Below are 57,671 nucleotides of genomic sequence, written 5' to 3'. Positions count from 1 at the left end.
GTCGAGGATCCGAGCAGCGACGCCGCCGTGGCCACGCGACAGGGCGTGGCCGTGGAAGGTGACGCACGGCGCAGCGCAACGCGCGCGTCTGCCGGCGGCGCGTCGCCGCCGACCATCGTGGTCGCCTACCCGGAAACCAACAGTCTGATCGTGCGCGGCACACTGTCCGGCATCCAGAAGGTGAAGCAGCTGGTTGCCGAGCTGGATCTGCCGCGCAAGCAGGTAGAGCTTTCGCTGTGGATCATCGACGTCCAGAAGAAACAGCTGGACGCGCTGGGCGTGAAGTGGAGCGGCCAGGTGGGTCTGGGCGGTCGTCTGGGCCTGGGCTTCAACGGCGCCACGTCCACCCTCGATGGCGAGCGCTTCCTTGCCTCGGTGACTGCCTTGTCCGAGCGCGGGCACGCCAGCGTGGTGTCACGCCCCGTGCTGCTGACCCAGGAGAACGTGCTCGCCCATTTCGACAGCAACAGCACCTTCTACGCGCGCCTGCAGTCCGAGCGCGCCGCCTCGCTGGAAGCCGTGACCTACGGCACGTTGATCAGCGTGCTGCCACGCGTGTCCGCGGAAGGCGAAGTGGAAATGCAGCTGAAGATCGAAGACGGCACCTCCAGTGGCAAGGAAGTTGAAGGACTGCCGGTGATCAATCGCACCACGATCGATACGGTGGCCCGGGTTCCGCACCACCTCAGCCTGCTGGTGGGCGGCTACACACGCCACGAGCAGGCGCGGGATCGTACGGCGATACCCGGTCTGGGCCGTATTCCGTTCCTGGGTAATGCGTTCCGACACCGCAGTGATCGCCATCAGGAGTTGGTCAGAGTGTTTCTGATCCAGCCCCGGGTGCGGACACCGGATGATCTGCTGCCTGGCGCCGGGTTCAACGCCCTTGATGATCTTGCACTGCCCCTGCCGGCGCATCTCGAGCGTGTCCGCGGCAGCGTGCGGGAGGCTCTGCATGGCACAGATTGACGTGGGCGCCGTGCGCGCCCCTGCCTTGCCGCCGCGTGCTCGGCAGTTGCCTGTGGCAGCGCCGATGATTGAGGAGGAGCCTGCTTCGTCGACGACGGCCGCCCGCCGCAGCGACCTGCGGCAGGCGAGTGCGCTGCATCAGGCGCTGGCGATGAACGATGATCTGGCCGGTCTGGTGTCCAGCATGCGACGGAACCGCACCCGTGATGCCGAAGAGGCACCGGCGCACGCGCAGGCATGGCTGGACCATGTGCTGGATCCGGAAGGCCCCGAGAAGCTGGCCGCGCTGCGCCTGCAGGTGCGCCAGCTCGCTTCGGTGGACGTGGCCGCACTGCGCGCCCTGCTGATGAAGCTGTTCGCCGATCCGAGCGATGCGGTGGCGGCCCTGCGCACGCTGCGCTCCAGCCAGGAGCTGGAAGACCTCGCGCAGGTACTGGCCGAGCTGGAGCAGGAACTGTTGGGAGGACGGGACGCACAGGGGCGTGCGGTCCGTGCCGGCCTGAACGTCGCGCTGAAGGCGCGTCTGCATGCGAAACCCTTGGCGGCCACGCCTGTGCAGCTTCGGCAGACCTACCGGGAGTTCCTGGCATACGGCGAGCCGCTGGACAGCTACGAGGAATGGATCGCGCTGTACGGGTTTGAACGCCGCAGCCGCGTGGTGGACTTCATCGAACATGCCATGGCGGCGGACATGTATGCGCTGGATCCGTCCTGCTCGCGGGTGGAGTTCGGCCAGCTGCTGCAACGCGTGCGGCAGATCACCACCCTGCGTTCGGCTGATCACCTGCTGCTGGCCTGTTGTTGGGACGCCGCCATGATGCCGCGGATAGGGGTGAGCCAGCCCGACCTGCTGATCGCCCTGTTCGGCATGATCCGCAACGGCGGCGGGCTGCAGCCGATGTTCGATGCCGTCTTCGTGCAGGTGGCCGGGGTGCTGGATAGCGAAGAAAAGGTGCGCCTCGCGCAGGGGCTGCGGCGCTTTCTGAAATCCGTGCCGCATGGCCTCTGGTATGCCCCTGACCAGCAGGTGCGAGCACTGGATGAGGTGGAGGATCTGCTGTCGGCCGCGCTGAAGCGGGAACAGCAGCGTAACGGCAGCCGCCACTGGGTGGCCGTCTGATGGCCGCGCTGCAACATCCGGCCAACGGCCTGCGCCAGGTGGCACGGACCCTGCTGCGACCCGAGCTGGCGCTGGTCGTGCTGATGGCGGTGATCATCGGCATGTTGATCGTTCCGTTGCCCACGTTCCTCGTGGACCTTCTGATCGGCGTCAACCTGCTGATCGCGATCGTGATCTTCCTCAGCTCGTTCTACGTCGAGCGCATCCTCAATTTCTCCACGTTCCCGTCGGTACTGCTGTTCACGACGCTGATGCGGCTTGCCTTGTCGGTCAGCACCAGCCGCTTGATCCTGGTGGACGCCGATGCCGGTCATATCGTGTCGGCCTTCGGTGAGTTCGTGGTGGCCGACAATCTGGTGGTCGGTTTCGTCATCTTCGCCATCGTCACCATCGTGCAGTTCATCGTCATCACCAAAGGCTCCGAGCGCATTGGTGAAGTGGTGGCACGGTTCTCGCTCGACGGCATGCCCGGCAAGCAGATGGGCATCGACGCCGATCTGCGCGCCGAGTCCATCGATGCGGCTGGCGCAAAGCTGCGCCGCCGCGAAGTCGAAAAGGAAAGCCAGCTCTACGGTTCCTATGATGGCGCGATGAAGTTCGTGAAGGGCGACGCCATCGCCGGCATCGTCATCGTCTTCGTGAACCTGTTCGGTGGCATTGCCGTCGGCATGCTGCAGCACGGGATGGGCTTCCAGGAAGCGCTGAAGGTGTTCACCCTGCTGACCATCGGTGATGGCCTGGTCGCACAGATCCCAGCCCTGCTGATCTGCATCAGTGCCGGCTTCGTGGTGACCCGCGTCGGCGGCGACGAGGGCAACCTCGGTGCCAGCATCATCAAGGAACTCTTCAGCAGCCAGAAGGTGCTGGTCATCGCCGGCACCTTGCTGCTGCTGCTCGGCTTGCTGCCCGGGTTCCCGCTGATCATCTTCCTGACCCTGGCGGCAGGCCTGTTCGCGCTGGCAGCGTGGCGCACACGGGAGGAAGCGGCCGCAGGCACCGGCGAGGTCGATGCCGCCGGGCGCGCGATCGGCCAGGACGGCCGGCCGGCCGCGCCGGGCGCACAGAAGCAGCTGGGTCACGACGGCAAGCAGGTCAACGAGACCGTGCCGCTGCTGCTGTTGTTGCCTCCCGCCCATTACGCCACGTGGAGCAAGGCAGGCGTGGAGGCCACGCTGCGTGATCGCCTGCATCTGCGTGCCGGCATGCAGCTGCCTTACATGTTGATGCGTGAGCACGACGGCGGCGCGCACCGTGTCGTCGTCATGATCAACGAGATCACGGCAGCGAGCGCCGACATCGTGCTCGACCATGTCCGCGTGCTCGCCGACAGCGACGAACTGACGATGCTGGACAACGGCATCGCACTGCCTGCGCTTGGAGGTGGCCCGCCACAGTGCTGGATGCCCGCCAGCATGCAGGGACACCTGCAGAGCATGGGCATGGGCACGCGTACCGATCAGGAAGAGCTGCAGCTGCTGGTGCATGACGCCCTCATGCGCAACATCGGCGAGCTGTTTGGCATCCAGGAGACCAAGCATCTGCTGGACGAAACCGAGAAACGCTTCCCCGAGCTGTTGAAGGAAGTGCACCGCCACATCCCAGTCCAGCGCGTGTCGGAGGTGCTGCAACGCCTTCAGCGCGAAGGGGTGTCGATCCGCAACATGAAGATCATCCTGGAGACCCTCGCGCAGTGGGGCCAGCGCGAGAAGGATGTGATCCTGCTGGTCGAGCATGTGCGCGGCGGACTGGCGCGCTACATCTCATCGCAGCACGCGCGCGACGACCGCATCGCGGCCGTACTGCTGGCACCGGACACCGAACAGCTGGTGCGTGCAGGCATCCGCCAGAGCCAGGGCGCCGCATTCCTCAATCTGGACCCCGCACAGTCCGAACAGCTGCTGGATCGCATCGTGATCGTCTTCGAGCCCCTGCTGGCCAACCGCCCCGAGGCGGTGCTGCTGGTGGCACCCGACGTGCGCCGTTTCGTGAAGCGTTTCGTCGAGAACCGGCTACCGGGTCTCTCGGTCCTGTCGTTCTCGGAAGTATCCGATGCCGTCTCCCTTGATGTCGTGAGATCACTATGACCCTCAAAGAAACCCTCTGCCAGGCACTTGACCAGCTTGGCGCCAACTCCGGCGACTATCAGTTCGACGATCACTCCACCATCGTCATGTCTTTCGATGACGTCGGCGATATCTACCTCGACCCCCGTGACGGCGAGCAGGTCTGGTTATGGGGCATGATCGAGGAGGTCAGTGAACAGGCACGCAGCGTACTGGCCGAGCCGCTGTTGGCCGAGGTGATCCGCCCGGTAGGGCATTGGGACGCCGGTGCGATGGTGCTCCGCGCAGATGGGCGGGTAGGTGGCATGCTGCACCCCGAGTACGTGATCGAGCCGTCGCGGTTGGCCGAGGCGTTGCAGGACTTCCACGAATGCCTGGCGCGGATGCAGGCCATCCGATGACGCTGCTCCGGTCTCCCTGGCGCCCCGCCGCACATCCTGCGGCGATCATCGGGTCCATGCTGCGCGCGCCGTTGCCGCAGGTGGCGATCGGTGAGCTCTGCCGACTGCAGAGCAGTGCGCAGGATGATTCCTGCGCCGGCCTGGGCACCGTCGTGGCCGTCGAGCATGGGATGGCCTCCATCGGCCTGCTGCGCGACAGCGCGGGATTGTCCGCGCTGTGCCTGGTGATGCCGACGGGGCGTGGCCCGATGCTGACCTTGTCCGATCACGTGCTGGGCAGCGTCCTCGACGGCGAGGGCAACGAGGTCGAACGCTTCTCGGCGCCGGTGCTGTCGCATGCGATGACACGCCGGATCAACCGAGCTGCGGTCGACTACCGCCAACGCCGGTCGATCGACACTCCCCTGTGCACCGGCGTTCGGGCGATCGACGGCCTGCTGACCTGTGGCGAGGGGCAGCGCGTCGGCATCTTCGCTGGCGCAGGGGCAGGCAAGACCACGCTGGCCGAGATGCTGCTGGACAATGCCGACGTCGATATCAGTGTCATCGCACTGGTCGGCGAACGCGGCCGCGAAGTGGCGACGCTGGTGGAGCGGCTGCGTCGTTCCCCGCAGGCCGCACGTACCGTGGTCGTGCAGGCGACATCAGACACCGCGCCGGCGCTTCGCAGCCAGGCACCGCTGATTGCCACCACCATCGCCGAGCACTTCCGCGAACAGGGCGCCCGCGTGCTGCTGGTGATGGACTCGGTGACCCGCTACGCACGCGCATTGCGGGAACTTGCGTTGGGTGCAGGCGAGCCGCCTGCACGCCGTGGCTTCCCGGCCTCGGTCTTCGAGGCGTTGCCGCGCCTGCTGGAACGCAGCGGGCGCACCGAGCAGGGAAGCATCACGGCGTTCTATACGGTGCTGCTGGAAGACGAGCAGGACGCCGACCCGATTGGTGAAGAAGTCAAATCGCTGCTGGACGGACACCTGTATCTCAGCAGTCAGCTGGCCGGACGGGGTCACCTGCCTGCACTGGACGTGCTGCGCAGTGGCAGCCGCCTGTTCGGCACGTTGGCCGACCCTGCGCACCAGCAGGCGGCCGGCCGCGTGCGTGGCCTGCTGGGGACGCTGGACGACCTGCAGCTGATGCGCGACCTGGGCGAGTACACGCCGGGTGTCAGCGCTGTGTATGACAGGGCGGTCGCCAGCGAAGCCGCACTGCATGCTTTCCTGCGTCAGGGGCAGCATGAACGAAGCGCATTGCCGCACACGCTGGGAGCCCTGCATGAACTCGCCCGTTGACGCGCGTGGCTTGCGGTTGAGCAAGCTCAAGCAGGCCCAGCGCCAGCTCGCGTTGTTGTCGGCGCAGGCGCAGCAGCGAGCGGCGGCACAACGTCGCGAAGAAGCCGCCGCGCTCCGCGCATCCGCCGAGCAGACCCTGCACCTGGCTACCCTGCAACCGGAAGACGGCCTGACCCGCAGCCTGCTGTTTGATCGCCTGCGGGTGCTCGCGGTAGCGAGGGCCCATGCACTGGAAACGGGCCACGCCGCCGGCGACATGGAGGCCGACGCCACGCGCTGCGACGCCGCAGAGCGCGTGCAGCGTGAACGGGCTGCGCTGCAGCACCGGAAGCAGAAAAAGCTGGAGCACTGGCATGCGCAGCAGCGCCGAGCGACCAACCGGCTCCGCGAGAGCCGTCTTCACACTCAGACACTGGATGAAATCGCATGTCGACGCCGCTCCCCGCGCTGAATTCTCCGTGCGCTCCTGATCACCTTGACCGCTCCGCACCGGATATCTCCGTCGTGCCGCTGCTGCGTCGTATCCGGGAGCAAGCCGTCGTCTCCGGGCCTGACGATGAGGACCGCACGGGTCGTGACGACGACGGCATGGAACCGGCAGCCGAAGATAAGCCCGCCGATTCCATCACAGTGGACGGCAATCTCTTCCTGGCCACCGCGCAGGCAAGACGACTGCCGGATGGCTTGAGTCCACGATCCGCCCCCTGCGCTGTCGGAACGGTGGTGTCCACCACGCTCGAAGGGATGCTTTCTTCCATACCCCCTCAGCAGGGGGAAAAACAGCGCGGCGAACTTCCCCTGCGCATGCCCAAGGGCACAGCAGCCGGCCCGGTGCGGGACGACACCATGCGGGGCAGGCGTGCTGACACAGCCCAGCCGGTGGGTGTCGTCACGTCCGGCCTCCCTGATACGCCGTCTCCATCTCCATCCCCGTTGCCCTCTCCGGTTGCCGACGCGCCGACGCGACCGTCCGACGGATCGGCACGCCCGCAGCGTTTGCCAGATGCCCCGCCTGTCATCGGGGAACCCTCCGCACAACGCATCGTCGCAGCACCCGTCCCCGCACCTGCAGCACTGTCACCGGACGTGGCTGAGACGGTTGCGCCCCCAACGGTGGACCACCGCCTGCGCGAGCCGGCCGATGCACGCAGCCCGGCATTGCCGCTCACGTCGTTGGTGGACACGTTGTCCACTGCGCGGGAATCCACCGTGTCAGCGCACGCAGCCCCCCGCACGCGGACCCCCGGCACCGCGTTCAGATCGATAGCTGAGCTGAAGGAGCTGCCCACCCTGCACCGTCCGGTCAGCGTCACCGTACCTTTCAGCAGCTGGGGGCCAGGTCACCAGGTCACCGCAACGTGGATGCCGACGGCAGTGCCGGGCACCGCACCGGCGGCCATCACGCTGCGCAGCAGCAGTGACGCCGCCCAGCGCGCAGTAGACGGCGCGCTGACTGCCCGCGATGGCGGCGTGCCAGGCACGGTAGAGATCCATCGCGCGGATGACGCCCACGATGATCGGGAAAAGCGTGGCAACGTGCCTCGCCTGCCGGAGGATGAGGAATGAGCCAGCGGTTTCCTTCGCTGGCCGTGGTCGATCCACAGGCGCTGCACGTCCAGACCCTGCTGCAGTCACTGCATCTCAGTGGCGTGCGTAGCGTCGCCAGCCAGCCGCCGGCGACGCCCTGCCTGCGATTCCAGCTGAACTCCGGTGCGCTGCGCATGACGTGCCGTGTCGAAGCAAACGCGTGGGCGGCCGTGCACCTTCCTGGCCTTGGTGGTTTCGACTGGTCTGCCATGGCGCCGCAGGTTCTGGCAGGACTGACCGCGGTGGCCCGCCCGTTGGAGTTCGTCGATGCCGTTCTCGACTACGCCACCGCGCGTCCGCTGCCTCCGGACAACCAGGGCCTGGCATCGGGACCGTTGCCCCGCGTGTTGGCTGCCGAAGGGGATGTCTGGATTGAATCGCTGACCGGTCCACTTCCCGCCGCGCGTCAGCCGTTACCCCTCCCGGTCGGTCTGAAGGTGCCCATCCGCCTGCAGCTCGGCGAACTCAGCATCACCCCGCGCCGACTGCGTCGATTGCGGTCCGGCGACATCGTGCTGATTCCCGCGCCGGTCCTTCGCGCATGGCGCGGCACCTGCCCGCTGTTCGACTTCACCCTTGATACGGATGCTTTCACCGTGACCATCGTCCACTCTCCCTTCGACCCTGACCTCGACGTGCCCGACCCGGGCCTGCACGCTGACGATCCGCTGCTGGATATGAAGGGTCTGAATGACCTGCCGCTGGAGCTGCATGTCCAGCTATGCCGCCTCACCCTGCCCCTGGGTGAGCTGGCCGGCCTTCGCGAGGGGAGCGTGGTGCCCTTGCCTCAGCAGGCAAGCCAGCAGGTCGCGCTGGTGCACAACGGGCACCGCATCGCCACCGGTGCGCTGGTGCAGGTGGGTGATCAGCTGGGCGTACAGCTTGCGCAGGTTCCGAGACTGACATGAGCGTCATGCACATCAACAACGATGTGTCGTTGATCGCGATACTGGCCGCCGCCGCGGTACTGCCCTTCGTGGTCGCGGTGGGAACCTGCTACATCAAGTTCAGCGTGGTGTTCACGCTGATCCGCAATGCGCTGGGCCTGCAGCAGGTGCCCTCCAACATGGTGATCAACGCGTTGTCGTTGATCCTGGCGTTCTATGTCATGCATCCGATCGTCAGTTCAGTGCAGTCCGCCTATCAGGAGCTCGAACAGCCCTTGAATACGGTGCAGGAGACCGCCGATTTCCTCGACAGCAGCCTGGGGGAGTATCGCGCCTACCTGGCACGTCACGCCGATCCTGAACTGCTGCGCTTCTTCGAGCGCGCCCAGGTCACCGACGGCGCAGACGTACCTGCTGCGGACACGGCAGCCGAGGACCGCTCGCTGTTCGCGCTGCTGCCTGCCTACGCACTGAGTGAGCTGAAGGACGCCTTCCTGATTGGCTTCTACCTGTATCTGCCTTTCATCGTGGTGGACCTGATCGTCTCCAGCATCCTGCTCGCTCTGGGCATGATGATGATGAGCCCGGTGACCATCTCCGCGCCGATCAAACTCATCCTGTTCGTGGTGCTGGATGGCTGGAGCCTGCTGTCGCAGGGACTGGTGCTGCAATATCTGGACGTGCCGGCATGACGCGCGCACTGTCCGTGAGCGCCCGCGGCAACGGAGCGCTGCAATGAACGAACTGATCAACATCGGCAACAAAACGCTGATGCTGGTGCTGTTGCTGTCAGCCGGCCCGGTCATCGTGGCGACGCTGGTGGGCCTGCTCATCGGTTTGTTCCAGACGGTGACCCAGTTGCAGGAGCAGACGCTGCCGTTCGGCGCGAAGATGCTGGCGGTGGTGCTGACCGTGCTGGTCATGATGGGCTGGATGTCGCGCACGCTGATCGACTTCGGCAGCCTGGTGTTCGGCCGCGCGCTGGGGGTGTAGCGCTGATGGGCCTGACCCCGCTGGACACTGCGTTCATGCAGGCAATAGGCGACCACGCCGTGCCAGCCACGCTCGGTCTGGCACGGCTGCTGGCCTGCTTCGCCTGGCTGCCCTATCTATCCAGCGGGGCCATGCCCTCGCGCATGCTGCGAGTCGTCCTGGCCTTGGCGGTACTGATCGGCCTGTGGCCGGTGACAGAGACCATACAGCGACCGCTGGACATGCCCTCCCTCGGACTGGCGGCGATGCGCGAGGCCCTGATCGGTACGGTGCTGGGCGTGATGCTGGCGCTGCCGTATCACGTCTTCCATGCCATCGGCTCGGTGATCGACACCCAGCGCGGTGCCGGCGTCGGCGCGATGCTCGACCCGCTTACCGGCGTGGAAGCGACGGAGATGGCGAACCTGCTGCAGATGATGAGTGCGGTCGTCTTCCTGGTGGCCGGTGGGCTGGTGCCCCTGCTTGAAGCGGTCCAGGGCAGCTATGTGCTGGTGCCCATGGGCGGCGGCTTCCTGCCCGACCTGCCGAGCATCCATGGTTTCATGGATATCGTGCTGTCCGCCGCGATCCGCATGGCGGCCCCGGTACTGCTGCTGTTGTTGCTGGTGGAGATACTGCTGGGCGTCATCTCGCGGTTCGCACAGCAGCTCAATGCATTCTCGGTTTCGCTGACAGTGAAGTCGGTCATCGCGTTCGCCGCGATGCTGTTGTACCTGATGCTGACGATGACCGAGCAGGTGCCGGCCCTGTGGCGGCAGTATCCGGTACTGCGTGCTCTCGTTCCGGGCGATGTGCCGTGAGCTCCGGTGCAAGCGAGAAAACCGAGAAGCCGACGCTTCAGCGACTCAAGAAGGAATCGAAAAAGGGAAAGTCCTTCAACAGCCGTGACCTGGTGGCCGCCAGTGTGTTGTGGGCAGGGCTGCCGGCGATCGGACTGCTGAGCTCGTTGCTGCCATTGGCAACGCTGTACGTGGACATCGTGCGCGGTGGTTTCGCGATCACACCAACGGCGGCCGTCCTGGCGGCATTGCGGGCATTCCTGTTGGCGCTGGCGCCCACGCTGCTGGCCGCCGCGGTGGCGGTGGTGCTGTGCTCGCTGTGGATGAGCAAGGGGAGGATCGCCTCCGAGGCCATTCGTTTCGACCTCAACAAGCTCAATCCAGTCAACGGCTTCAAGAATCTGTTTTCGTTCCGCGTACTGAAGGATCTGCTGCGCAGCGTCCTCTACCTGGTGTGCTGCGGGTTGTTCGCCTGGCTGGCCTTGGCGCTGTGGGGTCCCGATGTCCTCAGCCAGATCCATGCCAGCGACACCCAGCTGGCCGCGCTGTGGCGACATGTCGCGATGATGTTCGGGCTGGGCCTGCTGCTCGCCCTGGCACCCGTGTATCTGCTTGCCGGCTGGCTGGACCATTTCCTGTTCATCCGGGAAATGAAGATGGAGAAGCACGAGGTCAAGCGGGAGAACAAGGAAAACGACATCAAACCCGAGCTCAAACAGCGGCGGCAGGAAGTCAACGACGAACTGTCCGCACAGGTGCAGGCCGATACCCGCGGCTCCACGGTCGTGCTGGCCAACCCGACCCACATCGCCATCGGCATCTTCCTGATGGATGACGACATGCCGATGCCCTTTGTGGCCGTGCGCGAGCGAGGCGCCCGCGCGCGCAAGGTGATCGCGCTGGCCGAAGCCAACGGTGTACCGGTCGTGCGCGATGTGAGGCTGGCGCGCGCCATCTACTTCAGCACGCGACGCTACCGCTTCGTGCGTGACCGCAGCATCGAGCCGGTGATGCAGATCGTGCGCTGGCTGCGCGACGTGGAGCGTGCCGGGCAACCCGACGCGGACGACGACCCGCCGCCGCCGCCTCTGTCCCACTGAGTATCCACCGCCCACCAACTGGAGCACTACATGACCATTGACCACGATCCCACCCGCGCCCCGACAGCGGCAGCCGACGAAAGCGAGATGACCCGGATGATCATGGAGGGCCTGCGCGAGGGAGCGACCGTTGCGGACCTGAAGGGGGTAACCCGTGACACCCTCGAAGGCGTGTATGCCATTGCCCACCGCTTCTACCAGAACGGACAGCTGGACGAGGCGGAAGCGTTCTTCCGGTTCCTGTGCCTGTATGACTTCTACAACGCCGACTACGCGCTGGGCATGGGTGCCGTGTTGCATCTCAAGCGCGAATACGAGAAAGCCATCGGCATGTACGCGGTCGCGCAGGCCCTGGATCTGACCGACGATCGCCCGATGTTCCATGTGGGCCAGTGCCACTTGGCGCTCGGTCGGCTGCGCAAGGCCCGCGAGTGCTTCGAAGCCGTCGCCGGACGGGCGGCGGGGAGCGAGTTGGGCACCCGTGCCGAGGCCTATCTGCAGGCGGTCAAGGGCGACCGTAAACCTGGTTCAGAAGATTCCACCGGCTCCAGTGGCGAGGGGTGAACTCCACGCCTTGTCATCCGTACGCCACCGCCTGAAGAGCCGGCATTCAAGGATGGAAACTGAAAGCCGTGTCGGTCTGCCATCGGGATACTGGGCCATCTGAACCAACCGTCGCCCTGACAGCCCCGCGATGCAGCGGACCGGCTTACCGGTCCTGCGCCAGCCGAGCGCCACAGCAAGAGGATTTCCCATGAGCATGCCCCTTTCACCCGCGCCAGCGCCGCTCCCCCTGGTGTTCCGCCGTAGCGGCCACGAGTCCGCCATCCAGGCAGCGAAGGGCTTTGGCGCCGGAGTTTCCCCCGCGCAGGTTGATCGGGTAAGTGCCGAACTGTTCGCTACCTTCGCAGCCAGTGCGCCCCGTGCCGAAGGGGCGACCCAGGCGCAAAAGGACGCCGCTACCCTGCGCGCGCCAGACCTCGCCCGACTTTACCGTGCGGCGGGGGACGAGGGCAGGCGTATGTCCCCTGAGAGCCTGCTCACTCTGTTGCTGGGCAATCTGCAGGAACTTCTTTCCGACCAGCGATCCAGCCGGATGGAGCAGAGGCTGCAGGCTTACCGCGCTCAGCTGCAGGGGCGTGCACAGCACGCTGGAGACCTGTCAGCGGCGATGCAAGCAGCCCTGGATGCTGCGACGGCGGCGCAGGAGGCCGCGGGCGCAGCGGCAACCGAAGCAGGCGCCCAGGAAGGCGCGCTGGAGGCGGCGCGTGAACACGTCCAGCGGTTGCAGGGCGAGCTGGATGAACTGGACCCTGCCGATCCGGCACATGCAGAGAAGCAGGCCGAGCTCGCTTCAGCGCGCCAGGTACTGCAAGAGGCGCAGGGTCGCTTCGACGCCGCGTCGAGCGCACTGGACGAAGCGGTCGCGTTGCTTGATGTCCGGCTTGGGTACCTGGATGAGCAGGAAGAAAGGCTGCGCGGCTTCAATAAAGGCCAGCCAACGGCTACGGGTGATGCAGAGCGGAAACTGAACTCCAGCGACACGCTCACGATGCTGATGGCAGTCATCAGTCAGCTGATGGGCAAGCACGCCGACAGCACCCTGAAAAGCATGAGCGAGTTCACGATCCAGACCATCAAGGCGCGGCAGGCGAAAGAACAGGAACGCATTCGCCAGCACGAAGAAGAACTGCAGCGCGCGCGCGATGCAGAGAAGAAAACCGGGTGCGTCGGCAAGATATTCGGTTGGATCGGCGCGGCGGTCGGTGCCATCGCGAGCATCGGGGCCATCGTCGTGGGCGCGTTGCACGGCAACATCGCGCTGATCGCCGGCGGCGTGATGGGCATGATGCTCACCATTGACAGCATTGTCGGCATGACCACGGGTGTGAGCGCTGTCGGTATGGCAGTCGAGCAGGTGAGCAAGGGCATCTCTGCAGCGCTGGTCGCATTCGGGGTCCCTGAGGCACTGGCCAAGCAGATCGGATCCATCGCCGCTACGGTAGTGGTCATGGTGGCGATCATTGCGGCGATGGTGGTTACCGGCAATGTGGCGGCCGCAGGCAGGACGGCCGCCAGCACGGTGGCGTCAACGGCGCGGATGATCGAACAGGCGACCAAAGTCATGCAGTTTCTGGCCCAGCTGGCGGGTGCTGTCGGCCAGACCGTGCACAGCGTCGGCCAGGTGGTTGTGGCCGGCATCATGATCGAGGTCAAGAAGCTGTTGAAGTTGATCCAGGAAAGCCTGTTCGGCGATCAGGTGCTGCAGGACATGATGCGGATGATTGCGGAAGCAGGCAGCCGTACGCATCGTCTGGCGTTTGAACTGGTGGCGCAGATGAGCGAGGTCCAGAAGGACCGCGCAGAGACAGCAGCCCACGTCATCGGCCATGTGCGCCACCGCGCCTGAGCGCGGTCACTTCATTCAATTCCCCAAGGAACACTTTCAATGGCACAGATAACTTCCATCCTGCAGCCCGCGCTGCAGCGCTTCGCCCTCGCACCGAATACCGCTACGAAACCGTCAGCGCAGGACGAGGCGCAGGCCGAACGTGCCGCCGATATGGCGACCCGGCAGATCGAAGGGTCGCGGCAGGATCCTCCGCGCCGTTCCGCGCCGGAGCTTGCCGAGCCGGTCGCGTCCGTGGCCGGTTTCGCTGGGCTGGGCGCGTTGCTGCCGCTGATCGCTGGCCAGCATCCGGCGATGGTGCCGGGTGCGACCGCCGAGGCGTTTGCCGTGCTGCACCGGACTGCAGCAGTCTCGGCGGCCGACACTGCCGCAGATGGTATGCACCCCGTGCAGGTGGTCGATCAGTCCCGGCGGTTGATCGGATTGGCGACATCCGATGGGCAGCTTGCTCTGCCTACCCGTGAGGACCTGCATGCGCTGCGCCGCGATTTGCCGGAGGCAAGTGCGCTGCTGGACGAACTGGATCAACTGCCGGATGAGAAGCTGACGTCGGGTCTGGGCAGCAGCACCCGCACCGATTACATCCTGCTGCTGGTGGCGTTGTTGATGCAGATGGGGGCCAGTCAGCGCGAGCAGGCGGTGGCCATGGTGAAGTTGGCCGAGCAGTCGGTGAGCGCGATGACCGGCAGCATGGTGGCATCGGCGAAAGCAACGCAGTCCACCAAGATAGTTGCCGCTGTGGTTGGCGGGTTGATGGCCGGCGGCGGCGTCGCCCTGGGTGGGGCTGCCGCTTACAAGGGCGTGCAGAACCTGCGCACCAACAAGGCGACGGCTGATGCTGCCACGGCCAGCGCCAACCGTGCCAACAGCCAGACGGCTGTGGGCATGAACAACGCACCGGCCGGTCCCAGCGCGCGTCCGCCCCACGTGGAGGCGTTGCGGCAGCGTCCGCAGACTTTGCAGGAAACCGCCGCAGTGCACGAGACCGAATTTGCCGTCAACAACACCCAGATCGGCGTGGTGGCCAACGCCGGCCAGGCAGTCACCCAGACCAGCATGAGCGTGGGCGCCGTCGCCGGATCGCCGTTTGATCTGCAGGCCACCGCACATACGGTGGATTCCGAACGTGACCGCATCAACAAGGACATCGAGGTCGAACTCGGCAGCAAGATCAACCAGGACGCGAACAAGAGCAATGAAAGCCAGCAGGCGACGTTCAACACCTTGGTCAACCTGGAGCAGGAAAACCAAGACGGAGTGAAGCACGTCATCAGCAACATGGGTCGGTGATCACGCGTGTCTTCATCCGGGCCAAGCCGCGCTGCCGCGCTACACCTTTCACCTTATTGAGCTTCCCATGAGAATCGAATCAAGTCCTATCCCCGCAGCTGTTGCGACACCGTCTGCTTTTCGCGCCGGGCCAGACGTATTGATGGAAGTCACCAGCGAGCGAGCGCCCTCTTCAACGCGGGTTCGCTCGTCGCCCCTGCTGGCCTTTCTCGATACGCACGCCCACAGCAGCCTGCCTGCTGCCAAAGTGGAGTCGATGCTTCAGCTTGCGATCCGTCAGGAAGCACTGTTCCTGGTCAAGAAACGCGAACAGACCCTCGACGCCCTGTGTCATTCGCCGTGGCCCTCCATAGCTGACGCAGATTCCGGCGATGCGCAGGCACAGAGCATCGTGCAGCAGGCTCGGGAAATCCTGGCCGGGCTGCTGTCGGTCGATGAAATCGAAGTTGCCGAGCAGCGAGCAGGGGGCTCACACAGTGATTTCTTCAAGGAAATCGCCGACCTGATAGGCCGGCTTGATAGTGAGTGGATCCGTAAATACAGCAGTCTACTTGCAGGATACGTCGGCTTCTACAAAGAGCTGACCGATATCCTGGCCGATCTCAAGGCCAATCTTGGGACACCGGACAAGGACGGTAACGTCAACGTCAACTTCACCGCTTTGCGCGCGAGGTTGGACAAGCTGAAGGCCGACTGGAAAAACAAGGGGTTCGGTGAGGTATTCGGCACTGAGGCGGCAGCGAAGCAGTTCCTCGCTGAGCTGGGTATCGAGGGCCTGACCGTCGTTAAGGTCAAGCCTGGCGGTGGCTGGCAGATCAGTATCGATACGGGCCTGATCGATTCACTCACACACGTCTTTCCCCGGAAAGTAGGTCCCATCAGCGCGAGTGCGCTGAATGAAATGATGGCGCAGAAAGAAGTGATGATGGAACGTTTCAATTTCATCAACCGCGCGCTTCCGGAAAAGTACCAGCGGCAGCTGCAGATGTGGGATTCGTTGGTGAAGATCCTCAGCAGCACCATCACTGCGGTCACCGATGCGGATCAAGCGTTCATTCGGGCAATGGCCGGCTGACAGGAGAATAGAAATGACTGTTACTACAGCAAATCCACTTTCGTTCAATGCGAAATTTCGCCAGGCTTGGCCGGAGCAGCAGGGCAAGGCCGGTTTCCGCAAGGTCACTGTGGGGAACGCGTCGCCTTTGCAACGCAGTGCGTCCATGAGCGATCTGCGAGCCCCTGATAAAAGCGTGCCGAGGTCGCCCCAGGGAAACATGTCTGGCACCTTCCAGGGTGGCGGGTCGACCGAGAGCGTGGACAGCGGGCTTGATCTTGATGTGAACGCGCCCGATGGTTTCAGCCATGGCAAGGGTGAGCACCCGGGCACAGACAACAGTGGCGTGGGTCGCGCCGACTATCGGGAGCTGCCGAAGCGCGCGCATCCGCTTGATTCAGGGGCGCAGTCGGGCCTGTACCAACTGCAGCACGGGGAGGATATCGAGAAAGTACTCGCTTCGGTGCTGCAGCGCTGGGACACCGAACACCCCGCAATGAATGAGCCGTTGGATAAGACGGCCGCGCTGACGTCAGATACGCTGCCCAGCGAGGCCCAGACGCCACCCTCGCTTGTGACGCGCGAGCAGTGTGCGCGAGATATCCTCAAAGATCTGGGCGTGCCATGTAGCCGCATCAATGAGCTGCTGGTACGGCAGGCGTCCAGCCTGGGAGGCACCGCTGTCATCGACGCCTGCCGTCTGCTCGCCATGCCGGAAGTGAAAGCTGATCGACTGGCTTGCAGAGGTCTGGAAAAGAAGCTGGACAACTACCTGGACGCGGCGAAAGGTGATTACTCCGGTGTCAGTCGAGCCTTCGCCTGCGATGCATTCAGTCAGCTCAGTGAGCTTAGATCCACCATTCAGAAGACGGTCGATACGATAGGGCGTGCGACCCTCCAGAATCGCCTGTTGGCTGATGAGACTCCCGCGCTTCAGGCGGCGGTGGCGAAAAAGAATCCCGGTTTGCCTCCCGAGGTGCTGCGCCGGAGCCTGGCGGATCTGATCAATGCCCAAGGATTCTCGGCATTGACCAAACGGCTTGAAGACGCGGATGCAAGCGGATTGTTGCAGGACACCGCGTTGTTGCCGCAGCTGGCGCAGGCCGCTGACAACCCGAAGCGGCCGCCGGCAGACAAGGCCGCCGAGCCGGTCAAAGACTTTGTCAAGCACCTGAGGGATGTGCTGACTGCGATACCGATGCCGACTATTCATAACGACAACAGCGCGAGAAATATCGTTAATCAGGACGGCTGGTACTTCCAAGGGATCAAAGACCCGCGGCCCAACAAGGCGGTAGAACTGGTGTCTCCACCGACCCCGGCATGCCCTGAGGTTGATGCGCTGGAGCCGCAACCGCTGGAGCAGAATGTCGAGGTCGACGAAAACATCGTAGCCGGCAGCGATGCGCCGGTTGACCAGGCTGTGGACATCGAGGATGACGCGCAGCTCCGCGAAGACAACCCACCGCCACCGCCGCCGCACAGCTCCGGGCTACATGGTGCTTCTGTACATCCCCTGCACGGGAACTTGATGGAAGACTTGAAGCGGAATCCACGGTATATGGCTGCGCAGCAGGTGGTCACTGTCCAGCCGCCTTCGCCGCAAGTGATCTCGGAAGTTCAGAATGAAACCGATGAGGAAAAAAATAGAAGCACCAGACCCGTCGGCAGCACCGGTCAGCGTGAACGCACTTCGCCGCTCACGCGTCTGGCGGGGCCGATCCCGCTCGGCCAGCATGCCTCCGATCTGCGTAACGAGAAACGAGATGCGGGGACCTGACACACCGGTCACGGGACTGCGGCCGTTGATCGCCGTCGTCACCGGGTCAGTCGCGGTGGCGGACATCCGCCCCGGCGACCGGCTGGTCGAAGATCTGGGCATGGATTCGCTGGAAATCGCGGATCTTCTCGTAGCGATTGAAGAGCGCACCGGCGTGGTGATCACCGCCGAGGCGTTGGCGGGGGCCCGTACAGTGGCCGAACTGGAGTCCGCCGTGCGCCGGCTGCAATGCACCGCAGCGTGATCCAGGCGGCGCTGGCATCAAGCATTGCGCTCGGTGCCAGTGCCTCATCAGTGCAGGCCGCGTCCATCTACGCCGGCCTATCGGCCGATGGTCGGCTGGTGGTGGCCGAGCAGCCCGCACTGGGGCTGCGCTTCTTTGATGCCTCGGCCCCGCGCCGCGCAGCGAACCTGCCTCACGCACCGGCGTCAGCCGCCACACGCTGGCGTCCGCTGATCCAGCAGGTCGCGGATGAAGTCGGTATCGACGTCGCGCTGTTGCAGGCGGTGGTCAGCCAGGAATCGTCTTTCAATCCCAGAGCGGTCTCGCCTGCCGGCGCGGTCGGGTTGATGCAGCTCATGCCCGGCACGGCCCGTCGTTTTGGCGTGCGCGACCGCTTTGATCCGGCGCAGAACCTGCGCGGTGGTGCGCGTTATCTTGTCTGGCTTCTGGATCATTTCAACCAGGATCTCGATCTTGCATTGGCTGCCTACAACGCGGGCGAGGGCAGTGTACGTCGTCATGGAAACAAGGTTCCGCCGTTTGCCGAAACACAGGCTTACGTTCGCGCTATACAGCAGCGTTACGCTTACTGAAGCGATGCGCTGAGAGTCATTGCTTTACAACTCTGCTGATATCGAGACCGCACACTGGCCGACAGAATGATCCGCGCCAACCACGGCACATCATCGGTCTGTTGTATATCCCATGTCGTATGTTCTGAGAATTCTTGCGGGCGCATTGAGCGGCGTCGAATATAATGTGTCCGACGGCGAAACCCTGTTCCACGTAGGGCGCCAGGAAGACCTCGCCAACGGTCGAGCCGCACAGTTGCTGGAGGCGGATGAAAGGGCCTATTTCATTCCCGCCGACCTGCCGACGGCAGCGTTCGCGGTAGTGGCGCCATCCAGCGAAGAGGCGTTGCAGCTGGGTGAGCGGGTTGATGAGTCGGCTGCATGGACATGGCGCACGTTACCGCTGCAGCAACCGCTGCAGGCGGCTGGCATCCATTTCGCCGTACGCACTCAGCATGCCGCGTGGTCCGAAGCGGTGCTCGCCTTCGTGCCTCCGGCATTTCTGGTTGAGTGCCCGGTTGCTGCGACGCCGCCTGCGTCGTCAGCCAGGCGTCGGCGCGCGCCTGTCGTCCTGTTCGGTATCGGCGTTCTGCTGGTCGCCGGCATGCTGGCGGCGTGGTTCCATTGGCTGCACCAGCCTGAGATTCGTGCGCGTGGGCTGGCCAGTGTTCTGTCCAACGCGCCAGCTGATTACGCGGTCGCGGCCGGAAATGACGGTCATCTTTACGCCTTCAGCGAAACGGCCTCGGCACGTACCTGGGGGGAACGTGCGAGCCGCCGGGCGCAGCGACACAACGATGTGCACCTGCTGCGACGCGTAGAGGCAATACGCCTGGAAGATGCGCTGATCAGCGCTGGAATGGATCTGGTGGTGGTCCGTCTGGACGATCCGGTCCGGCCGGAGGTTGTACTGAGCGGGCCATTGACCGCTGCGCGCACCGCGCAGGTCAATTCGTTGCTGGCAGCGCATGCGCCCTACGTCAAACTGGCACGGGTATCTGCAATCAGTGACCAGCAACTGGTCGCCTTGGCGCAACAGCAGCTGCGGGTGCTGGGGATCAGTAGCCGCGCCGAGCCGCGCGGGCAGCGCGTCAGCATCGTCAATGACGTGTTTCTCGACGACGCCGGCCTGAACGCGATGGGCGGCGCGGCGCGCAGCTTTCACCAGCGCTGGGGCAAGCGTCGCATCAGCCTGTCACCCAGATTATGGGACGACCTGCTTCAGGGGCGTTCCTACCGTTATTCCCGGGATCAGCTGTTGTCCGTAGGCAGCGGTCGCTGGGATTACAGCCGTGCCGCCGGATCGCAGGCTGCACCTTGACTGCCCCACACCCAGATTGGAGAACACCATGACCGATGCCACCCTTACGCCCATCAGACCGAGCTCCGGTTGGGAAGATCCTGGCGATGGCGGCAACGCAGCAGACTGGAAAGGCTGGATGTCGAATCATTCCGCGATGTACGACGACGGCGTGAAAGACCTGAAAGCCAAGATGTCAAAAATATTGGAAGAGCTGGGGAAGGAGGGCAATGCCAGCGACCCGGCAATGCTGGCCAATTATCAGGCTGCGCTGTCGGAATACAACATGTACCGGATGTTGCAGTCGAATTCGACCAAGAGCCTGAGTGACCAGAGCAAATCGGTCATCCGCAACCTGGCCTGAGTGTCATGGCCCGCGCGTGGCGCGGGCCGTTCTCTCTCACAAGGAATCCACCATGTTCAATATTTCCCCCCTTTCCGCCGCTGTGTCCGGCGGCGCTGCAGTGGACGGCTCGGCCGTTCCGCTTTCCAGTCGTTTCAGTCAGGCTTATGTGTGGGCCGGCCAGGAACGCGACGCCCTTCTTGCTGCAGCCAATAACCCGGCAGTGGCAAGTAACCCGGTGCTCCTTTATGCACATCAGGTGCGCCAAGAGGACTACACCAAGCAAGTGGCGCTCAGCTCGGCGCTTGTCAGCCATGCGACCAAGGGCATCGAAACGTTGGTGAAGAGCTGATTCATGACCCGTTTCCCGATGCGCAGGATAGTGATCGTGCTGCTATGCCTGCTGCTTGCTGGCTGCGCACGTTCCGAACTGCTGCAGGCCCTGGACGAACGTCAGGCCAACGAGGTGGTCGCCGCGCTGCTTCACCACAACATCCCGGCGGAGAAACGCCTGCAGGGCAAGGCCGGCTTCACCGTGCGGGTGGGGGCGGCGGACCTTGCCGAAGCCATCGATCTGGTGCAGCTGAAAGGCCTGCCTTCCGCGCCGCGCATGCAGATCGCATCGCTGTTTCCCGCCGATGCGATGGTCAGCACGCCGCTGGCCGAGCGGGCGCGGTTGTTGTCGGCCATCGAGCAGCGGCTGGAGGAGTCACTTACCACCCTGCTTGGGGTGAAAAGTGCACGCGTGCATGTCAGCTATGACGCGGGGCCCACCGAGGGCAGCCTGCAGCAGCGCAGGCCGCCGGCCATGCATGTGGCGGCCGTGCTGGCGCACTCGCGCGACATGGATCAGCAGGTCCTGCTGGCCACCGCCAAACGATTTCTGCGCAATGCCTTCGTCGATGTGGAGTACGACAACGTATCGGTGGTGCTGACGCCAGCCGCCGAGCCACGCAGCCTGGCGGTGACGCCGGCGGATGAATCCACGTCGGTCTGGACGCTGCTGCTGGTGCCGTTGGCCTTGCTTGCGGTGCTGGCGGGTGGAGGCTGGTGGCTGCTGCGGCGCGGCGATCCGCGTGCCACCCGCATGCGCGACCACCTACGCCGCCGACGGGGGGCGCCGGTCAATGCAGACCCTGCCTGAGCGGTTGCAGATCCTGCACGATCCGGTGTCCTACTTCCGACCCTGGGCCACGCGACAGGGCACATTGAACCCGGTGCAACGCAGCGCAGCGAACGCGTGGATCTGCCAGACCCGGCAATTGCCCGGCGCACCGCCGGATGCGGATGCGACGTCAGCCCTGGCGTCGCGGCTGATCCGGGGCTGGCAACGGCTGCCCGCGACGGCGTGGCTGCTGGCCTGTGCCCGGCATCGCCGGCACGTGCTGGGAGCGCGGTGGCTGCCCAGCCAGCCACCGCCGCTGCATGCGTTTCTGCGCCTCGGATTCGCCGACGCCGCCACGCCCTGGCCGCAGCCACCGACGCCGGAGCAGTTGCTCGCCTGGGGCGGCAGGCAGCTGCAGGAAGGACTGCACGATTCGCTGCCCGCCTGGCTGCACGCGCGCATGGCGTTGTGGTTCGCCGGGCTGCCAGCGCTTCCGGCGGCGGTCACCGCGCACCCCGTTCCCTTCGACATGACCTGCTTCCTGAGTGCCTGGACCCATGCTGCCGACCTATCCTGAGACCTTGCTGGACCGCGCCGTGGACGGCGTCATCCAAGCCGCCAGCCTGCAGCAGGCGAGCGAACTTGCCCGGGTGCAGGCCTTCGCGCGCAGGCAGATCACCCGTGAGCGCGAGCAGGCACGGCTGGAGGCGACCGAACTGCGTGCGGCGGCGGCCTTCGAAGGCTACCGCGACGGTGTGCTGCATGCGCTGGGCGCGGTGCAGGGCGTGATCGAGGGCATGCAACAGGCCCACGTGACGCTGGCGAACGCCGTCCGTGACCATGTCCATACCAGTCTGCAGGCAATGAATGGGGCGCCGGATGCGGTGATGGAGCCGATATGCAGCGCCTTCCTGCACCGGATGACCCAAGTGGCCGCCGGCCTGCGACCGGTGCTGCATGTTCCGCAGCACCACGATGCCCTGCTGGCGGCGCTGCGTGCAGACCCGCGGCTGCACGCGCTCGATATCCGCCCGGCAGATCGCCAATTGCCCCTGCTGGAACTGGGCGCGCTGGCATGGGAACTGGACCTGCAGGGCAGCCTGCTGGAGGACGTCGAGCTTGCGCTCAGCCGTGCCCTGCCCGGCGTGCAGGACCGGCTGAACGCGTCGGCGGCCCACTACAGCGCTCGCCTGCTGGACACGCTGGACATCGCCGCACAGACACAGGGCCTGGCCCGCATCAAGGAGACACAATGAACCCCATCCGTACCGACCTGGCCGCCGCATCGCCACGGGAGGATGAATTGGACATCCCGATGTCCTTGTCCGAACGCCTACAACTCAAGACGGGCGCGCGGCCCCCCGCGACATCCGAACCGGAGCTGGATACGGCCGCAGAAGACGCCCTCATTCCGCTGCCCGAGCCCATAGCAGACCCCATGCCGGAGCTGGTGCGCGCCTGGGCCAAGCGGATGTTCGTCGAAACGATGATGTACGGCGACGAGGAGGAAACCGGTATCCCACCGCTCAGCATCGATATCTGACCGTCCTCGCGGCGGCACCGGCGCGGTGGGCATCGCGCAGCCTTCATTCCCGATCTCATCGACCCCCGCTATGCTGTGGCGATGCAGCCATCGAAAATCGCCCTTCCTCTGTTCTGCCTCGCCTTGCTGGCCAGCCCGTTGGCGCATGCGCGGGGCACCATCGAAAAGGTAGACATCCGCGGCCTGGACAAGGGCGACGACGCCGAGATCATCGAGAACATCGAGGTCTCGCTGTCGCTTTACGACACGATCGGCAAAGTCCAGGGCGAGTCACGCCTGGAGTACCTGCTGTCCCAGGCGGAACGGCAGACCCGCGAAGCCCTCGAGCCGTTCGGGTTCTACAACCCGACGATCACGGTGGAAGCACCACGTGAGGGCGAAACCCTGCGCGTGGTGATCAACGTGACCAAGGGCGAACCGGTACGGGTACGCAAGGAGCACATCGAGATCACGGGTCCGGCGATGTATGACCGTTACCTGCAGGACGACCTTGATGCCTTCAAGCCGCGGAAGGGCGACGCGTTCGAACACACGCTGTACGAAGCCAGCAAGATCAAGGTGACCCGGCGACTGGCCGAGCGCGGTTACTTCGACGCCGACTACACCCAGCATCAGGTGCAGGTGACCCGTGCCGAAGATGCGGCCGACATTGATCTGGCCTGGGACAGTGGGCGCCGCTACAACATGGGGCCGATCACCTTCAACCAGAACTACTTCGTCGACAAGCTGTTCGATCCGCTGGTGTACTGGGAAGAAGGCAGCTATTTCCACGAAGGCAAGCTGGATCGGCTGCGCGAGTCGCTGACCAAGCTGGATTACTTCAGCACCATCGATATCCAGCCCAAGCCGGAAGAAGCAGACGAGAACGGCAATGTGCCCGTGGACGTCAACCTGACCCGGGCCAAGCGCAGCATCTATACCACCGGTCTGAGCTACGGCAGCGAGAGCGGCGCCGGTGTGCGCGGCGGTCTGGAGCGTCGGTGGCTCAACAGCCGCGGGCACAAGATGAACACGCAGCTGGACTATGCCCAGAAGCGCAAGAGCCTGACCACCAGCTACCGAATCCCTGCGTTCCGCTGGCTGGATGGCTGGTATACCTTCGCCGCCAGCGCGTATGACGAGCAGACCGATTACATCGACCTGCGCAACCTCAAGCTGATCGCCAGCCGCAGTGGCCAGATCAACGAGTTCTGGACGGCGACCGCGTCGATAAACGCACTGCGCGAACGCTGGGGCTATGCCTCGGGCACCGAGTTCACCAATGCGGTGTACCAGTATTCGACGCTGGTGTATCCGCAGATCGCCGCCGACTATGTAAACGTGGATGACCGATTGTTCCCGCGCAGCGGCATCAGCGGCAGCGCCACCGTGCGTGGCGGCGTGGAAGGCGCCGGATCGGATACCAGCTTCGTGCAGGCGAACATGGTGCTGCGCTGGTACGTGCCGTTGGGTGAGACCAACCGGCTGATCCTGCGCGGCGAAGGCGGCACGACGTGGACCAGCGACCTGGTCGCGATGCCGCCCAGCCTGCGCTATTTCGCCGGTGGCGACCGCAGCATCCGCGGTTATGCCTACCGCGAAGTCGGTCCGCGCACACCGCGCCCGGACCGCTTCGCGCTGGGTGCGAAGAACCTGGTGGTCGGTTCGGCCGAGTACGAGCATTATTTCAACGATGGCCCGTGGGGCGGCGCGGTGTTCGTCGACACCGGCAGCGCGTTCGACAACACCATCGATCTGCATACCGGCGTGGGCTTCGGCGTGCGCTGGAAGTCGCCGGTCGGACCGGTACGGGTGGACATCGCCCATGGCCTGAATGATCCGGATTCGAACTTCCAGATCTACCTGAACATCGGAGCGGATCTGTGAGCACGCCAACCCCGACTCCTGCCAGCCCGCAACGCCCCGTACATCGGCGTTTCTATCGCCGTCGCCGCTTCTGGGCATGGTCCGGCGTGGGCGTGCTGGGACTGGTGCTGGTCGCCCTGCTGGCCGTGTATTGGCTGCTGCAGACCGTGGCCGGCCGCGATGTACTGTTGGCGCAGGTGATCGCGCGCTTGCCTGCCGGGTCCAGTTTCACCTGGGACAAGGCCGAGGGCCCGCTGGCCGGGCCGCTGACCCTGCACAACGTGGATTTTCGCTACAACGACATCCACTTCCATGCCGATCGCGCACGCCTTGAACCGGACCTGCGTCCGCTGCTGGGACGCAAGCTGCTGCTGGACCGGTTGGAGCTGGACAACGCGACGCTGAATCTGGCCAAGAGCGACGAACCGTTCGAGCTGCCGTCCTGGCCGGGGTCGCTGCCGCAGATCGAGATGCCACTGGCCATCCAAGCCGATGTCATCCAAGTGAACGGACTGCGCGTCACGACCGGCGGTGAGCCGACCATCGACATCAGCCGCATCGGTGGCGGCATCGAGATCGCCAACGGCGAGTTCAAGGCAAACCAGTTGCTGGTCGACAGCGACATGGGCAATTTCCGCATCAATGGTTACTACCATCCGGCCAAGGACTACGACACCGACCTGAGTGCCACGGCGATCCTGCCGGCCCCCCGCGGTCGCACGCCGGCCAGTCTCGGGCTGGTGGCGCGCGGCGACCTGGGTCACATGGAAGTCGCCATCGCCGGACGCGCTCCCAAGCCCTTGCGGGCGATGCTGGTCTTCGACGGTCGCACCGACCCCACGTGGAGCGCCACGGCCCGCACCGACGAACTGGACCTGCGTCTGCTGGGACCGGCATTGGCAGCTTCTACCGTTGAACCGCTGACCCTGGACGTGAAAGCCACGGGCAAGGGCGGCAACGCCGACCTGCAGGGTACGGCGCGGATGGGGGATCAGGTGGTCGAGCTGGCGCCGTCGAAGGTGCAGCTGGAAGACCAGGTATTGAACGTCGCCCCTTTGGTGGTGAAGGCCTTCGGTGGCGAAGCGCGCCTGACCGGCAGCGCGGACTTCCGCGAGCAGGGCAACGAGAAAATCAACTTCTCCGTGGTGGCGCAGGACCTCACCTATACGCCCACGGCAGACCCCAACACGCCCGACAGCCCGGCGGTGCCGGTGACCCTGAAAGAAGCGCGGCTGGGTCTGGCCGGCACATTGCAGGCGTGGGCGGCGATCGGTCGTGCCGATGTCGAGCGTGATGGTCAGAAGGCCGCGCTGCAGTTCGATGTACGAGGCAATGAAAATGCGGCGCGCATCGAGCAGCTGCAGGCGCGCACGCCGGGCGGCACGCTGGACGTGGCAGGCAACGTCGCCTGGGCACCGCAGTTGCAGTGGGATGCCAAGGCAACGCTGAAGGACTTCGACCCGGGCTACTTCGCACCGGGCTGGGATGGCCGCCTGTCAGGCAACCTGGCCAGCACCGGCCGCCAGCAGGCGGTGCCGGCCAATGCGCCGCCGGACACGGCCGGGGTGATCGAGGCGACGGTGGACCTGCCGTCGTTGAAGGGCACGCTGCGCAGACGCGCGCTGGATGCCCAAGGCAAGTTCGCCATGCAGGGCGCACAGGGCGAAGGCCAGCTGAAACTGGCGCTCGGGGCAAGCCGGGTCACCGCGTCGGGGAAGGTCGGCGATCGACTGGACATCGACGCGCGCTTCGAACCGCTGCAGTTGAGCGATCTGCTGCCGGGTGCCGATGGGGGCCTCCGTGGACAGGTGCAGGTGAGCGGGCGCCGCGATGCGCCGGATATCACGGCCGACCTGGTGGGAAGCAACCTGCACTGGGACGGATATGCCGCCGAATCGATCAGCCTGAAGGGCCGCCTGCCGTGGAGTGGCGATAACGGAACACTTGCGTTGCAAGGCCGCAACGTCAACGTCGGGATGCTGCTGGACAGCCTCAACGTGGATGCGCAGGGCAGCGTCAGCAACCTGCGCCTGGCGGCGCAGGCGCGCAACGACATGGGCGCGATGGACCTGCAGGGCAGCGTGCGCCAGCAGGGTGAGCAATGGCGTGGCCAGCTGGCCACCCTGCGCATTGCGCCGGTCAAGGGCGACCCGTGGGCGCTGCGGGGTCCGGCGGACTTCAGCGTGAAGGGGGCGGATTTCACCCTGAGCGAGGCCTGCCTGAGCGCCGCTGCAGGCGGTGGCCTGTGCGCCCGCGCCAACTGGCCCCGCGAAGGCCTGGTGCTGCGCGGCGACGCATTGCCGCTGACCCTGGTGCAACCGTGGTTGCCGCCGACGTCGGGCCGTCGCATCTATCTGCGTGGCGAAGTGACGATGGATGCGCAGATCCGCCCGCGTGGCAACGCGTGGGAAGGCAAGGTGGACGTGCGCTCGCCCGAAGGTGGCGTGCGCCTGGGCGACAACGCGCGCGGCGAGCTGGTGAAGTACGACCAGTTTTCGGTGAAGCTGGACATGACTCCGGCCGGCATCGACGGCTTCCTGGGCATGGGCTTCCAGGGCAACGGCTTCGTCAACGCCAAAGTGCAGACCGGCTGGGATGCGGCCGCACCCTTGAATGGCGAGCTGTACCTCAACATGGCACGGTTGTACTGGTTGGAGCTGTTCTCGCCGGACATCGTGCGACCGACCGGTCTGATCGAAGGCCACGTCAGCCTGCGCGGTACGCGCAGCCAGCCGGCACTCGGTGGCGAAGCCACGCTCAGCGATTTCAAGGGCGAGTTCCCGGCACTGGGCCTGACCTTCGAGCAGGGCAAGGGCAGCTTCAGCGCACAGCCGGATGGCTCGGCGAAGATCACCGCGCAGGCGAACTCAGGGAAGGGCACGCTGTACGTCGACGGCGGTCTGTCGTGGTTCGGCGACGCGCAGCCGCTGCAGTTGCATATCCACGGTGAGAACGTGTTGCTGTCCAACACCAGCGAACTGCGCGTGGTGGCCAACCCGAACCTTGATTTCACCTTGGCCGGCACGACGATGCAGCTCAAGGGCGAAGTGCTGGTGCCGGAAGCGGACATCGACCTGGAGCGCCTTGATCGCGGCACGTCGGTATCCAGTGACGTGGTGGTGCTGGACCCGGTGGATCCGGAAGAAACGGCGACCTCGCCGCTGGACATGGACCTCACCGTCAGCCTTGGCGACAACGTCAAGATGGCGGGCTTCGGCCTGAAGGGCGCGCTGGCCGGCAAGATGCAGGTATGGGCCAAGCCGGGTCGTGAAATGACCGCCAACGGCGGCCTGGAAGTGAGTGGGCGTTACAAGGCCTACGGCCAGGACCTGACCATCACCCGCGGTCAGTTGACTTGGAACTACAACCCGGTTTCGGACCCGCGCATCAACCTGCGTGCCGAACGCCGGATCGGTGACGTCACGGCCGGTATCGATGTCACCGGACGGGCGATGCAGCCGCGCGCCGATGTGTGGTCCAGCCCGGCCATGTCGCAGTCCGAAGCGCTGGGTTACCTGGTGCTGGGCCGCAGCCTGACCGGCGCCACCAGCGACCAGACCCAGCAGGTCAACGCGGCCTCGGCGGCGCTGTCGGCCGGCAGCGGCCTGCTGGCGTCGCAGCTGGGTGCCAAGTTGGGACTGGACGACGCCGGTGTCAGCCAGTCGCGTGCACTGGGCGGATCGGTGATTGGTGTGGGCAAGTTCATTTCGCCCAAACTGTATGTCGGCTACGGCGTTTCGCTGGTCGGCAGCGGTTCGGTGTTGACGCTGAAATACCTGCTCAGCCGCGGTTTCGATGTGGAAGTCGAGTCGAGCACCGTGGAGAACCGCGGGTCGCTGAACTGGCGCAAGGAAAAGTGACGCCCTGACATCACGGGTGTCACCGAAGCCGCCAGCGCACCCCTGTGTGGGCTGGCGGAACAGTGTGAACTGCAGCTTTCCGGCGGCCGCACGCGAGTCGGAAATGCATCATTCGTGAAACAGCTAGAGCAACGGCCCGGGTGAAGATCGGCGGCGCGGACTATCCGCCCCCTTCCCTCCCCTGGTCCACCCGATGTCCCTTGATTGTTCCTTGCCTGCACGCGTGTCAGCTGCAGGCGCTGCGGTTCCTGCGCGTCCCTTTCAGATGTCTGCTGCCGATGCCGCGCTGCCCTGCGCTGTCGGCAACGCGCGCAGTGAGCAGGCGCCCGCCGCTCGCGTACGCCCCGCCACAGCGAACCCGTACGACGGCCTGCTGTGGCTTGAACACCTGTTGCGGGGCACGTCTGAAGCCGACCTCATCCCGCTGCTGTACGAGCGGTCGGTCAATGCCGATGGCTTTCCGTACCCGGATTTTCTCGAGGTGGTACGGCGTGCCTGCCAGGACGCGCAACCCGACGCGCTGCCGGCTCTGCGCGAGCGCCTGCGCGCTGCGCTGCGCGAGCGCGCCGACAACGGTGGCTTTGATCCACCGCTTGCTCATCATGTTGCCGGTGCGATGCTGGGCGGTGTGCCGTGGACTGCATTGAGCGCTGCGGCCAGCACGCTGTACGGATCCCAAGCGCGCTTGGCCATGGTAGCGGCGCAATTGGCCACGACGGTACTGCCGCGCCTATCCGAGGGCTCCTGGCGCGCTGCCGTCAGCGCATTGCAGCTGTTGCCGCTGGATACGCTGCTGCCTTCGCTGCGCGGAATCGAGCAGATCGATGCCATCATCCGCGCATTGCCACACTTCGTGGCGGACGAGCTGTGGCACCTGCATGAAAGCGTGCAGGAGGTAAGCGATACGCTGTCGCCTGCGCGGCCGACAACGCTTGCACTGGTGTCGCTGGCCGCCGTGCTGTGGACGCTGTATGAACGCGCCTCGCCGGTACCTGCCGTGCAGGGCGGCGATGCGCGCAACGTGCTCGGACTTGCACAGCATGCGCGCACGGCAGCGCAGTGGCATCGTCGGCTTGCCGCGCTGTTTGTGGGTGAGGGTGCTGCTCCGCGCGCGTCGGACGCACGGCGGCAGGATATCGTGGGCTACTCCTCGATCAAGCAGCAGCTGGACGAGGCGCTGGCCCGTGGCCTCGACGATGACACGGTGCTTCGCACCGTGATGGACACCCAGCAACGTCAGCTGGATCAGCGTCGCCTGCTGGAGCCGGAGCACGCCAACGAACGCCCGTTGCAGGCGATGCGTCATGTCATCGGCACCTGGGTTGGCTCGCCCGACGCACCGCAGGGCCTGTGCACGCAGTTGTCCGAGTGGCTGGGCGAGCATGTGCGCTTCCTGGCATCGGCACCTCCGCAAGCCGCCGCCACCGCGCCGCCCATCGTCCCGGATGTCGATCCCCGTGTGGCGGAGCTCTTGTTCACTGTGCCGGCGCCCGGCACGGCCAGCGCAGCAGCGCATGACGCCCGCGTCGCGCCGTGGCCCCTCATGTCCGTGGTCGCCTCTGCCATCCGGCGCATTGGCAACGTCTTCGCACCTGCAGAGCGTTCACCCCCGCCGCAGAACGATACGATGCGGCAACTGCAGGTTTTGCCAGTTGGGGCATGGGAGCCGACAGCCGACACTGCCGCCGACCCGCACCCGCTGCCCGCCGGTTTCTTCGGCCTGCACGAGGAAGCGATCGACACCGCGCCCGTGCTGCGCTCCGGGGCGCTGACCCTGCCGGCACCGGTTGGCGAGGGCACTGGCGGCGATGGCTTCGCCGGCGCGGCGTGGGCGGCTCCGCTGCGGGCGCCGAGTGGCCTGGTGCGCGCCCACCACGAAGCGGGCGCGCGTGCGGCCAGCGACCGTATCCATGCCGTTCTGGCCGGCCTGCAGGATGCCGATGCAGGGCGCGAACAGGCGCACTACCATCGCCAGCTCGGGATGCGGCTGTCGCCGCAGTTCGATGCGAATGAGCGCACGGTCGGCCAGCTGCTGGCCGACCTGTGGCGCGCCCAGCTCTACCACCAGCGCGGACTGATGTTCGCCGACAAGCACCTCAGCCGAGAGGCCGAGCGGCTCGTCGAAGACCTGCTGCTGATGGAAACCATGCCCGACGAGGGCCGGGCGTGGGCCACCAGCGCGGGCGTGGAACAGTACGCCATCGCGCAGGCGAACGAAGGTGACGATCTGCAGGTGCTGCCCGGTGCACGCGTGGTGGTGCGCGGCACCGCGGGCACCGTGTCGCAGGCCGCCGGGTCGTTGCTGCTGCTGGTCCCCGGTCAGCCGATCACCGAATGTGCCGACAGCGCAGCCGTGCAGGCGCAGTTGCAGCGCTGGTCAGCCCATCCCGGCGCCACGTCCGCCAGCGACGGGGCGGCGCACATGCCCCGCTTTACCTACAGCCTCCTGCCGCCCTGTCGCCTGTCCGCGCAGGTGGTCGATGCCACCGTGGCGGCCTATGTCCAGGCGTGCCACGCCGCACAGGACGCGGGCGACGTCTGCCTCACTCCTCAACAGGGCCTGGGCGACCTGCTGGCGCTGTATCCGCCGGCCCCTGTGCAGGCAAAGGACGCATCACCCGCGGCGCTTGACGCAATGCGTCTGCACGAACACGTGCTGCGTAGCGATATGCAGCAGGTGCTTGCTTCCCTTCCTGCTGGCGCAGACAACACGTTCGAACACGCGCTGCGCCAGCCGTTGGACCGCGGGTTCGACGCGCGTGGCCTCAGCGCACGCGACTGGCTGGTGGCACAGTGGACCCGCCGCATGGCCGCGACGCACGATCTCAGGCAGGCACAGCAGACGCTCAGCAAAGAAGCAGCGGACCTGCTGATTCGTGCGCTTGATGACGGCGGCAGGGTTCGGGCAGCGGCCTTGCCAGCGGTGGGGCGCTTCGCGGTGACCCTGCAGATCGGCGAACAGGCGCCCCGGCAGATTCCCGGCGCCGTCGTGGTGAGTGCCAGCGACGCTGACGCATCACCGCTGCAGAGCGGCCAGCCGGTGCTGCTGATGTTGCCCACCGAGGGCATCATCGAATGCGAGCCCGCACATCTGCCGCAGATCCTGCAGCACCTCAGCGGGCATGGGCTGAAAACGCTGTTCGCGCAGATGCCGCTGGACCACCTGCAGCCCACAGACGGTGGCGACATGGCCGTTGCCTTCGGCTTTCCTGCCCGCAAGCCGGGCGGGCTGGCTGTGGCCGTGGTGGACGAGCTTATCGAGGGCCATCGCCAGATCTGCCGCTACCAGCGGGATCGAATGCAGCCGCAGCCCGCGATCAGTGAAACGCTCGACGTCGCGTTGGCCGGACCGGCACCCACCGACCGGATCATCAGCCAGCTGGCCACGCTGGGCCTGTTGCAGACGCCGCTGCAGCGCCCCGGCCTGGTGATGGAGGTGGTGCGGGCATGGCCACGCTACCTGCAGGCGCTGCAGCAGGAGGTGGCGCTGGGCGGGGCCGTGCCTCCGCTGGAATACCGCACCAGCCAACAGCTCGCCCTGCATGCCAACAGCGTGCTGCGCGATGCACTGCAGCAGCAGGGCATCGATCTGGACCCCGATGACATCCGCGTGCGCTGGACCGTATCCACGTTGTCCCCGGACAACGGCCAACTGCCCGACGCCGAGATCGACGCGGCGTTCATACGGCGCGAAGGGGCCGGCCTGGCCACCGTCAGTGAGATGGATCTCAGCCTTACCGAACTGTCCATCCGCAACGTCGCGTTGTTCGACACCGATTACCGTGCCGCCGCACGGGTGAGTCGCAGCGACGGTACGGCGATCCCCGGCCTGGATGCAACGACGGTGCGTACGCTGGTCCGGCGCGTCGACGTGGCCAGCGCCTATCAGGCCCATCTGCAGGAGCAGTTCGATCCCGCGCATCCGGGCGGCACCGGGCGTGCGCGGCTGCAGGCGTTCCGCCAAGCCCTGCCGGCGCGGCTACGGCTTGATCTGGCGCTGCAGCATGTTTCAGGCCGTGGTGCGCCACCGCGGCTGTTCGCGCAATGGCTGGCTGATCCGGATCGACGCGCTGTCGACCACGACGGACGCAGCTCACCGTTGTCGGTGGGCGGCCTGCAGCTTCGCCGGGCCGCATCAGGCCTGGGCGCCAGCTACGGGTCCTTCGCTGACTCGGTCGCGCTGCCGGGCGAGCAGGAGGTTGTCGCCGGCACGCTTGCGTTATCGGCGGACCGTACCGCCGAGATCTATGTGCCGGGCCTGCTGCCGGATCCGTTTCTGGTGTTCACCGATCAACAGGCGCTGCGGACGTGGCTGGCGGACCCGGAGGTCAACACGCTGCTGCGCGGACGCCTGCGGAGCCCGGTGCTGCGTGGCGCGCTTGAAAGCGGACACCTGTCGCGCGTGGAGGGCCGCGTATCCAAGGACGAAGGGGACGATCCGGTCCAAGCGTACTACACCCGTGCATGGAAACACCTGCAGGTGGAAGCCGATGCCCTCAGTACCTCCACCGGCGAACAGCGCTTGAAGGATGCCTGGACGTGTGCCATGGCGGCCTTCGAGGTGGCCGAGAATTTTCTGCCAGCGCGCCTGCAGCTGCTCAGTGCGATGGTGCGGGCCGGCATCAGCGCCGGACGCGTGGTCAACAACCCTGCCATGACCTCGGCACAGCGCACGGGTGCGTGGGCCGCTGCGCTGATGGACATCATCGATGTCGCGGGTCACGGGCCGCCGGGTCCAGCGCGTCCCGGCAGGGTGCTGCATGATCCGCGGCTGCCGCATGGCACACGCGGCAGCCTCCTGCGAGCCGCTGCAGGATCGGCATTCTTCCGGGACACTGACGGCGGCAGGGTGCGGGTGGCGCCGTCGACAGCGGACATCGAGCACGCTCCGGTGGCGATTGTCGACCCGATCCTGGGTGAGCCTTCCGGCGGTCGTGTGGTGTGGGATCCCGCCACGCAGCGCTGGACGATCGAAGTCGGCAGGGTGCTGGACGACACATCCGTGACGTTCTTTTCCAGCGACCTCACCGACGCGCAGCTGGAGCGCATATCCACGCAGGGAACCGGCGTGTACGACGTCGACCAGCGGCAGTTCGTACGCATAGGCGGCCGCTGGTACGAATCGGAAACGCGCCCCGAGCTGGATGGTGGACGCTATATAAAGGCACCTGATGGCCAGATCCAGCCGCAGCTGCCGCTGGCCCGCCAGGCAGGGCGCTGGGTGATCGTGCATCGACCTGCAGGTGGCTTGGCCGCAGGCGGCCGGCGTTCCGCGGTGGGACCCCGCGCGGACATGCGCGATGACGCGCCGGGCGGCCGCTGGATCCCTGACAGGCAGCTCGATGATCTGGCTGCCGTGCACGGTGCTTACCGGGGCAGCGGGCTGGACCCGGCGCTGCGACACGATCTGCGCGTCGCCGCGCGCCAGGCGTTTCTGGACCGGGTGGCCACGGGTGAGGTGGCGATCGACGATGCAACGCATGGTCGCCTGGCGCTGCTGTGCGCCTTCGTTGCCGACGCGCAGTTGAGCGGGGGCCATCGTATCGATCTGAACGTGCGGAATCGGGGCCAGGACGTGATCCGGGTCGGCCGTGGCGCCGATGCGATGATGGCCTTCGATGTCGATGTCGATGACGAACTGCCTTCGTTGGCGGCGTTGATCGAAGCGGCTGGACCGCAGAATCTGCGGCCTGTACTGGGACTGGATGCACAGGCCACACCGGCACAGCTGCAGCGGGCATTGCGCCAGCGTCTGGCGGCGACGGTGGCGGCGCAGCGCGACGCCGTCGGTGCGCAGTGGGAGCGCGCACTGCGCCAGTACGAACCGACCCCGCAGGCGGTCTCCCAGCTGACCCAGCAGACCGGCATGGACGACCTGGAGGCCCGGGTGCTGCTGCAGCGGTATCCGGTTTATGGCGACGAGATGCCGTCGCGACCGGCTGTCGATGCGCTGCAGGATCGGGCCGACGACGTGCGCGCGGAGACCCGGCAACGTGACGCGCGCCGTGAGGTCGTAAGGGGACGCATCGTGACCAGCGAGGGCCTGCAGGCGCTGTTGCCGAGCCTGGCCGCAGCGTTCAGAGGGCATGTGCTGCGTGCCGGCGCGACGGCGGATGCGCGCCCACAGCTGCATATCGAGACCCCGTTCCTGCAGCGCGCGCTGACCTTCGATGTGGATGGCGTGACCCTGGACGGCGGCGACGGGCGCAGCTGGCTGACCTGGCAGGATGCGATCCACGCGCTCAGCGGTGCCGACCGGCGAAGCCGGCTGCATACCGCCGAAACGCTGCGTGACACGGTCATTGCCGAGCTGGCGCGCACCCCGTTGCAGCACGCGCCCTCCGGGCGATCTCACAGTCCGGTAGCGGGAGGCGCCGATGCCTGTGGTTCGGGGCGGATCAGCAAGCGCAGCCCCTGTGTGGTGAGCGCGAGCAAGCCGAATAAAGCGATAAGCGCGCAGTGGGATACGCTGCGTGACCGTGCGACGGCCCTACGTAGTGCCGCCAAGCGAGAAGTGAGCACGGTGATCGCCGGGTCGGGCAAGCTCGGCGATCTCGGTCTGGCCGAGGCACGGGAGGCCGCGCTGAAGCGCTCCAACATCATGATCTTCAAGGTGGACATCCGGGTCGGTGGGAAGCCCATCGCCTATGAGAAGGCCTACGTCTCCCACGGAACCCTGTCCGGTGTTTTCGGCTTCGCCGCCACTGAGGTCAAGGCGCTGAAGGTGGTGGTGCCCGCCACGTATCGCGGCGTCGGTCCGGAACCCCGGCAGGGCCTGCCGCGAGACAGCGACTACATGGCGCGCGACGCGGCATTCGATGGCGTGCGCAGGGATGAGTTTCCCTTCGGGCGGGACTACGTCAAACCGACCACCGGCCAGCGGTATGACAGGAACGGTGTAACGCTGCATCGTTTTGGGGAGGATCCGATCCTCGGCCGCGCCGCGCCGATGTCGGCCGTCGCCCAGGCAGAGAGCCTGGCGCAGCTGCGCCGGCAACTGATCAAAGAGGGCTTCGATCCGGCGACGGTGAACACGCTGAAGCTTGGCGACGCCTACTACCGCACCCGTGCGACACGCTGTACCGAAGTGCAGGCATTGCAGGAGCTGGCGCAGATGATCAATGCCATGCGCAATGGCGGACTTGATACCACCGTGCGCGGCAGCATCATCGCATTCAGCGATATGCCGCCGTGTGACCGCAACTGCCAGCGGCTGCTGCGCGAGGCCGCGCGCATGCTTCCCAACGTCGATATCAAAGTCGCTTCAGGTGATCGCACCACTAACGGCGAAATACCTGAACACACACGCCCGCCGACCTGGTTCCACGCAGCGTGACCCTATCCAATCAAAGGACTTTCCATGAACATAGAACCGATTGTGCACACCACGCGACCGCGTGCCCCTTCTGATCAGGCCGTTGCCATGACGCCACATTCTCTCCATGAAATCGACGTGCCGGCCGACCTCGATGCGGATACCGCATCGAAATGGAAGGACAACCGTACGAAGCTTACCGCAGCGATGTTCGATGTGATCGAGTTGCGGCCGGACGGCATGGAGCAGCTACCAGGCGTCACCGACGGGACGCCGCTGCTGGTCGAGCAGGGGGGAGACCGCTGGACGCTTGCACCGGCAGCCCAGGTCGTCCGCCTGCGTGAGTATCAGGATGGCACCCTCGACTACGAGCTGGCGAGCGTGGTGCACTGGCAGGGAGATTACTTCTGCATCCGGGTGGAAGAGATAGAGGGAACACGTACGGTGATCATCGGCCGTGTGCAGGACGAGGACCCACCGCATGACCCGTGAGACGTTGCCCGGTTAAGCCGCGCACGCTAAGGTCGTGCGCTGACCCGCATCACCAGGACGTTGCCATGCCCATTCGGAAATCCCTCCCTGCCTCTCTGGCGCTTGGCCTGAGCCTGGCCGCGGCAGCCCACGCCGACGAAGGAATGTGGATGCCGACGCAGCTGCCGACGCTGTCCAAGCCACTGAAAGCGGCAGGGTTCAAGGGTGACCCGCAGGACCTGGCCAACGTCACCGCACCACCGCTCAGCGCGGTGGTGCGTGCAGGTGGCGGCACCGGTTCCTTCGTATCCCCCGACGGCCTGCTGCTGACCAACCACCACGTGGCGATGGGCGTGATCCAGTACAACAGCACACCGGACCACGACCTGATCGGCGAAGGGTTCATTGCCAAGGGACGTACGGACGAACGGCCGTCGAACCCGGATTTCCGGGTGCTGGTCACCGTGGGCTTCGACAAGGTCACCGACCAGGTGCTGGCCCAGGCGAAGGGCAAGACCGGCCGTGCCTACTTCGATGCGGTGGATGCAGCGAGCAAGCAGATCGTGGCCGACTGCGAGCGCGCGGGCAGCGTGCGCTGCTCGGTGGCGGACATGTACTACGGCACTGATTTCTACCGGATCTCGCAGCTGGAACTCAGCGACGTGCGCCTGGTCTACGCGCCGCCGCGCGCCATCGGCAACTACGGCGATGAAATCGACAACTTCATGTGGCCGCGGCATACGGGTGATTTCACGCTGCTGCGCGCCTACGTCGGCAAGGACGGCAAGCCGGCGCCTTACAGCCCGGACAACATGCCCTATCAGCCCCCGGCTCATCTGACGATGTCGGTAGATGGCCCCAAGGCCGGTGATTTCGCCATGCTGGCCGGTTATCCGGGCATCACCTACCGGCACCGCACGGCGGCGGAGTTCGCCAGCCAGATCGACAGCGTGCTGCCGCGCCGCGTCGCGCTGTTCCAGCAGATGATCGACACCATCGAGGCGGCCACCGCGGACGATGCTCAGGCGCGTACGCGCTATGCGGCACAGTTGCAGTCGCTGAAGAACAACCGCAAGCGGGCAGCGGGTGAACTGGAAGGCCTGCTGCGCAGCGATGCCAAGGCGCAGCGTGCTGCCGATGAGCAGGCGATGCTGGCCAGTACCGATACGAAGTACAACACCGACATCCGCGCCCTGCTGACCACGCTGTCGCAGGGCGCGGCGGTCGGTGAGCGCAACCTGCTGCTCGATCAACTGACCGCGCAGAGTCAACTGTTGCGCTCGGCGTTGCTGCTGGAACGTCTGCGGATCGAATCGGCCAAGCCCGACGCACTGCGCGAGACCGGCTACCAACAGCGCGACCAGGCGTTGATCGAAGGGGTGCTCAAGCAGGTCCAGCGCCGCTACGTGCCGGGCGTGGAAAAGGCGCTGCTGGCGCATCTGCTGGGCCGCTACCAGCAGTTGCCCGATGCACAGCGCGTACCGGAATTCGACGCTGCCTTCGGGCGCACGCCAGAGGCATTGGCCAAGGCGCTTGAAGCGGTATACGCGCGCACGGCACTGGGTGAGGAGGGCGAGCGTTTGTCGCGCTTTGCCGCCGCGCGCGAGGGCAAGCCACTGGCGGCAGATCCGCTGCTCGCGCTGGCCGTACCGCTGGTGACCGCGCAGCTGCGGCTGGAAGACCAGAACAAGGCGCGCGAAGGTGAGCAGTTGCGCCTGCGCCCGGCCTACATGCAGGCCTTGTTCGCATGGCGGGCGAAACAGGGCAGGGCGGTGTATCCCGATGCCAACCGCACGCTGCGCATCAGCTATGGCAAGGTGGAATCGCTGAGCCCCCGCGACGGTGTGCATTTCGATCCGGTGACCACCGTGGCCGGGATCGTGGAAAAGAACACCAATACGTATCCGTTCGATGCACCCAAGCCGCTGCTGGCCGCCATCGCCAAGGGAGATTTCGCTGGCACTGCCGATCCGGCGCTGGGCACGCAGACGGTCAACTTCCTGACCAACCTGGATACCACCGGCGGCAATTCCGGCTCACCGGTGCTCAATGCCAAGGGTGAGCTGATCGGGCTCAACTTCGACAGCAACTGGGAGTCGGTCAGCGCCAGCTGGTGGTTCGACCCGCGCTACAAGCGCGCCGTGCACGTGGACATGCGCTACCTGCGCTGGCTGCTGGCCAAGGTCTACCCGGCACCGGCGCTGCTGCAGGAAATGGGCGTGCCGGCCGAGGGGTGAGCGGGTGATGGCCGTGATGCCCTGTACCACGGCGATCCTCGAGCGCGCCGCTGTCCATCGGACGATGGCCGCGTAACGCTCTACACTGGGCGGCACTTCTCCGCTGGACGACGAGCCCCTGGTGTCGAGCTGGATCCTGCTGCTGGTCTCGGTTGCCTATGCTGCGCTGCTGTTCGGCGTGGCGTGGTGGGGTGACCGACGCCCGCTGTACCCGGACCGCCCGTGGCTGCGGCCGGTGGTGTACAGCCTGGCGCTGGCGGTGTACTGCTCGTCGTGGACCTTCTATGGCGCGGTAGGGACCGCGGTCCGAAGCGGCTTTGGCTATCTGTCGATCTACATCGGTCCGTTGCTGATGATGCTGTTCGGCTGGCGCATCATCGAGCGCCTGGCGCTGGTGGCGCGCAGCCAGAACGTCGTCTCCATCGCCGACTTCATCTCGTCGCGGTTCGGTCGCTCGCGCCGTCTGGCCGCCTTGGTCGCGATCATCGCGCTGATCGGCGTGGTCCCTTACCTGGCGCTGCAGTACAAAGCCGTGGCGATGAGCCTGCAGGTGCTTACCGGCGACAGCGGGCCGACGGGCTACTTCAGTGACCCCGCGCTTTACGTGGCCCTGTTGATGGCCCTGTTCGCCACCCTGTTCGGCACGCGCCAGGTGGACGCCACCGAACATCACCACGGCATGATGCTGGCCATCGCGCTGGAATCGGTGATCAAGCTGCTGGCGATGGTGGCGCTCGGCATCTTCGCCTATGTATGGCTGAGCGAACGCACCAACGCGGTGGTCGAGTCGGCGCACACCCTGTTCACCTCGCTGCCGCCGGTTGGCTTCATCTCGCAGACCCTGCTCAGTTTCCTGGCCATCGTCTGTCTGCCACGCCAGTTCCACGTGGCCGTGGTGGAGTGCGGCGATGTACGCGACGTGCGTCGCGCGCGCTGGATGTTCGGTGGCTACCTGGTGGTGATCTCGGCCATGGTGATTCCCATCGCCACTGCGGGCGTGACCCTGTTCGGCACCGGCGGCTCGGTAGCCGACGATGCGATGGTGCTGGCACTACCGCTGCACGAAGGGCGCAACGTCCTGGCGTTGATCGCGTACATCGGCGGCTTTTCGGCGGCGACCGGCATGGTCATCGTGTCCTCGATCGCGCTGGCGACGATGATCAGCAACGATCTGGTGATGCCGGTACTACTGCGGCGCAGTGGCGATACCGGTGAAGCGGCCGACGTCGCCTCGCGGGTCCTGTGGATACGCCGCCTCGCCATCCTGCTGCTGGCGCTGATCGCGTACAGCTACTACCGCAGCAGCGGTAACGACAATTCCCTGGCCTCCTACGGTCTGATGGCGTTCGCCGCTGTCGCCCAGTTCGCGCCGGGGCTGATCGGTGGCTTGTACTGGCGCGGCGCCAGCCGCCGGGGCGTCGAGACCGGCATCGTGCTCGGCTTCGCCACATGGGTCTACACCCTGCTGCTGCCTGCACTGACCCAAGCGGGATGGCTGGATACCGGCTGGCTGGCGGAAGGTCCTTTCGGGGTGGCGTGGCTGCGTCCGCAGCAGTTGTTCGGCATGAACGGGTGGGATCCCCTGACCCACGGCACGTTCTGGTCGCTGCTGGTCAACGCGGGCACGATGATGCTGGTATCGGCGCGTTGGCGGCCGAGCGTGGATGAGCGCCTGCGTGCGGCGCCCTTCCTGGATCCTTACGCGCAGCGCCCCTCGGTGGCCAGCGGATGGCCGGGTCACGTACATGTGGGCGATCTGCTGGCGCTGGCATCGCGCGTGGTGGGCGAGCGCCATGCGCGGCGATCCTTCTTCGAGCAGGCGCAGTCGCTGGGCCGCGAGCTGCAGACCCAGGTGCCTGCCGATCGACCGTGGGTGCAGTTCACCGAACGCCTGCTGGCCGCCTCCATCGGCGCAGCCTCCGCACGCCTGTTGCTGACCAGCCTGCTGCGTGGCTCCGGCATGGACCTGGGCGAAGTCGTGGCGGTGCTGGATGAAGCCGGCCAGGAGCTCCGCTTCAATCGGGAGATCCTGTCCACCACGCTGGAGAACATCAGCGCCGGGGTCAGCGTGGTCGACCCGGACATGCGCCTGACCGCGTGGAACCGGCGTTATCAGGATATGTTCGGCTACCCCGATGGCATGCTGTATGTGGGTCGTCCGGTCGCTGACCTGATCCGGTACAACGCCGAACGTGGAGAGCTGGGCGAGGGCGATATCGAGCAGCAGATCAGTCGCCGCATCCGCTACATGCGGGCCGGTTCACCACACGTGTTCGAACGTACCCGCAGCGACGGCAAGGTGATCGAGATGCGGGGCCAGGCCTTGCCCGGCGGCGGCTATGTCACCAGCTACAACGACATCACCGATTACAAGCACGCGGAAAAAGCGCTGTTGGAGGCCAACGAGACGCTGGAGCAGCGTGTCGCGGAGCGATCCAACGCCGCAGAAGCAGCGCAGCAGTCGAAGACGCGCTTCCTGGCAGCGATCAGCCACGACGTGTTGCAGCCGCTGAATGCGGCCCGGCTGTTTGCGTCGGCGCTGCGCGAGAGCCACCACAACAACGAAGAACAGCGTCATCTGGCCGAGCGCGTGGATGCATCGCTGCGCGCGGCGGAGGAACTGCTGGACGGGCTGCTGGATGTGTCGCGGCTGGATGCCGGTGGGCTGCATCCGGTGATCAGCGACTTCGACGCCAGTGCCTTGATGCGTGAGTTGGCTGCCCAGTATTCTCCCGTCGCTGCAGGGAGGGGCCTGCGCCTGGACCTGTTCGCGCGGCCGGCCTGGGTGCGCAGTGATCGTCGCCTGCTGCGCCGGGTCATGCAGAATTTCCTCGCCAACGCGCTGCGCTACACCCGCAAGGGCAGGATCGTGTTGGCGGTGCGCCACCGCGGCGACGAGATCGAGCTGCAGGTGTGGGATACAGGCCCAGGCATCCCTGAACATCACATGCAGCAGATCTTCGATGAGTTCCATCGCTACCAGCAGCCGTTCGACTGGGGTGAACAGGGGCTTGGGCTGGGGCTGTCGATCTGCCAGCGCATCTCCCGCCTGCTGGACCATCGCTTGAATGCGCGCAGCCGCGTGGGCAGCGGCTCGATGTTCTCCATCACCCTGCCCCGTGTGGCCGCGACGCACGGGATGGGCGAGCTGGACGCTGCGGCCGCGGCGATCCCGGCCGTGCGTGCCGACTCGTTGGCGGGCATGCGCGTGCTGTGCGTGGACAACGACGAAGAGATCCTCGACGGCATGCGCGCGCTGCTGGGACGGTGGCAGGTGCAGGTGATCACGGCGAGCACGGTGGACCAGGCGCTGCAGAAGGTGGCCGAGCGTCCGGACGTGATGCTGGTGGATTACCACCTGCATGACCGCTTGGACGGGCTGGATACGCTGGTGGCACTGCGCGAGGCCGCCGGCAGTGACCTGCCTGGTGCGCTGCTGACGGCCGATGGACGCGATGAGCTGAAGCGGATGGCGCGTGATCGGGGTTATCGCCTGCTGACCAAGCCGATCAAACCTGCGTCGCTGCGCGCCTTCCTGGCGGCTTACGCGACGCCGCGCGACTGACGTCCCCTGCCGTTCGCCGCGATGCGCGCTGGCTGGTGGCAGCCGCGGTGCCGGCACGGTATCCAGAGCATCCCCTCCCCGCAGGTGATGCTTCATGCTGACTGTTCCTCCTGTTTCCCACGCTGTCCCGTCTGTCGCGCTGGTGCGCGTCCGCGACGCCGGTTGCGCGCTGGGGAGCGCACTGCACGTGGTGCTCAACCTGCCGGTCCAATCACCTGCAGCGCCGGTGCTGGCGGCCGCCGTCGGGGGTGCGCTGGGTGCCGGCATGTCATGGATGTGCCAAGGCAGCGCCCAGTTGTTGGGCGATGCCGTGGTGGGGGCGGCGATGGGCGTGATATCCCATCAGTTCTCACTGGACCAGGCGACCATCGAGGCCAGCCAGCAGCATCAGTGGCAGACGCTGAACCGCTACCCGAAGATGCGCGCATGGTTGCAGCGCGAGCGCATCACCGCCTCCGACGACAAGCGGTTGCGGCATGTCTACACGTGCATTGAGGTCCTGGCAGCGCAGATGACGGCTCACTTCCGCGCCTACTGCGCCGAGCGCGCTCTGCACTGTGATGACGAGGCGCTTGAACGCATCGCCGACTTCTGTCGTGCCGAGTGCATCGGACACGGACCGCTGCTGGTGCTGCAGCCGGAGCACGGCCGGTACTACATTGCGGCGGTCGACCGTATCTCATATGACACGATGAAGGCCTTCCTGGAGCATCACGTATCGCCGGTGCCGTTGTTCAAAGACGACCGCTGTGTGTACCTCAGTGGCACGTTGCGTGGAGCAGGCGCGGCCGTGCCGGCCGACCTGGATCCGCACGCTGTCGGATCGGGCGGCGTTGAAGCAGCTGACACCCCGCACCACCGGACCCTGGCCGACTGTTACCAGCCCTCCGCCGAGCCGCCGGTCACTGTCCGCCGGCGCTGCACCAACCGCGACCGACCCCGGGGATGGTGGGAGTGAGGCGACGCCGTACCGACGGCTGCTTCATGCCGCCCCGCTCAGGTGCTCGTACAGAATCGTGCTGCCGATGATCATCAGGATCACGCCGCCGATGATTTCCGCACGCTTGCCGATCAGGCTGCCCAGCACCCGGCCGAGCATGATGCCCGCAGTGACCATGGTCAGCGTGCACAGGCCGATGACCAGCGCCATGACACCGATATGCACATCCATGAAGGCAAGCCCGATGCCGACCGCCATCGCGTCGATGCTGGTGGCAAAACCGGTCACGGCCAGATGCCAGAACCCTTGGTGGCGCGAGGGATCTTCGTCTTCGGACTCGTCTTCGGGCCGCAGGCCGGCCACGACCATGTGCAGACCGAGCGCAGACAGCAGGCCGAACGCGATCCAGTGGTCATAGGCCTCCACGTAGTCCAGCGCGACGCGGCCGATCAGCCAGCCGATCACCGGGGTGATGGCTTCGATGACGCCAAAGATCAGGCCCGCACGCAGTGCATCGCGGAACACCGGTTTGCGCATGGCGGCGCCCTTGCCGATGGCGGCAGCGAAGGCATCGGTGGACATGGCGAAGCCGATCAGGAGGATCGAAAGAGGGGACATGAGGTTCACGACAGGTCAGGCGAAGACGGACGCACGGCCCGCGCTCGCGCCCAACCTGTCGTTGCGCACGCGGACCGCTGGTCTCGCCAACCATGATGGTTGCCCGCACCACGGCGCATTGGCCGAGCATGTTGATACGGGCGTTTCCTGCAGCAGGAAACCGGCTACTCCCCAAGGGGACGCGAAGCTTAGCACCGGCGCTGCAGCAGGAGGCGTCAGCGCGTGATTGCGCAGGTAAAGCTGGGTTTCATAGCTGCGGCTATATTGCGCAGCGTGACGCGGCATCACGGTAGCACCGAGCCACGCTCGGCGAGCGCAGCGGCCGCTCCTCAACCGCTCACTCTTCTTCTGGCGGCAACACGATCTGCTGGTCATCGATGGCCAGCTTGCCTGCCATCAACACCGCTTGGGTCCGGTTGGTGACGCCCAGCTTGCGCAGGATGGCGGTGACGTGGGCCTTGATCGTGGCTTCGGAGACCGTGAGGTCATACGCGATCTGCTTGTTCAGCCGTCCGGCACCCAACATCTGCAGCACGCGGAACTGCTGCGGCGTCAGCTCGCGCAGGCGCTGGCCGACTTCGCGCTCTTCGCGTCCGGTGGGCGGCACGTTATGCGCTTCCGGCGGCGCCCAGGTCTCGCCGTCCAGGATCATGCCCAGCGCATGGCCGATGGTGTCCGAATCTGCGGATTTGGGAATGAAACCGAATGCGCCGTGGTCCAGTGCGCGACGCATCACGGTCGGTTCCTCGCGTGCCGACACCACCACCACGGGCAGGTGCGGGTGTAGCGACCGCATATGCACCAGCGCGTTGAAACCCTGCGCGCCGGGCATGTTGAGATCCATCAGGACCAGGTCGGCATCGTTGTGCTGGTCGGCCAAGGCATACAGTGCTTCCACGCTGTCGGCCTCGAACAGTTGTACGCCGGGAATGACACGCTGCACGGCGCCGCGCAGTGCTTCGCGGAACAGCGGATGGTCATCGGCAATCAAAAGGGTGGTCATGGCGTCAGCTTAGGGAAAACAGGAGGGCGGAAGGGGGCAGATCCGTGTCGTGCAGCGAAACCGAGCTGCCCCCCGCTGGCCGTTACTTCACTTTGCGTTCGTCGACCAGCGAGGCCACCACGGATGGATCGGCCAGGGTGGACGTGTCGCCGAGCTGGTCCGGCGCATTCTCCGCGATCTTGCGCAGGATGCGGCGCATGATCTTGCCCGAGCGTGTCTTGGGCAGTCCCGGCGCCCACTGCAGGTGGTCAGGCGTGGCGATCGGACCAATCTCCTTGCGTACCCATGCCACCAGCTCCTTATGCAGTTCGTCGCTGGGGGCCTCGTCGGCGATCAGGGTGACATAGGCATAGATGCCTTGGCCCTTGACGTCATGCGGGAAGCCGACAACTGCGGCTTCGGCTACCTTTGGATGGGACACCAGTGCACTTTCCACCTCGGCCGTGCCGATGCGATGGCCGGAGACGTTGATGACATCGTCCACCCGCCCGGTGATCCAGTAATACCCATCCTCATCGCGGCGACAGCCGTCACCGGTGAAGTAGGCGCCCGGATAGGTGCGGAAGTAGGTGTCGATGAAGCGCTGGTCGTCGCCGTAGACCGTACGCATCTGGCCCGGCCACGAATCACGGATGATCAGGTTGCCCTCGGTGGCGCCGTCCTTGATCTCGCCATCGGCATTGACCAGCGCCGGCTGGATGCCGAAGAACGGCACCGTGGCCGAACCGGGCTTGAGGTCCACTGCGCCCGGCAGGGGGGAAATCAGGATGCCACCGGTTTCGGTCTGCCACCACGTATCGACGATCGGGCAGCGGCTGTCGCCCACCACCTCGTAGTACCAGCGCCAGGCTTCCGGGTTGATCGGCTCGCCGACGCTGCCAAGCAGCCGCAGCGAGCTGCGCGAGGTCTTCTTGACCGGCTCTTCGCCCTCGCGCATCAAGGCGCGGATGGCGGTGGGCGCGGTGTAGAAGATCGTCACCTTGTGCTTGTCGATCACTTCCCAGAAACGCGAGGTGCTGGGGAAGTTCGGCACGCCTTCGAACATCAGCGACGTCGCGCCGTTGGCCAGTGGCCCGTAGACGATGTAGCTGTGGCCGGTGACCCAGCCGACATCGGCGGTGCACCAGTAGATGTCGTCCTCGCGCAGATCGAACACCGCCTCGTGCGTGTAGGCCGCATACAGCAGGTAGCCGCCGGTGGTATGCAGCACGCCCTTCGGCTTGCCGGTAGAGCCGGACGTGTAGAGGATGAACAACGGATCCTCGGCGTTCATGCGTTCCGGTTCGCACTCGGCGGGCTGGCTGTCCACCACATCATGGAACCAGCGGTCGCGCGGCGCCTGCATGTCCACCGCGCCGCCGGTGTGGCGTACCACCAGCACGGTTTCCACGGTGTTGGTGCCGGGCAGCTTCAGGGCGGCATCGACGTTCGCCTTCAGCGGAATCTTCTTGCCACCGCGCAGGCCCTCGTCGGCGGTGATGATCAACTTGCTGGCGCAGTCGCTCACGCGATCGGCAATGGAGTTGGGCGCGAACCCACCAAATACCACCGAGTGGATGGCACCGATGCGCGCGCAGGCCAGCATCGCGACGGCCGCATCGACGATCATCGGCAGGTAGATGGTGACGCGGTCGCCTTTCTTGACGCCGAGGTTGCGCAGCGCATTGCCAAGGCGGCAGGTGCGCTCGTACAGCTCGCGGTAGGTGACGTGCTGCGCCGGCGCATCCGGGCTGTCGGGCTCGAACAGCAACGCGGTCTTGTCACCGCGCGTGGCGAGCTGGCGGTCCAGGCAGTTCACGCTGGCGTTGAGCTCGCCATCCTCGAACCACTTGATGTGGAAGTCGGCGAGGTCGTAGCTGACGTTCTTGATGATCGTCGGCTGCTTGAACCAGTCCAGGCGCTGCGCGGCCGCGCCCCAGAACGCGTCGGGGTCATCGACCGACGTCTGGTACTGCTGCTGGTAAGTGGTCTTGTTGATCCGCGACTTTTCGGCGAACTGCGGATCGACGGGATAAAGATCAACCATGGCACCCTCACTTGCACGTGGACTTTTATGTGCAGTTGCAGCATGCGCGGCAACCGTTGACACCCAGTTTGCCCCATCCGTCCCCAGCCGCGACACCGTACCCCTTAGACCATGGTCGAAACCTGCAGGCCGGCAAGGGTGCACTGGGCTGCTCCGGGGACGGCCGTCATCGGGCAGGTACGACTAATGGCCAATAGCGGCGGTGCGTCAAGCGGACGCACCCTCGGCTTCGACCGTGCCCCACGCGCGTCTTTCGATTTGCCACCTGGGAGAGAGGGCAACATGAATCACCGTACGTTGAAGACGCTGCGCAAGCCGTTGGCTGCCTGCATGCTGGTTGCGCTGGCGGCACCGGGCATGGCGTTCGCGGAAACCGCGAGAGAGAAAGCACTGGAAGCACGCGTGGGCGAGCTCGAGCGCCAGGTGCAGCTGCTGCTGTCATCGCAGCAACAGCAGCAGACCCAGCTCAGCCAGACCCAGCAGGCCGTCACCGAGGTAAGGACGGTGCAGGCCGAGCAGAAGCCGGTCGTGCCGGCAGGCAAGCAGCCGATCCAGGTCACCACCATCACCCCTGGCGCGGCACCGGGCACCACGGTCAAGATCGGCGGCTTCATCAAGGCTGATTTCATGGCCACCCAGACCGGCGATGGCCAACTGGCCGACGATGCCACCGGCCGTGCGCTGTACCTGCCGGGCCAGACCCCGGTGGCCGGTGCGGGCGGCAGCGGCGAGCGTTCGGACGTGGACTTCAATGCCCATGCCAAGTTCTCGCGCTTCAACCTGGGCATCGACAACGTCAGCGCGTCCGGTGACAAGGCCGGTGCGTTCTTCGAGATGGATTTCTTCGGCAATTCGCTGGGCAACCAGACGGCCACCAATACCTACGGTGTCACTCTGCGCCACGCGTACATGTATTGGAACAAGTGGACCGCAGGCCAGACCTGGACCAACTTCATGGATGCCGCCTCGATTCCCGAGGCCGCCGACTTCGTCGGTCCGACCGACGGTGTGGTGTTCGTCCGCCAGGCACAGATCCGCTATACCACCGGCGGCTTGAGCGTGGCACTGGAAAATCCGGAGACGACCACGCTCACCGGCGTGCGCAATCCGGTCACCGGGGCGTGGACCAACGCCAGTGCCAGCTCTGATCGCGGCAGCCTGCCCGACCTGACCGTGCGATACGGATGGAAGGGTGACTGGGGTACCTTCGGCGTGGCCGGCCTGGTGCGCCAGTTGAAGGTGGACAACCAGACCACCGGTGCGGACGCGGACAAGATCGCCGGCGGCCTGACCCTGGGCGGCAAGTGGGTGATGGCCGACACCGATACGCTGCACTACCAGCTGACCGGGGGCGAGGGCATTTCGCGTTACATCGGCCTGGGCATCACCGCCGATACCGCCTACGACGTCGCCCGCGACGAGTTGGCAACGACGGGCGTGCTGGCGGGCTATGTCGGCTGGCGCCATGCCTTCACCCCGAAGCTGCGCACCAACCTGATCTATGCGCGCAGCGACTATGACAACGACGGCACGCTCGGCCCACTGGTCACCAAGAGCGTGCAGAGCATCCGCGGCAATGTGTTCTACACGCCGATGCCCAAGGTCGATATCGGTGCGGAGTACATGTACGGCGTGCGCGAGATCGAAGATGGTCGCAAGGGCGACATCAACCGCGTGCAGTTCACCACCAAATACAGTTTCTAACGCGGGTGCCGGCTGACGCCGGCACCACAGTCATCCTGCTTCGGAGGGGAAGCGTCTCATGTCGACAACACCTGGTACCGCGCCTGTGTCACTGACGCACGGCCACAAGAAAGTCATCTTTGCATCGAGCCTCGGCACGGTGTTCGAGTGGTACGACTTTTTCCTGTACGGCTCACTCGCCGCCATCATCGCCAAGCAGTTCTTCAGCGGTGTCAATGAAACCACGGGCATGATCTTCGCCCTGCTTGCCTTCGCGGCGGGCTTCTTCGTGCGTCCGTTCGGTGCGGCCTTCTTCGGCAGCCTCGGTGACCGCATCGGCCGCAAGTACACCTTCCTGGTCACGATCCTGATCATGGGCATCTCGACCTTCCTGGTCGGCGTGCTGCCCAACTACGCCTCGATCGGCTTTGCCGCACCGGTGATCCTGATCATCCTGCGTCTGGCGCAGGGCCTGGCAATGGGCGGCGAGTACGGTGGCGCGGCGACCTACGTGGCCGAGCATGCACCGGCGGACAAGCGTGGCCTGTACACCAGCTTCATCCAGTGCACCGCGACGCTGGGCTTGTTCATGTCGCTGCTGATCATCTTGGCCTGCCGCTACTTCCTGGGCAACGAGGCGTTCGAAGACTGGGGCTGGCGTATCCCGTTCCTGGTGTCGATCGTCCTGCTGGGCATTTCGGTGTGGATCCGCCTGCAGCTGAGCGAGTCGCCGCTGTTCCAGCAGATGAAGGCCGAAGGCAAGGGCTCCAAGACGCCGTTCCGCGACAGCCTGAAAGACGGCAACCTGAAGCTGATGCTGCTGGTGCTGTTGGGTGCTGCCGCCGGTCAGGCCGTGGTGTGGTACGGCGGCCAGTTCTATGCGCTGTTCTTCCTCAGCAGCATGCTGAAGGTCGATCCGACCACCTCGTACCTGCTGATCGCTGCCGCGCTGGCGCTGGGCGTGCCGTTCTTCATCTTCTTCGGCTGGCTGTCCGATCGCATCGGCCGCAAGTGGATCATCCTGACCGGCTGCCTGCTGGCCGCCATCACCTATATCCCGGTGTTCAAGGGCCTGACCCACTTCGCCAATCCGGCCATTGAAGAAGCACGCACCAACTCGCCGGCGCTGGTCGTGGCCGATCCGAACACCTGCTCGTTCCAGTTCGATCCGGTGGGCCTGCGCAAGTTCACCAGCTCGTGCGACGTGGCAACGGCCGCGCTGACCAAGGCCGGTGTGCCGTATGACGTGCAGCCGGCACCAGCGGGCTCGCTGGCGGTGGTCAACGTCGGCACGGCGAAGGTGAGTTCCTACGAGGCCGCCGGCCTGGCGAAGGACGAGGGCAAGGCCAAGGGCGATGCGTTCGGTACCGAGCTGAAGGCCGCGCTGGTCGAAGCCGGTTACCCGGCCAAGGCGGACAATGCGCGCATCAACATCCCCGGCACGATCTTCATGCTGTGGATATTGGTGCTGTACGTGACCATGGTGTACGGCCCGATCGCCGCCTACCTGGTGGAACTGTTCCCCACCCGCATCCGCTACACCTCGATGTCGCTGCCGTACCACATCGGCAATGGCTGGTTCGGTGGCTTCCTGCCGGCGATCTCCTTCGCGCTGGTGGCCGGCACGGGCAACCTCTACTACGGCTTGTGGTATCCGATCGCCATCGCCTTGATGACCGTGGTCATCGGTGGCCTGTTCCTGCGCGATACCAAGAACGTGGACATCACCAAATAACGGGAATGCTCACGGTGTAGGCAGAAGGGCCGCGGCGAAATCCGCGGCCCTTTCTGTTTGCGCGGAGAGGCGACCGTGGGGCAGCAGTTTCGCCGCGCTCGCCGGGCAGGGCTCGGCGCTACCTGTCGTTCAGCCTGTTCAGGCACAATCGGGGAAACCTTCTCTGGTAGACCCCATGCGCATCCTGCTGATCTCCGCCCTGCTGCTCGCCACCACTGCCTGCACCTGGGTGCCGATCGAGCCCGCCGGAACCAGCGTCCGGGTGCTGCCTGCAGGCGCGGTCCCTGCGGGCTGCGTGAACAAGGGCGAGGTGGCGGTCACCGTGAAGAACAAGGTCGGCTTCTACAACCGCAACCCCTTGCGGGTGCAGGAAGAGCTGGAGACGCTGGCACGCAACGAAGCGCCAAGTGCCGGAGCCAATGCGCTGCAGGCCTCGGCCCCCCCTGCGGACGGCAGCCAGCGCTTCGCGGCCTACCAGTGTCCGCCGCGCTGAAAATCCCCTCGCGGACCAAGCTGAACCCGTAAAGGTGCGGACAGGCCAAGAGGGTTATAGAATGACGCCCCCTTTGCCTGAGCCTTGGCGCTAACTCGATGCTCTTCAAGAATGTCTCGATCGCCGGCCTGGCGCATGTCGACGCGCCCCACACGCTAACGACCAAGGAAATAAACGAACGCCTGCAGCCCACCCTGGACCGCCTCGGTATCCGTACCGACGTGCTGGGGGATGTGGCGGGCATCCATGCGCGCCGCCTGTGGGACGACGGCACGCTGGCCTCCGATGCGGCCACCATGGCGGCCCGCAAGGCGCTGGAGGACGCCAACATCGGCCCGGCCGATGTCGGCCTGGTGATCAACACCTCGGTCAGCCGCGACTACCTGGAACCGTCCACGGCCAGCATCGTGTCCGGCAACCTGGGCGTGGGCGAGGAGTGCGTGACCTTCGACGTCGCCAACGCCTGCCTGGCCTTCATCAACGGCATGGACATCGCCGCCCGCATGATCGAGCGCGGCGAGCTGAAATACGCGCTGGTCGTCGACGGCGAAACCGCGAACCTGGTGTATGAAAAGACGTTGGAGCGCATGACGGCGCCGGATGTCACTGCCGAAGATTTCCGCAACGAGCTGGCGGCGCTGACCACCGGCTCGGGTGCCGCGGCGATGGTGATGGCGCGCTCGGACCTGGTGCCCGACGCCCCGCGCTACAAGGGCGGCGTCACCCGTTCGGCCACCGAGTGGAACCAGCTGTGCCTGGGTAACCTGGACCGCATGGTCACCGACACCCGCGTGCTGTTGATCGAGGGCATCAAGCTGGCGCAGAAGACGTTCGCCGCGGCGAAGATCGCGCTGGGCTGGGCGGTGGAGGAGCTGGACCAGTTCGTGATCCACCAGGTCAGCCAGCCGCACACCGCTGCGTTCATCAAGAATTTCGGCATCGACCCGAAGAAGGTGATGACCATCTTCGGTGAGCACGGCAACATCGGCCCGGCCTCGGTGCCGATCGTGCTGAGCAAGCTGAAGCAGTTGGGCAAGCTCAAGAAGGGCGACCGCATCGCGCTGCTCGGCATCGGCTCGGGGCTGAACTGCTCGATGGCTGAAGTGGTCTGGTGATCCCGTCGGCCAATCCAGCGAGCTGGATTGGCCCAGTCACTGCGACACGGTCAGTTCACAGGTTTTGCCTATTCATGCGTAAAAAGTGTTTTATTTCGACATGACGGTGGCACCATGTCGACGTCATCGACACGAGCCGCCCCGCATGGATGTCCAACGCCCCTACAACGAGCTGCCCTTGCTTCCACCCCGCGCCGAACTTGAGACGCGTGAGCTGCTGAAGGCATGCATCGAGGCACACAAGGCGCTGGCGTCTCTTCGCCAGGCGACAGGGCACCTGCCTAATCCAGCTGTTCTGATCAATACCATTCCATTACTGGAAGCACAGGCCAGCTCGGAGATCGAGAACATCGTCACCACCACCGACGAACTCTTCCGGTACGCCGAGCATCAGGACGCTGCCTCACCTGCTACCCGGGAAGCGCTCCGCTATCGCAGCGCGTTGCAGGAAGGCTTTCATTCGCTGCGTGAGAGGCCATTGTCGACCCGGACGGCTGAAATCGTCTGCAGTCGCATCAAGGATGTGCAGATGAGCGTGCGCCGGGTACCGGGCACTTCGCTGGTGAACCAACAGACGGGGCACGTCATCTATACGCCGCCGGTGGGCGAAGATCTGCTGCGGGCCAAGCTCGCCAATTGGGAGCAGTTCATTCATGACGGGCGCGAGATAGACCCGCTGATCCGCATGGCCGTCGCCCATTACCAGTTCGAGGCCATCCATCCGTTCACCGATGGCAACGGGCGTACCGGTCGCGTGCTCAATCTGCTGATGCTGGTGGAGCAGGACCTTCTTGATCGCCCTGTGCTTTATCTCTCGCGGTACATCATCGAACGAAAGGCCGACTATTATCGCTTGCTTCAAGCGGTGACCCTCGATGGTCAATGGGCCCCATGGATCGCTTACATGCTGGACGCGATAGCGGATACTGCCCGTTGGACCGGAGCGAAGATCGACGCGATACGGGCCTTGCACGATCAGGCCTGTGAGTGGATCCGGCAGCACAGCCCGAAGACCTATAGTCGTGAGCTTGTCGACGTAATATTCAGTCAACCGTATTGCCGCATCCAGAATGTCGTCGAGGCCGGTATTGCAAAGCGGGAGACCGCCGCGCGTTATCTGCGCGAACTCGTCGACGTAGGGGTCCTGCAGGAACAACGCATGGGCAAGGAGAAGCTGTTCCTGCATCCTGCCTATCTGCGCCTGTTGGCGGATAACACGCATGCCGTACAGCCGTATCGTGTGCTGCAGTGAAAGTAAACGTGAGGCCGTGCGGTGGCATGGACTTGGTCAAGAAACCAGAAGGCGACGAAGCCTTCAGCATCGACAGGTTGCGGCTTCAATGAATCTACCCGGTTACCCCAGCACCACCCACCGCTTCGACGTCCGCCCCGGCCTGTCGATGAACTACATCGACGAAGGCCCGCGCGATGGCGAGGTGGTCGTGATGGTCCATGGCAATCCGTCATGGAGCTATTACTGGCGCACGCTGGTGGCCGGCCTGTCGGACCGGTACCGCTGCATCGTGCCGGACCACATCGGCATGGGCCTGTCCGACAAGCCGGCCGATGACCGCTACGACTACACCCTGCAGAGCCGCGTGGACGACCTGGATGCGCTGCTGGCGCACCTGGGCATCACCGGTCCGGTCACCTTGGCCGTGCACGACTGGGGCGGCATGATCGGCTTCGGCTGGGCGCTGTCCCACCATGCGCAGGTCAAGCGGCTGGTGGTGTTGAATACCGCCGCCTTCCCGATGCCGGCGGCGAAGAAGATGCCGTGGCAGATCGGCTTGGGCCGGCACTGGAAGGTGGGGGAATGGATCATCCGCACCTTCAATGCATTCTCGGCCGGCGCCTCGCGACTGGGGGTGGAGCGGAAGATGCCCGCCGATGTGCGCCGCGCCTATGTTGCCCCGTATGACAGTTGGGCCAACCGGATCAGCACCATCCGCTTCATGCAGGACATCCCGCTGTCACCGGCCGACAAGGCGTGGCCGTTGCTGGAGCGCTCCGGCAAGGCGCTGCCGTCCTTTGCGGACCGCCCGGCGTTCATCGGCTGGGGACTGCGCGATTTCGTGTTCGATCATCATTTCCTGGAAACCTTCCAGGCGGCGCTGCCGCAGGCCGAGGTGCATGCGTTCAACGACGCAGGCCACTACGTGCTGGAAGACAAGCATGAAGTACTGGTACCGGCGATCCGCGCCTTCCTGGATGCCCATCCGCTGAGCTGAGCGGGGACGCGGAAAAACGGCCGCCGAGCAGGGCTCGGCGCGACCGCGCCGGCGAATCGTCGGCTCACGCCGCGATCGGGGCCTGTGGCGAGCCGTTGTCGTCCGGATGGTCGTCATTGCTGCCGGGCGCATCGCGCCAGCGCCAATCGGCGGGCGTCAGCGGGTCCAGGCCATAGGCGATGCGCGCCTTCTCGCACTGCGCACTGGGCTTGCCGTATTCCCACGACGCATCCACCTCGCGGCACACGCTGGGCCGGTTGGGATGGATCGTGCAACGGGAATACACGCCGATCTGCGCATCCAGGGCGACGCAGCGCACCGGCGCGCTGTGGGTGCCGCGCATGCACAGGCGATGCGGGTCCAGCACCTCGGTCAGTGCGTTCGGCACGCCACCGGGCGTGACTTCGTCCGATTCCATCCAATGAAAGGCAACGCGGTATTGGGTGCAGCAGGCACCACAGGTCATGCAGGGGTGTTGCATGGGCAAGCCGCCCCAGGCGGCAGTCGCGTCGTTGAAAGAGAGTGCGGATTTTCCACGAAGCGGAGCGCCGTGCAAGAAATTCCGGACGCGGCGACAATGAACGGATGAACCAATCCTGCAATATTGCCGCCCGATTGCCCGAGTTGGCCCGTGAGCGGCCTGACCAGATCGCCATTCGTTGCCCCGGCCGACGCGGCCCGGGCAATGGCATGGCGTCTTACGACGTCACCCTCGATTACCGCCAACTGGACGCGCGCAGTGATGCGATGGCCGCCGGACTGGCCGCCTACGGCATCGGCCGCGGCGTGCGTGCGGTGGTGATGGTCCGGCCGTCGCCGGAGTTCTTCTTGTTGATGTTCGCGTTGTTCAAGATCGGTGCGGTGCCGGTGCTGGTGGATCCCGGCATCGACAAGCGCGCGCTGAAGCAGTGCCTGGACGAGGCGCAGCCGGACGCCTTCATCGGGATTCCGCTGGCCCATGTGGCACGGCTCGCGCTGCGCTGGTCACCGTCGGCGAAGCGGCTGGTCACCGTGGGGCGCAAGCTGGGGTGGGGTGGCACCACGCTGGCTGCGCTGGAGCGGGCAGGAGCAGGCACGCCGCCCATGCTGGCCGATACCGATGGCGAGGACACGGCCGCGATCCTGTTCACCAGCGGCTCCACCGGGGTGCCCAAGGGCGTGGTCTACCGCCACCGCCACTTCGTCGGCCAGGTCGAGCTGCTGCGTTCGGCCTTCGGCATGGAGCCGGGTGGCGTGGACCTGCCCACGTTCCCGCCGTTCGCCCTGTTCGACCCCGCACTGGGCCTGACCTCGGTGATCCCGGACATGGATCCGACCCGACCGGCGTCGGCAGACCCGCGCCGCCTGCACGATGCGATCAAGCGCCACGGCGTGACCCAACTGTTTGGCTCGCCCGCCTTGATGCGGGTGCTGGCCGATCATGGACAGCCCCTGCCGGGCGTCAAGCGGGTGACGTCGGCCGGTGCGCCGGTGCCGCCGGACGTGGTGGCGACGATCCGCCGCCTGTTGCCGCCGGATGCCCAGTTCTGGACGCCCTACGGGGCCACCGAGTGCCTGCCGGTGGCGGTGATCGAAGGCCGCGCGCTGGAAGACACCCGTGCCGCGACCGAGGCCGGGGCCGGCACCTGCGTGGGTAGTGTGGTGGCGCCCAACGAGGTGCGCATCATCGCCATCGACGATGCCGCGCTGCCGGACTGGAGCCGGGTACGGGTGATGCCGGTCGGCGAGATCGGCGAAATCACCGTGGCCGGACCCACCGCCACGGACAGTTATTTCAACCGCCCACAGGCAACGGCGGCCGCCAAGATCAGCGAGACGCTGGCCGACGGTCATCTGCGCGTGGTGCATCGCATGGGCGATGTCGGCTATTTCGATGCACAGGGCCAGTTGTGGTTCTGCGGCCGCAAGACCCAGCGCGTGGAGACGGCACGCGGACCGCTCTACACCGAGCAGATCGAGCCGGTGTTCAACACCGTCCCGGGCGTTGCCCGCAGCGCGCTGGTCGGCGTCGGTACACCGGGGCAGCAGGTGCCGGTGCTGTGCATCGAGCTTGCACGTGGGCAGTCCAGCTCGCCCGCACTGGTCGACGCGCTGCGGGCCAAGGCGGCGGTCTGCGTGCCTGACGCTGGCCTGCGGCACTATCTCGTCCATCCCGGCTTCCCGGTGGACATCCGCCACAATGCCAAGATCGGCCGCGAGAAGCTGGCGATCTGGGCTGCCGCCGAGCTGGAGAAAAAAGCATGAAGGTCCTTGTCACCGGCGGCGGCGGCTTCCTCGGCCAGGCACTCTGTGCCGGGTTGGCCGAGCGAGGCCATCAGGTGCTCAGTTTCAACCGGGGCCACTACCCGGCGCTGCAGGCGATGGGCGTGGGCCAGATCCAGGGCGACCTGGCCGATGCGCAGGCGGTGCTGCATGCCGTGGCCGGCATGGACGCGGTGCTGCACAACGCGGCCAAAGCGGGCGCCTGGGGCAGCTACGAGAGCTACCACCAGGCCAACGTGGTCGGCACCGACAACGTCCTAGCGGCCTGCCGCGCGCAGGGCGTGCACAAGCTCGTCTATACCTCCACGCCGAGTGTGACCCACCGCGCCACGCATCCCGTGGAAGGGCTGGGTGCGGACGAAGTGCCCTATGGCGAGGACTTCCAGGCCCCGTACGCCGCGACCAAGGCGATTGCCGAGCAGCGCGTGCTGGCGGCCAACGATGCAACGCTCGCCACCGTCGCGCTGCGTCCGCGCCTGATCTGGGGTCCGGGCGATCTGCAACTGGTACCGCGGCTGGCCCAGCGCGCCCGTGCCGGCCGCCTGCGGCTGGTGGGGGATGGCAGCAACAAGGTCGACACGACCTACATCGACAATGCAGCGCTTGCCCATTTCCTTGCGCTGGACGCGCTGGCGCCGGGAGCCGCCTGTGCGGGCAAGGCGTACTTCATCTCCAACGGCGAACCGCTGCCGATGCGTGAGCTGCTCAACAAGCTGCTGGGTGCAGTGGGGGCCCCGCCCGTGCACCGGACGATCAGCTTCAAGACGGCGTATCGCATCGGCGCGATCTGCGAGCGGGTGTGGCCGCTGTTGCGCTTGTCGGGCGAGCCGCCGCTCACCCGTTTCCTTGCCGAACAGCTGTGTACGCCGCACTGGTACAGCATGGAACCGGCACGCCGCGACTTCGGCTACATACCGATCGTGAGCATTGACGAAGGACTCACGCGACTGAAGGCTTCATCAAAAGGCGATTTTTCCATCACTTGATGAACACCGGCGACGCGGGAGGATGGACCCCAACGCCACCCCCGGCACGTAACCGCGAGGATCGCCATGCTGCACTACGCCGTCATCTTTTTCGTCATCGCCCTTATCGCCGCCGTCCTCGGCTTCTCCGGTATTGCCGGTGCCGCCAGCAACATCGCCTGGATCCTGTTCGTGGTCTTCCTGGTGCTGGCTGTGATCTCCATGTTCCGCAAGCGAACCTGACGCTGCACCACCGAGTAACCTCGGTGAGCGCTTGAAACGAAGCCGGGCATTGCCCGGCTTCGTCGTTCCTGTGGATGCGTGCGTTACGCCGGAGCGGGGCATGTAGCGCCGAGCCACGCTCGGCGAGCGCGCAACGCGGTGTGTGTCGGCCGTCGCGACACCGGCAGGATTCCGCCGAGCACGGCTCGGCGCTACCAAGCGGGGCATGTAGCGACGAGCCACGCTCGGCGAGCGCGCAGCGCGGTGTGCGTCCGCC

Annotated in this window: 46 protein-coding genes (1 of these 46 running past the window's edge); 42 read left to right on the top strand and 4 right to left on the bottom strand. The window is 65.6% G+C overall.

Translation table 11 applies throughout. From position 1 onward, the window contains the following. The 33 genes from sctC to IFT65_RS17790 form a co-directional block, all read left to right on the top strand. Positions 1-969, top strand: the 3' portion of a protein-coding gene (sctC, locus tag IFT65_RS18780) for a type III secretion system outer membrane ring subunit SctC (RefSeq protein ID WP_192082783.1). 750 nt of this gene lie to the left of the window's left edge; 969 of the gene's 1,719 nt are visible here — the last part of the coding sequence; its start codon lies off the left edge, out of view; the stop codon is at positions 967-969. Then, positions 956-2,089, top strand: coding sequence for a type III secretion system gatekeeper subunit SctW (gene sctW / locus IFT65_RS17945; RefSeq protein ID WP_192082782.1), 1,134 nt, complete (start codon positions 956-958; stop codon positions 2,087-2,089). Before sctC ends, sctW begins: the two co-directional genes overlap by 14 nt. After that, complete coding sequence (locus IFT65_RS17940) at positions 2,089-4,173, top strand: EscV/YscV/HrcV family type III secretion system export apparatus protein (protein ID WP_192082781.1); 2,085 nt, start codon at positions 2,089-2,091, stop codon at positions 4,171-4,173. The genes sctW and IFT65_RS17940 overlap by 1 nt, the downstream gene beginning before the upstream one ends. Beyond that, positions 4,170-4,553 (top strand): hypothetical protein, encoded by a 384-nt coding sequence (locus IFT65_RS17935; RefSeq protein WP_192082780.1) that lies wholly within the window; start codon positions 4,170-4,172, stop codon positions 4,551-4,553. The genes IFT65_RS17940 and IFT65_RS17935 overlap by 4 nt, the downstream gene beginning before the upstream one ends. Beyond that, positions 4,550-5,842, top strand: a complete 1,293-nt coding sequence (locus IFT65_RS17930) for a FliI/YscN family ATPase (RefSeq protein WP_192082779.1) — start codon at positions 4,550-4,552, stop codon at positions 5,840-5,842. The genes IFT65_RS17935 and IFT65_RS17930 overlap by 4 nt, the downstream gene beginning before the upstream one ends. Then, on the top strand, positions 5,826-6,293 hold the full coding sequence (locus IFT65_RS17925) for a hypothetical protein (RefSeq protein WP_192082778.1): 468 nt from the start codon (positions 5,826-5,828) through the stop codon (positions 6,291-6,293). Before IFT65_RS17930 ends, IFT65_RS17925 begins: the two co-directional genes overlap by 17 nt. Before the next feature lie 662 nt (positions 6,294-6,955). After that, a complete protein-coding gene (locus tag IFT65_RS17920; protein ID WP_192082777.1) occupies positions 6,956-7,408 on the top strand; it encodes a hypothetical protein in 453 nt (150 codons plus the stop codon). After that, complete coding sequence (locus IFT65_RS17915) at positions 7,405-8,337, top strand: FliM/FliN family flagellar motor switch protein (protein ID WP_192082776.1); 933 nt, start codon at positions 7,405-7,407, stop codon at positions 8,335-8,337. The genes IFT65_RS17920 and IFT65_RS17915 overlap by 4 nt, the downstream gene beginning before the upstream one ends. Continuing rightward, on the top strand, positions 8,334-9,008 hold the full coding sequence (locus IFT65_RS17910) for an EscR/YscR/HrcR family type III secretion system export apparatus protein (RefSeq protein ID WP_274602826.1): 675 nt from the start codon (positions 8,334-8,336) through the stop codon (positions 9,006-9,008). Before IFT65_RS17915 ends, IFT65_RS17910 begins: the two co-directional genes overlap by 4 nt. Before the next feature lie 43 nt (positions 9,009-9,051). Then, entirely contained in the window at positions 9,052-9,309 is a 258-nt protein-coding gene (sctS, locus tag IFT65_RS17905; protein ID WP_188325482.1) for a type III secretion system export apparatus subunit SctS, read from the top strand. Between the two features lie 5 nt (positions 9,310-9,314). Continuing rightward, positions 9,315-10,109 (top strand): type III secretion system export apparatus subunit SctT, encoded by a 795-nt coding sequence (sctT, locus tag IFT65_RS17900; RefSeq protein ID WP_188325481.1) that lies wholly within the window; start codon positions 9,315-9,317, stop codon positions 10,107-10,109. Continuing rightward, the gene (locus IFT65_RS17895; protein ID WP_192082775.1) at positions 10,106-11,188 is read left to right on the top strand and encodes an EscU/YscU/HrcU family type III secretion system export apparatus switch protein; all 1,083 of its coding nucleotides are present in this window, start codon (positions 10,106-10,108) and stop codon (positions 11,186-11,188) included. The genes sctT and IFT65_RS17895 overlap by 4 nt, the downstream gene beginning before the upstream one ends. 30 nt (positions 11,189-11,218) lie before the next feature. Then, complete coding sequence (locus tag IFT65_RS17890) at positions 11,219-11,752, top strand: SycD/LcrH family type III secretion system chaperone (RefSeq protein ID WP_249405212.1); 534 nt, start codon at positions 11,219-11,221, stop codon at positions 11,750-11,752. Between the two features lie 190 nt (positions 11,753-11,942). Then, entirely contained in the window at positions 11,943-13,598 is a 1,656-nt protein-coding gene (gene sctE / locus IFT65_RS17885) for a type III secretion system translocon subunit SctE (protein ID WP_192082774.1), read from the top strand. A 39-nt stretch (positions 13,599-13,637) separates the two neighbouring features. Further along, positions 13,638-14,888, top strand: coding sequence for a hypothetical protein (locus tag IFT65_RS17880; protein WP_192082773.1), 1,251 nt, complete (start codon positions 13,638-13,640; stop codon positions 14,886-14,888). 67 nt (positions 14,889-14,955) lie between these two features. Then, positions 14,956-15,963, top strand: coding sequence for an IpaD/SipD/SspD family type III secretion system needle tip protein (locus tag IFT65_RS17875; RefSeq protein ID WP_192082772.1), 1,008 nt, complete (start codon positions 14,956-14,958; stop codon positions 15,961-15,963). 13 nt (positions 15,964-15,976) lie between these two features. Beyond that, complete coding sequence (locus IFT65_RS17870) at positions 15,977-17,722, top strand: hypothetical protein (protein ID WP_192082771.1); 1,746 nt, start codon at positions 15,977-15,979, stop codon at positions 17,720-17,722. After that, positions 17,709-17,966 (top strand): acyl carrier protein, encoded by a 258-nt coding sequence (locus IFT65_RS17865; protein ID WP_192082770.1) that lies wholly within the window; start codon positions 17,709-17,711, stop codon positions 17,964-17,966. The genes IFT65_RS17870 and IFT65_RS17865 overlap by 14 nt, the downstream gene beginning before the upstream one ends. 101 nt (positions 17,967-18,067) lie before the next feature. Beyond that, a complete protein-coding gene (locus tag IFT65_RS17860; RefSeq protein ID WP_342365905.1) occupies positions 18,068-18,538 on the top strand; it encodes a lytic transglycosylase domain-containing protein in 471 nt (156 codons plus the stop codon). A 112-nt stretch (positions 18,539-18,650) separates the two neighbouring features. Then, positions 18,651-19,838 carry a PrgH/EprH family type III secretion apparatus protein gene (locus IFT65_RS17855; protein WP_192082768.1) on the top strand — a complete coding sequence of 396 codons (1,188 nt, stop codon included), beginning with the start codon at positions 18,651-18,653 and terminating at the stop codon, positions 19,836-19,838. 28 nt (positions 19,839-19,866) lie between these two features. Beyond that, positions 19,867-20,181: an EscF/YscF/HrpA family type III secretion system needle major subunit gene (locus tag IFT65_RS17850; RefSeq protein WP_192082767.1), complete on the top strand. Its 315-nt coding sequence runs from the start codon at positions 19,867-19,869 to the stop codon at positions 20,179-20,181. Positions 20,182-20,233: 52 nt separating this feature from the next. Beyond that, positions 20,234-20,512 (top strand): type III secretion system inner rod subunit SctI, encoded by a 279-nt coding sequence (gene sctI / locus IFT65_RS17845; protein ID WP_192082766.1) that lies wholly within the window; start codon positions 20,234-20,236, stop codon positions 20,510-20,512. Between the two features lie 3 nt (positions 20,513-20,515). Continuing rightward, positions 20,516-21,304, top strand: coding sequence for a type III secretion inner membrane ring lipoprotein SctJ (gene sctJ / locus IFT65_RS17840; protein ID WP_192082765.1), 789 nt, complete (start codon positions 20,516-20,518; stop codon positions 21,302-21,304). Then, positions 21,288-21,842: a hypothetical protein gene (locus IFT65_RS17835; RefSeq protein WP_192082764.1), complete on the top strand. Its 555-nt coding sequence runs from the start codon at positions 21,288-21,290 to the stop codon at positions 21,840-21,842. The genes sctJ and IFT65_RS17835 overlap by 17 nt, the downstream gene beginning before the upstream one ends. Next, positions 21,823-22,521, top strand: coding sequence for a hypothetical protein (locus IFT65_RS17830; protein ID WP_192082763.1), 699 nt, complete (start codon positions 21,823-21,825; stop codon positions 22,519-22,521). Before IFT65_RS17835 ends, IFT65_RS17830 begins: the two co-directional genes overlap by 20 nt. Next, positions 22,518-22,808, top strand: a complete 291-nt coding sequence (locus tag IFT65_RS17825; RefSeq protein WP_192082762.1) for a hypothetical protein — start codon at positions 22,518-22,520, stop codon at positions 22,806-22,808. Before IFT65_RS17830 ends, IFT65_RS17825 begins: the two co-directional genes overlap by 4 nt. Positions 22,809-22,889: 81 nt before the next feature. Continuing rightward, positions 22,890-24,674, top strand: a complete 1,785-nt coding sequence (locus tag IFT65_RS17820; protein ID WP_192082761.1) for an autotransporter assembly complex family protein — start codon at positions 22,890-22,892, stop codon at positions 24,672-24,674. Then, complete coding sequence (locus IFT65_RS17815; RefSeq protein ID WP_192082760.1) at positions 24,671-28,513, top strand: translocation/assembly module TamB domain-containing protein; 3,843 nt, start codon at positions 24,671-24,673, stop codon at positions 28,511-28,513. The genes IFT65_RS17820 and IFT65_RS17815 overlap by 4 nt, the downstream gene beginning before the upstream one ends. Before the next feature lie 265 nt (positions 28,514-28,778). Then, positions 28,779-35,849, top strand: coding sequence for a hypothetical protein (locus tag IFT65_RS17810; RefSeq protein ID WP_192082759.1), 7,071 nt, complete (start codon positions 28,779-28,781; stop codon positions 35,847-35,849). Between the two features lie 87 nt (positions 35,850-35,936). Further along, positions 35,937-36,320, top strand: a complete 384-nt coding sequence (locus IFT65_RS17805; protein WP_192082758.1) for a hypothetical protein — start codon at positions 35,937-35,939, stop codon at positions 36,318-36,320. Between the two features lie 65 nt (positions 36,321-36,385). Then, positions 36,386-38,536 (top strand): S46 family peptidase, encoded by a 2,151-nt coding sequence (locus tag IFT65_RS17800; protein WP_192082757.1) that lies wholly within the window; start codon positions 36,386-36,388, stop codon positions 38,534-38,536. Positions 38,537-38,654: 118 nt separating this feature from the next. Next, entirely contained in the window at positions 38,655-42,101 is a 3,447-nt protein-coding gene (locus IFT65_RS17795; RefSeq protein WP_192082791.1) for a PAS domain-containing hybrid sensor histidine kinase/response regulator, read from the top strand. 94 nt (positions 42,102-42,195) lie between these two features. After that, positions 42,196-43,059: a hypothetical protein gene (locus IFT65_RS17790; RefSeq protein ID WP_192082756.1), complete on the top strand. Its 864-nt coding sequence runs from the start codon at positions 42,196-42,198 to the stop codon at positions 43,057-43,059. Between the two features lie 24 nt (positions 43,060-43,083). Here the strand turns inward: IFT65_RS17790 and IFT65_RS17785 are convergent, their stop codons facing one another. The 3 genes from IFT65_RS17785 to acs all read right to left on the bottom strand — a co-directional run bounded on the left by IFT65_RS17785 (position 43,084) and on the right by acs (position 46,688). After that, on the bottom strand, positions 43,084-43,659 hold the full coding sequence (locus tag IFT65_RS17785) for a manganese efflux pump MntP family protein (protein WP_192082755.1): 576 nt from the start codon (positions 43,657-43,659) through the stop codon (positions 43,084-43,086). A gap of 337 nt (positions 43,660-43,996) precedes the next feature. After that, entirely contained in the window at positions 43,997-44,662 is a 666-nt protein-coding gene (locus IFT65_RS17780; protein WP_188325461.1) for a response regulator transcription factor, read from the bottom strand. 82 nt (positions 44,663-44,744) lie between these two features. After that, positions 44,745-46,688: an acetate--CoA ligase gene (gene acs, locus IFT65_RS17775; RefSeq protein ID WP_192082754.1), complete on the bottom strand. Its 1,944-nt coding sequence runs from the start codon at positions 46,686-46,688 to the stop codon at positions 44,745-44,747. A 282-nt stretch (positions 46,689-46,970) separates the two neighbouring features. Here acs and IFT65_RS17770 point away from each other — a divergent pair, with 282 nt between their 5' ends. From IFT65_RS17770 to IFT65_RS17745, 6 genes are all read left to right on the top strand, one after another. Further along, positions 46,971-48,392 (top strand): DcaP family trimeric outer membrane transporter, encoded by a 1,422-nt coding sequence (locus tag IFT65_RS17770; protein ID WP_192082753.1) that lies wholly within the window; start codon positions 46,971-46,973, stop codon positions 48,390-48,392. Positions 48,393-48,450: 58 nt separating this feature from the next. Continuing rightward, positions 48,451-50,106 carry an MFS transporter gene (locus IFT65_RS17765; RefSeq protein WP_192082752.1) on the top strand — a complete coding sequence of 552 codons (1,656 nt, stop codon included), beginning with the start codon at positions 48,451-48,453 and terminating at the stop codon, positions 50,104-50,106. Positions 50,107-50,281: 175 nt separating this feature from the next. Continuing rightward, the gene (locus tag IFT65_RS17760) at positions 50,282-50,599 is read left to right on the top strand and encodes a DUF4156 domain-containing protein (protein ID WP_188325456.1); all 318 of its coding nucleotides are present in this window, start codon (positions 50,282-50,284) and stop codon (positions 50,597-50,599) included. A 98-nt stretch (positions 50,600-50,697) separates the two neighbouring features. Further along, positions 50,698-51,714: a 3-oxoacyl-ACP synthase III gene (locus IFT65_RS17755; RefSeq protein WP_188325455.1), complete on the top strand. Its 1,017-nt coding sequence runs from the start codon at positions 50,698-50,700 to the stop codon at positions 51,712-51,714. A gap of 214 nt (positions 51,715-51,928) precedes the next feature. Then, complete coding sequence (locus IFT65_RS17750; protein WP_274602827.1) at positions 51,929-52,966, top strand: Fic family protein; 1,038 nt, start codon at positions 51,929-51,931, stop codon at positions 52,964-52,966. 88 nt (positions 52,967-53,054) lie between these two features. Further along, on the top strand, positions 53,055-53,945 hold the full coding sequence (locus IFT65_RS17745; RefSeq protein WP_192082750.1) for an alpha/beta fold hydrolase: 891 nt from the start codon (positions 53,055-53,057) through the stop codon (positions 53,943-53,945). Between the two features lie 64 nt (positions 53,946-54,009). On the opposite strand, the gene IFT65_RS17740 is transcribed toward IFT65_RS17745, so the two are convergent. Then, entirely contained in the window at positions 54,010-54,426 is a 417-nt protein-coding gene (locus IFT65_RS17740) for a YkgJ family cysteine cluster protein (protein WP_188325453.1), read from the bottom strand. A 104-nt stretch (positions 54,427-54,530) separates the two neighbouring features. Here IFT65_RS17740 and oleC point away from each other — a divergent pair, with 104 nt between their 5' ends. The 3 genes from oleC (at position 54,531) to IFT65_RS17725 (ending at position 57,415) form a co-directional block, all read left to right on the top strand. Beyond that, positions 54,531-56,189 (top strand): olefin beta-lactone synthetase, encoded by a 1,659-nt coding sequence (gene oleC, locus IFT65_RS17735; protein WP_192082749.1) that lies wholly within the window; start codon positions 54,531-54,533, stop codon positions 56,187-56,189. Next, on the top strand, positions 56,186-57,193 hold the full coding sequence (oleD, locus tag IFT65_RS17730; RefSeq protein WP_192082748.1) for a 2-alkyl-3-oxoalkanoate reductase: 1,008 nt from the start codon (positions 56,186-56,188) through the stop codon (positions 57,191-57,193). Before oleC ends, oleD begins: the two co-directional genes overlap by 4 nt. A gap of 66 nt (positions 57,194-57,259) precedes the next feature. Further along, positions 57,260-57,415: a DUF1328 domain-containing protein gene (locus IFT65_RS17725; protein ID WP_083491872.1), complete on the top strand. Its 156-nt coding sequence runs from the start codon at positions 57,260-57,262 to the stop codon at positions 57,413-57,415. The last annotated feature ends 256 nt before the right edge of the window (positions 57,416-57,671 follow it).

This window comes from Stenotrophomonas sp. CFBP 13725 (assembly GCF_014841935.1).
Lineage (GTDB): Bacteria > Pseudomonadota > Gammaproteobacteria > Xanthomonadales > Xanthomonadaceae > Stenotrophomonas.
The sequence above is the reverse complement of the archived record's forward strand: the minus strand, read 5'-3'. Positions and strand labels throughout refer to the sequence as shown.

Coding starts and splice junctions, on each gene's coding strand:
- IFT65_RS17810 (WP_192082759.1), top strand. CDS start 28,779: ATGTCTGCTGCCGATGCCGCGCTGCCCTGCGCTGTCGGCAACGCGCGC.
- IFT65_RS17785 (WP_192082755.1), bottom strand. CDS start 43,659: ATGTCCCCTCTTTCGATCCTCCTGATCGGCTTCGCCATGTCCACCGAT.
- IFT65_RS17850 (WP_192082767.1), top strand. CDS start 19,867: ATGACCGATGCCACCCTTACGCCCATCAGACCGAGCTCCGGTTGGGAA.
- IFT65_RS17865 (WP_192082770.1), top strand. CDS start 17,709: ATGCGGGGACCTGACACACCGGTCACGGGACTGCGGCCGTTGATCGCC.
- IFT65_RS17940 (WP_192082781.1), top strand. CDS start 2,089: ATGGCCGCGCTGCAACATCCGGCCAACGGCCTGCGCCAGGTGGCACGG.
- IFT65_RS17760 (WP_188325456.1), top strand. CDS start 50,282: ATGCGCATCCTGCTGATCTCCGCCCTGCTGCTCGCCACCACTGCCTGC.
- IFT65_RS17880 (WP_192082773.1), top strand. CDS start 13,638: ATGGCACAGATAACTTCCATCCTGCAGCCCGCGCTGCAGCGCTTCGCC.
- IFT65_RS17875 (WP_192082772.1), top strand. CDS start 14,956: ATGAGAATCGAATCAAGTCCTATCCCCGCAGCTGTTGCGACACCGTCT.
- sctS (WP_188325482.1), top strand. CDS start 9,052: ATGAACGAACTGATCAACATCGGCAACAAAACGCTGATGCTGGTGCTG.
- IFT65_RS17805 (WP_192082758.1), top strand. CDS start 35,937: ATGACGCCACATTCTCTCCATGAAATCGACGTGCCGGCCGACCTCGAT.
- IFT65_RS17855 (WP_192082768.1), top strand. CDS start 18,651: ATGTCGTATGTTCTGAGAATTCTTGCGGGCGCATTGAGCGGCGTCGAA.
- sctW (WP_192082782.1), top strand. CDS start 956: ATGGCACAGATTGACGTGGGCGCCGTGCGCGCCCCTGCCTTGCCGCCG.
- IFT65_RS17910 (WP_274602826.1), top strand. CDS start 8,334: ATGAGCGTCATGCACATCAACAACGATGTGTCGTTGATCGCGATACTG.
- IFT65_RS17770 (WP_192082753.1), top strand. CDS start 46,971: ATGAATCACCGTACGTTGAAGACGCTGCGCAAGCCGTTGGCTGCCTGC.
- sctJ (WP_192082765.1), top strand. CDS start 20,516: ATGACCCGTTTCCCGATGCGCAGGATAGTGATCGTGCTGCTATGCCTG.
- IFT65_RS17830 (WP_192082763.1), top strand. CDS start 21,823: ATGCTGCCGACCTATCCTGAGACCTTGCTGGACCGCGCCGTGGACGGC.
- IFT65_RS17745 (WP_192082750.1), top strand. CDS start 53,055: ATGAATCTACCCGGTTACCCCAGCACCACCCACCGCTTCGACGTCCGC.
- IFT65_RS17780 (WP_188325461.1), bottom strand. CDS start 44,662: ATGACCACCCTTTTGATTGCCGATGACCATCCGCTGTTCCGCGAAGCA.
- oleD (WP_192082748.1), top strand. CDS start 56,186: ATGAAGGTCCTTGTCACCGGCGGCGGCGGCTTCCTCGGCCAGGCACTC.
- IFT65_RS17890 (WP_249405212.1), top strand. CDS start 11,219: ATGACCATTGACCACGATCCCACCCGCGCCCCGACAGCGGCAGCCGAC.
- sctE (WP_192082774.1), top strand. CDS start 11,943: ATGAGCATGCCCCTTTCACCCGCGCCAGCGCCGCTCCCCCTGGTGTTC.
- IFT65_RS17915 (WP_192082776.1), top strand. CDS start 7,405: ATGAGCCAGCGGTTTCCTTCGCTGGCCGTGGTCGATCCACAGGCGCTG.
- sctT (WP_188325481.1), top strand. CDS start 9,315: ATGGGCCTGACCCCGCTGGACACTGCGTTCATGCAGGCAATAGGCGAC.
- IFT65_RS17835 (WP_192082764.1), top strand. CDS start 21,288: ATGCAGACCCTGCCTGAGCGGTTGCAGATCCTGCACGATCCGGTGTCC.
- sctI (WP_192082766.1), top strand. CDS start 20,234: ATGTTCAATATTTCCCCCCTTTCCGCCGCTGTGTCCGGCGGCGCTGCA.
- IFT65_RS17925 (WP_192082778.1), top strand. CDS start 5,826: ATGAACTCGCCCGTTGACGCGCGTGGCTTGCGGTTGAGCAAGCTCAAG.
- IFT65_RS17755 (WP_188325455.1), top strand. CDS start 50,698: ATGCTCTTCAAGAATGTCTCGATCGCCGGCCTGGCGCATGTCGACGCG.
- IFT65_RS17790 (WP_192082756.1), top strand. CDS start 42,196: ATGCTGACTGTTCCTCCTGTTTCCCACGCTGTCCCGTCTGTCGCGCTG.
- oleC (WP_192082749.1), top strand. CDS start 54,531: ATGAACCAATCCTGCAATATTGCCGCCCGATTGCCCGAGTTGGCCCGT.
- IFT65_RS17800 (WP_192082757.1), top strand. CDS start 36,386: ATGCCCATTCGGAAATCCCTCCCTGCCTCTCTGGCGCTTGGCCTGAGC.
- IFT65_RS17870 (WP_192082771.1), top strand. CDS start 15,977: ATGACTGTTACTACAGCAAATCCACTTTCGTTCAATGCGAAATTTCGC.
- IFT65_RS17765 (WP_192082752.1), top strand. CDS start 48,451: ATGTCGACAACACCTGGTACCGCGCCTGTGTCACTGACGCACGGCCAC.
- IFT65_RS17825 (WP_192082762.1), top strand. CDS start 22,518: ATGAACCCCATCCGTACCGACCTGGCCGCCGCATCGCCACGGGAGGAT.
- IFT65_RS17740 (WP_188325453.1), bottom strand. CDS start 54,426: ATGCAACACCCCTGCATGACCTGTGGTGCCTGCTGCACCCAATACCGC.
- IFT65_RS17820 (WP_192082761.1), top strand. CDS start 22,890: ATGCAGCCATCGAAAATCGCCCTTCCTCTGTTCTGCCTCGCCTTGCTG.
- acs (WP_192082754.1), bottom strand. CDS start 46,688: ATGGTTGATCTTTATCCCGTCGATCCGCAGTTCGCCGAAAAGTCGCGG.
- IFT65_RS17935 (WP_192082780.1), top strand. CDS start 4,170: ATGACCCTCAAAGAAACCCTCTGCCAGGCACTTGACCAGCTTGGCGCC.
- IFT65_RS17930 (WP_192082779.1), top strand. CDS start 4,550: ATGACGCTGCTCCGGTCTCCCTGGCGCCCCGCCGCACATCCTGCGGCG.
- IFT65_RS17725 (WP_083491872.1), top strand. CDS start 57,260: ATGCTGCACTACGCCGTCATCTTTTTCGTCATCGCCCTTATCGCCGCC.